This is a genomic window from Ideonella alba (genome assembly GCF_018069875.1).
GTDB classification, from domain to species: Bacteria; Pseudomonadota; Gammaproteobacteria; order Burkholderiales; family Burkholderiaceae_C; genus Ideonella; species Ideonella alba.
In genome coordinates, this window is sequence record NZ_JAGQDF010000011.1 from 110133 (window position 1) to 166581 (window position 56449).

The window sequence follows — 56449 nt, forward strand, 5'->3', positions numbered from 1 at the left end:
GCCGCAGCGCTGCGGTGCACGCGGCGGTGGGCCAGGCGCTGGAGGCCACGGTCCAGGCCCACTTCGCGCCGCTGCTGGCCACCCGGCCGATCGGCGTGACGCTGCAGATCGACGAAGGCCCCGAGGTCTTCGACGCCAAGAACAGCTCGCTGCACCCCTTGTTCCGAAAGCCCTGAACCATGCTTGACGACACCACCATCGCCCAGCTCGCCGCCGAACTGCAGACCTCCGAGCAGACCCGTGTGCCGGTGGAGCACTTCAGCAAGCGCTTCCCCGGCATGACGATCGAGGATGGCTACCGCGTCAGCCGCGCCTGGGTGGCGGCGCAGATCGCCGGTGGCGCGCGCGTGATCGGCCACAAGATCGGCCTGACCAGCCGCGCGATGCAGATCAGCAGCCAGATCACCGAGCCCGACTACGGCACGCTGCTGGACCACATGCTCTACCGCTGCGAGGGCGAGGCGCTGCTCGACATCCCGCTGAACCGCTTCATCGCCCCGCGGGTGGAGGTGGAGCTGGCCTTCATCCTGAAGGCGCCGCTGCAGGGGCCCGACGTGACGGTGGAACAGGTGCTGGACGCGACCGAGTTCATCACCCCGGCGATCGAGATCATTGATGCCCGCATCGAGCAGTTCGACCGCCACACCAAGGCGATGCGCAAGGTCTTCGACACGATCAGCGACAACGCTGCCAACGCCGGCATCGTGCTGGGCGGCCAGCGCGTCGGCCCGCGCGCGGTGGACCGCGCCTGGTGCGGTGCCATCCTGCGCCAGAACGGCGTGGTCGAGGAAACCGGCCTGGCCGCCGGCGTGCAGGGCGACCCGGCCATCGGCATCGCCTGGCTGGCCAACAAGCTGGCGCCCTGGGGCGAGACGCTGCAGCCGGGCCACATCGTGCTGGCCGGCTCGTTCACGCGGCCGGTGGCGGCGAAGGCGGGCGACCGGTTCGAGGCGGACTATGGTCCGCTGGGGCGCCTGAACTTCCGCTTTGTCTGAAGGGCTGACGATGACTGCATTCCCCCGTCCCGAGCGTTTCAGTGAGGCCGAGTGGGCGGCCCGCGTGAAGCTGGCCGCCTGCTACCGCATCTTCGCCCACCTGGGCTGGGCCGAGCTGATCTACAACCACATTTCGCTGCGTGTGCCAGGTCCGGATCCTCACTTCCTCATCAACCCCTTCGGCCTGCACTACACCGAGGTCACCGCCAGCAACCTGGTCAAGGTGGACATCGACGGGCACATCGTGGGCCACAGCGACTGGCCGATCAACCCGGCCGGCTTCACCTTCCACGGTGCGATCCACGCCACCCTGCCCGACGCGCACTGCGTGATGCATGTGCACACCACGCCGACGATGGCGGTGTGCTGCCTGAAGGACGGGCTGTCCTTCACCAATTTCTATGCGGCGCAGCTGTACGGCCAGGTGGCGTACCACGACTTCGAAGGCATCACCGTGCACCGCGAGGAGGGCGCACGCATCCTCGCCTCCAGCCAGGGCAAGCCGGTGCTGCTGCTGCGCAACCACGGGCCGGTGGTGATCGGCCCCACGCTGGCGCAGGCCTTCAACCGGATGTGGCTGGTGCAGCGCGCCTGCGAGGTGCAGATGGCGTCACAGCCGATGGGGGCGCTGCAGCCGATCAGCGAGGCCGCGCTGCAGGCCTGCGTGCGAGACTCGCTGAACTTCAACCCGAACTTCGGGGCCGGTGAGGACAGCTTCGCTGCGATGCAGCGCCTGATCGACCGCATCGACCCCGGCTACCGCGCATGAGTCTTCCACTGCACAGGGTCTGCGTCGTCGGTGTCGGCGCCATCGGGGGCGTGTTCGCGGCCTGGCTGGGCGCGCGCCTGCCGGCCGGACAGATCGCGCTGAGCGCGCTGGCACGCGGCCAGACGCTGCGCACGCTGCAGGCCGACGGTCTGTGCTGGGTCGATGGCGATGGCGGCGAGCGGTGCATCACCCTGGCCGCCAGCGATGACGCTGCCGCGCTGGGCCCGCAGGACCTGGTGATCGTCTCGGTCAAGGGCCCGGCCATGCCCGCGGTGGCCGAGCAGATCCGCCCGCTGCTGGCCGCCCACACGGTGGTGCTGGTGGCGATGAACGGCGTGCCCTGGTGGTTCTTCGACGGCCTGGGCGGCGAGTGCGCGGGTCTGCAATTGCAGACGGTGGACCCGGGCGGCCGCACCGCCGCTGCGCTGCCCACCGCGCAGGTGCTGGGCTGCGTGGTGCATGTCAGCGCTGCGGCGCCGCGGCCGGGCCGCATCGAGCGCATCAAGAACAACCAGCTGATCATCGGCGAGCCGGCCGGCGGACTCAGCCCGCGGGTGCGGGCGGTGGCGTCGCTGCTGGAGGGCGCCGGCTTCGCGGTCAAGCAGACCGCCTGCATCCAGCAGGAGATCTGGTTCAAGCTGTGGGGCAACATGACGATGAACCCGGTCTCGGCGCTGACCGGCGCGCCCTGTGACCGCATCCTGGACGATCCGCTGGTGCGCAGCTTCTGCAGTGCGGTGATGACCGAGGCCCAGGCGATCGGCGCGCGCATCGGCTGCGGCATCGACCAGCAGCCCGAGGACCGCCACGCGATCACCCGCAGCCTGGGTTCGTTCAAGACCTCGATGCTGCAGGACGTGGAAGCCGGCCGACCGATCGAGCTGGACGCGCTGGTCGGCACGGTGCGCGAAATCGGCCAGCACCTGGGCCTGGCCACGCCGAACATGGATGCGCTGCTGGGCCTGACCCGGCTGATGGCCCGCGAGAGGGGCCTCTACCCGAAGGACACCGCATGATGCAGATCCCCGCCAACCACTTCCGCAACGCGCTGCGCGAGGGCCGCGCCCAGATCGGCTGCTGGGTGGGTTTTGCCGACCCCAATGTCGCCGAGGCGCTGGCCACCTGCGGCTACGACTGGCTGCTGCTCGATGGCGAGCACGCACCGAACGACCCGCGCACGGTGCTGGCCCAGCTGCGGGCGATGGCGCCTTACCCCACGCAGGCCATCGTGCGGCCGGTGATCGGCGATGTGGCGCTGATCAAGCAGTACCTGGACGTGGGCGCGCAGACGCTGCTGGTACCGATGGTCGACACCCCCGAGCAGGCGGCGCTGCTGGTGCAGGCGATGCGCTACCCGCCCGACGGCATCCGGGGCATGGGCGCGGCGCTGGCGCGGGCCTCGCGCTGGAACCAGGTCGAGCAGTATGTGCACCGCGCCAACGACGAGATGTGCCTGCTGGTGCAGGCCGAAACGGTCACCGCGGTGCGGCACCTGGCGGCGATCGCCGGGACGCCCGGTGTCGACGGCGTCTTCTTCGGCCCGGCCGACCTGTCGGCCAGCATGGGCTACCGCGGCCAGCCCGGCCACCCCGAGGTGCAGCGGGTGATCCTGGAGGGCATCGCCACCGTGCGCGCGGCCGGCAAGGCGCCGGGCATCCTGGCCACCGACCCGACACTGGCGCAGCAGTACCTGGACGCCGGGGCGCTGTTCGTGGCCGTCGGTCTGGACACGGCGATGCTGGTCAAGGCCGCCAGCGAGATGGCGCGGCGCTTCAAGGCGGCGCCCGCGGCGCCGGCCGCCGGCTACTGAGCCGGCAGCGGGATCACATACCCGCTGAGCGTGCCCTGGGTGCGGTCGAAGCGGCGGCCGCTGGCCTTGACCGATTCCACCAGCAGCGTGATCGCGCCCCGGCAGGCCGGCCCGGCATGCTTGAAAACCACCTGTCCGGCGGCGTCGGTGCGGCCCGAGACCGCGGTGCTCAGGTCGTAGTCGTCCAGGTAGCGTGCCTGCACGCGGACGTTGGGCAGCGCGGCGCCGTTCTCGTCGACCACGCTCAGCGTGGCGCTGACCTTGTTCTTCGCCTTGGGCGTGCAGCTGCCCGGGGCATTCGGGTCGTTGATGAAGCGGCCGACCATCGTGAGCGTCTGCACCTTGGCGCAGCCGCTGGTGCAGGCGGCCGCGGGCACCAGGCGCACCAGGCGTGCGGCGCGGCCGATGCCCACCTGGGCCAGGAAGCTGTCACCCACGTGGTCCGCGGCGCGCAGGACGCTGCTGTCGGGGTAGGCCACCGACAGGCGCGCGCTGAGGCTGTCGGCCAGACCATCGGGTCCGGCGGCGAACAGACCGGCACCGCGCACGGTGGCGCTGATGCCGCCCGCGGCATCGATGCGGCCCACGCCCCAGTTGGACGTGCTGGTGCTGTTGGACAGCGGCGAGAGCTGCTGCCACTGGCCCAGTCCGGCGCGCCAGCGGAACAGATACCGTGGTGCCGAGCCGGTGGTGTCGCCCAGGAAGCCGCCCAGGTCACCTTGATCATTGATGCGGAACTCCCAGCCGTTCGGCCCGCGGAAGCCCGGCGGCGGTGCCGGCAGCGCGGTGGTGCTGGCAGGCTGGTCCAGGGTGTAGTGCAGCGTGTTGGTGATCACCCGGCCACCGGGGCTGATGCCGCGTGGCGGGTCACTCGGCCCGCCCAGCGTGGCCAGGTCGACCAGGCCCCCGGTCGAGGTCCAGACAAACGCCTTCTGGCTGATGAATGGTGTGATCGACCAACCCACGACCCGGCCGCTGTCGTCGATGCCGGTGGCCACGGACTGCGTGGTGCCGGGCAGGGCCCCCAGGTCCTGGCGCTGGTAGCTCGTGCCGTCGAACACCCAGCGCGAGGCGGCGAAGTTCACGTTGAAGTCGGTGACCGTGCCAACCACTGATCCGTCCGCGCCCAGGGCGTGGGGATCGGCGATGCGCCCGACGGGCGCACCCAGCACCAGGCGCTGGCCGGCGCGCCAGACCGAGGTCTCGAACACCGGGGCGCAATTGGCGGGGTTGCCGCAGGGCCAGACCTGGCGGGTGCCCAGCACCTGGCCGGCGCCGTTCATGGCCTGGCCACTGGCGGCGGTGTCGATGAACTCGATCGCCAGCGTCTGCGCGTGGGTCAGGGGGGAGAGGACGAGGCTGCCGAGGATCAGCAGACCCGATGACAGCGTCGGGGCAGGGCGAGCGGGCATGGCGCACTCCATCAAGGTGAATGAGGGGCGAGCGCCCTGCCCGCACTCGTCGGCACCATCTTAGGGCATCACCGGCGCCGGCCGGTCACACCCCCCTTGAACGAAGGCTCAGACCGTCATGCCGCCCGAGACCTCCAGCACCGCGCCGTTGACATAGCTGGCCTCGTCGCTGGCCAGAAAGGCATAGGCGTTGGCGATCTCGTCGGCGTGCCCCAGGCGCTTGAGGGGCACCTGTTCGCGCATGTGGTCGAGCACCTTGTCGGGCATGCTGGCCAGGATGGGGGTCTCGATGAAGCCCGGCGCCACCGCGTTGACGCGCACGCCCTTGGGCCCCAGTTCGCGGCTCCAGGTCTTGGTGAAACCAATCACGCCGAACTTGCTGGCCGCATAGTTGGTCTGGCCGAAGTTGCCATAGATCCCGACCACGCTGGAGGCATTGAGGATCACGCCGGTGCGCTGGTCCACCATGGTGTCGACCACCGCCTGCGCGCAGTGGAAGACGCCGCGCAGGTTGACGTCGATCACCGCGTCGAACTGCGCCAGCGTCATCTTCTGCAGCCGTGCGTCCTGGGTGATGCCGGCGTTGTTGACCAGCACGTCGATGCGGCCGAACTGGGCCTTCACCGCGGCCACCATGGCATCGACCTGGGCGCGGTCGGTGACGTTGACCACGAAGCCGGCGGCCTGCGCGCCCAGACGACGGCACTCGGCCACGGCCTCGTCCACCGCGGCGGCCTTCATGTCGCAGACGATGACGGTGGCGCCCTCGCGGGCGAACTTCAGTGCGGTGGCCAGGCCAATGCCCTGGGCGGCGCCGGTGATGATGCTGACCTTGTCCTTCAGACGCATGGTGGGTGACTTCTTCAGAGGTTCAGGAAACGGGTGAGGTGGGGCAGGTCCTGGTCGTAGTCGGACAGCGCGTGGTCGCTGCCCTCCAGCAGGCGGATGGAGCAGCCGGCGTAGCGGGCGTGCATCTCGCGCCAGTCCAGCACCTCGTCGCCCTTGGCGATGACGACGAAGTAGCGCTCGGGGTGGGTGATGGCAGCGGGGGCGATCGCGCGCAGCTCGTCCATGTGTTCCAGCCGCACCTCGACCACCTGCGAGGGGTCGTGCCAGGCGGGCTGCTCGCCCAGGTACTTGACCAGGTCGCGCGCCGGGTCGACCGCGGGGTTGAGCAGCACGGCTGGGCAGCCGGTGCGCTCGGCCACCGCGGTGGCGTAGAAGCCGCCCAGCGAGCTGCCGATCACCGCCATGCGCCCGGTCGGCCAAGCGGCGATGCCGTCCATCACCAGTTGCATCGCCTCGGCGGGCGAGCCGGGCAGCTGCGGGCACCACCAGTGCAGGTCGGGCCAGTGGGCCTGCACCCAGGCGTGGGTCATGCGCGCCTTGGTCGACAGCGGCGAGGACCTGAAACCGTGCAGGTAGAGGATGTGGCTGATCGGCGGCACGTCGGCCTGCCTCAGGCCTTGGCGGCCAGCGCGGCCAGCAGCTTGGCGTGGATGCCGCCGAAGCCGCCGTTGCTCATGCACAGCACCTGGTCGCCCGGGCGCGCGGCCTTGACGATGGCCGCCACCATCTTGTCGATCGAGTCCAGCACCACGGCCTGTTCGCCCATCGGCGCCAGCGCCTCGGCAGCGTCCCAGCCCAGGTTGCCGCTGTGGCAGAAGGACAGGTCGGCCTCTTCCAGCGCCCAGGGCAGCTGGGCCTTCATCGTGCCCAGCTTCATGGTGTTGCTGCGCGGCTCGAAAGCGGCCAGGATGCGCGCCGCCCCCACTTTGCGACGCAGGCCGTTGACGGTGGTGCGGATCGCGGTGGGGTGGTGGGCGAAGTCGTCGTAGACGGTGACGCCGGCGGCCTCGCCGCGCTTCTCCAGACGGCGCTTGACGTTCTGGAACGTGGCCAGGCCGGCGGCGGCCACCTCGGGCGCCACGCCCACATGCTCGGCCGCGGCGATCGTGGCCAGGGCGTTGAGCTGGTTGTGCTCGCCCAGCAGCGCCCAGTCGACACGGGCCACCTTCATCGCGCCGCGCAGCACGTCGAAGGCATGCGGCTCGCCGCGGGCGCGCAGCGCGCCCGGCTCTTCCTTCATCGGGCCGAAGCGCACCACCTCGCTCCAGCAGCCGCGCGCCAGCACACGCTGCAGCGATTCTTCACGGGCGTTCACCACCAGCCGGCCGCTGGCCGGCACGGTGCGCACCAGGTGGTGGAACTGGGTCTCGATCGCGGCCAGGTCGGCAAAGATGTCGGCGTGGTCGAACTCCAGGTTGTTCAGCACCGCGGTGCGCGGCCGGTAGTGCACGAACTTGCTGCGCTTGTCGAAGAAGGCGGTGTCGTACTCGTCGGCCTCGATGACGAAGTACCGGCCGCCGCCCAGACGCGCACTGATGCCGAAGTTCTGCGGCACGCCGCCGACCAGGAAGCCCGGCTGCAGCCCGGCGTGCTCCAGCACCCAGGCCAGCATCGAGGTGGTGGTGGTCTTGCCGTGGGTGCCCGCCACCGCCAGCACATGGCGGCCCTGCAGCACGTTCTCGGCCAGCCACTGCGGGCCGCTGGTGTAGGGGGCACCCGCGTCGAGGATGGCCTCCATCAGCGGGTTGCCGCGGGTGACCACGTTGCCCACGACGAAGACATCGGGCTTCAGCGCCAGCTGGTCGGCGCCGAAGCCGTCGATCAGGTCGATGCCGAGTGCGCGCAGCTGGTCGCTCATCGGCGGGTAGACGTTGGCGTCGCAGCCGGTGACGGTGTGGCCGGCCTCGCGCGCCAGCGCGGCAATGCCGCCCATGAAGGTGCCGCAGATGCCGAGGATGTGGATGTGCATGGGGAAAAGCCGCGCCGCGGGGCGGCGCGCGGGTCAGACGGAGAGGGTTTGCATCCCGGCCCATTCGTCGCCCGGGGCGAGGCGGGCGGGTTGGCGGATCAGCGCGGCTTCGACGCACAGCATGTGGCGCCAGTCCTCGTCGGGCATGTCGCTGAGCTGCTGCACGCCGTCGTCGCCGGGGTTCCAGACCACGACGTCCTCGAAGCCGCTCATGCCGATGTGCAGGCGCCGGCCCAGCTCGCGCAGCACCAGCGGCTGCGTGGCGCTGTGGTAAATGCGGTCGATCGCACCGACGAAGGTCAGCACATCGCCCCACTGCTGGCCGTCGGCCTTCAGCAGGAAGTCCTCATACGAGCGGCCCTGCAGGCCTTCGAGCTGGGCGCGCAGCAGTTCATTGCAGCGCAGATAGGTGTGCAGTGCCGCGGTGAACTCGAAAGGGGTCTCGCCGGTGTTGGTGATGGCCAGCTCGATCTCCAGCGTGGGGCCGCCCACCACCACGGTCAGCTCGGCCTCGAAGCCCTGCTTCCAGTGCACGCGGGTGGCGATGTCGTCGGTGAAGCGCAGCACGCCGATCGCGGCACCGCCGCGGCGCACCGACTCCACCGGCTGCCAGGGGCGGGTGCGCACCAGGCCGTGGCGTGGCAGCGGGCCGCGCTCATTGAACTGCGGGAAGATCACCGGCACGCCGCCGCGAACCGACGCCCCCAGACCGTACTTTGCGGCGGGTGAAAGGTAGAGCTGCTCCTCGCCACCGGCCGGGATCCACGACACCAGATGGGCGCCATGCACCAGCACCGTGGCCTGGGCGCCATCGGGGGCGCGCAGTTGCAGCGCTGGCTGCCCCTGGAACTCGCTCAGGGCGACAGTGGGCGCGTTCATTCGGCCTTCAGCACCTCGGCAGCAGCCGCCACGGTGGCGGCGATGTCGGCGTCGGTGTGGGCGGCGCTGACGAAGCCGGCTTCGTACAGGGCCGGCGCCAGGTAGACGCCACGGTCGAGCATGCCGTGGAAGAAGCGGTTGAAGCGCTCCTTGTCGGTGGCCATCACCACGTTGTAGTTCTGCGGCAGCGCATGGGTGAAGAAGAAGCCGAACATGCCGCCTTCGCTGTCGCCCACGAAGGGCACGCCAGCGGCCTGCGCGGCCTGGGTCAGGCCGGCCACCAGCGCCTGGGTCTTCGCGCCCAGCGCCTCATAGAAGCCGGGCTTGGCGATTTCCTTCAGCGTGGCCAGGCCGCAGGCGGTGGCCACCGGGTTGCCGCTGAGCGTGCCGGCCTGGTAGACCGGGCCCAGCGGCGCCAGCTGCTGCATGATCTGGCGGGTGGTGCCGAAGGCGGCCAGCGGCATGCCGCCGCCGATCACCTTGCCGAACACGCTGATGTCGGGCCGGAAGCCGGGGATGAGCTTGGCGTAGACGCTTTGCGCCGAGCCCAGCGCGACCCGGAACCCCGTCATCACCTCGTCGAACACGAACAGCGCGCCATGCTGGTCGCACAGCTCGCGGATGCGCTTGACGAACGGCACCTGGGCGCGCACGAAGTTCATGTTGCCGGCGATCGGCTCGATCATCACGCAGGCGATCTCGTGGCCCTGGGTCCTGAAGGCCTCCTCGATCTGCTCGAGGTTGTTGTACTCCAGCACCAGCGTGTGCTGCACCACCTCGGCCGGCACGCCGGCGCTGGTGGGGTGGCCGAAGGTGGCCAGGCCCGAGCCGGCCTTGACCAGCAGGGCGTCGGCGTGGCCGTGGTAGCAGCCCTCGAACTTGATGATCTTGCTGCGGCCGGTGGCGCCGCGGGCCAGGCGGATCGCGCTCATGCCGGCCTCGGTGCCCGAGCTGACCAGGCGCACCTGCTCGATGCTGGGCACGTGGCGGATGATCTCCTCGGCCAGCTCCACCTCGCGCTCGGTGGGCGCGCCGAAGCTGAAGCCGTCACGCGCGGCCTGCATCACCGCCTCGAGCACGGCCGGGTGGCCATGGCCCAGGATCATCGGGCCCCAGGAGCCGATGTAATCGATGTAACGCTTTCCTTCGGCGTCCCACATGAAGGCGCCCTCGGCGCGGGCGATGAAGCGCGGCGTGCCGCCAACGGCGCGGAAGGCACGCACCGGCGAGTTGACGCCGCCAGGGATGGACTGCTGCGCGCGTTCGAACAGCTGGGCATTAGTGGACACGGCGCGAGCCTCCGGGCGGAATCGGTTGATCGGGGTTGTTGAAATCGTCGGAGCCGGCGGCCCCGGGCTCCTCGCCCTCTTCGCCTTCCGGGGGCAGGGCCCAGAAGAAGCGGTCGGGCACCACATGGCCCATGCCGGGGCGGAAGCCCGCGTCCAGGCTCTGGTCGAGGAACTGCAGCGCCTCGCCGGTGGCGGCCTGGACCTCGGAGCCCACCGCCAGCAGCGCGGCCATCGAGGCCGACAGCGTGTCGCCGGCACCGACGAAGGAGACCTCGAAGAGCTCGAACTTCTCGCCGGTCAGCGCGCCCTGGGCCGAGGCCAGCACGTTGTCGATGAACTGCGGCTGGCCCTTGGCCGCCGGCAGCAGGATGCCGGTGACCAGCACGAAGCGGGTGCCGTGCTCGGCCGCCGCCACCGCCAGCTCGCGCGCCGAGGCCGGCCGCTCGTTGTCCCATTCGGGCAGCAGGAAGTCGGTCAGGGTCTGGTGGCTGCCCACCAGCACCTCGGTGGCGGGCAGGATCAGCTCGCGGAAGGCGTCGAAGTAGCTCTGGCGCTGGTCCTCGTCGTCCATCCAGGACAGGTTGGGCAGGTAGGAGACCAGCGGCAGCTCGGCGTAGTCGGACAGGATTTCGGCCACCGCGCTGATGTTCTCGGCGCTGCCCAGGAAGCCCACCTTGAAGCCGGAGACGCTGGCGTCCTCCAGCAGGTGGCGGGCCTGCTCGACGATGGCGTCGCCGTCGATGGTGTGCTGGTCGAAGATCTCGGCGGTGTCGCGCACCAGCAGCGTGGCCACCACCGGCAGCGCGTGGGCGCCCATCGCGGCCATGGTGGCGACATCGCCACCCACGCCGCCGGCGCCGCTGGCGTCGTTGGCGTTGAAGCACATCACGCAGGCGGGCGGGGGTGACTCGGCCAGGGGGTCGACGGCCGGGGCGGCGTCGTCGGGGGAATGTTCGGTGGTCATCGGTCAGGCCCGTCGGAGGGGGGCGCAGGGTCGGCGACCGGGGGCTCGGGCCGGGCGCTGGAAAACTACGGAAAAGCTTGAGCTATGTTGCGTATGTGCCGACGAGCCCTTGATTTTTCCTCAGGCGTCGTCGCTATACTCCGCACGATTGTAGTGAGTGACTCCACCACCGTGAGCGAAACCAGAACCTGGATGTGCCTGATCTGCGGCTGGATCTATGACGAAGCCGCCGGTGACCCGGAGCACGGCATCGCTGCCGGCACGGCCTGGGCCGACGTTCCGATGAACTGGACCTGCCCGGAGTGCGGCGCTCGCAAGGAAGATTTCGAGATGGTCCAGATCTGAGCGGTCGGCTGACCCGAGGATCCGGGCCGGAACACGGCGGCACCGATCGCCACATGTCGTTAGGGGGCGCGAGGTGAGTGAAGCGCAGACGAGCGGGCCCGCGTCAGGCACGCCCCGGGTGCTGGTCATCGATGACAGCAACACCATCCGTCGCAGCGCGGAGATCTTCCTGCGCCAGGGCGGCTACGAGGTCCTGCTGGCCGAGGACGGCTTCGAGGCGCTGGCCAAGGTCAACGACACCGAGCCCGACCTGATCTTCTGCGACATCCTGATGCCGCGCTTGGATGGCTACCAGACCTGCGCGATCATCAAGCGCAACCCCCGTTTCTCGGCCGTGCCGGTCGTCATGCTGTCCTCGCGGGATGGTGTGTTCGACAAGGCGCGCGGCCGCATGGTCGGCTCGGACGAGTACCTGACCAAGCCCTTCACCAAGGAGCAGCTGCTGCGCGCCGTGGCGCAGTTCTGCCCGCAGCCGGGGTAAACAACGATGTCGTGGGACGATACGCAGCAATTCGAAGACACCCAAGCGGCCGAGACCTGGCCGAGGACAACGCCCATGGCCATCCAGCACATCCTCCTGGTGGACGACTCGAAGACCGAGTTGCACTACCTCTCCGACCTGCTCACCAAGCGCGGCTTCACCGTGGCCACCGCCGAGGGCGGCGACGAGGCGATGCGGCGCCTGCACGAACAGCGCCCCGACCTGATCCTGATGGACGTGGTGATGCCCGGCACCAACGGCTTCCAGCTCACCCGCACCATCACCCGCGACCCGCGCTACGCCGGCATCCCGGTGATCATGTGCACCAGCAAGGGCCAGGACACCGACCGCGTCTGGGGCATGCGCCAGGGCGCGCGCGACTACATCGTCAAGCCGGTCGACCCGAACGATCTGATGGCCAAGATCGAGGCCCTGGGCTGATTGCCAGTCATGGCCAAGAAGGACGCGCTGAAGGAACTCCAGGTCCGGCTGGCCGAGCGCCTGCAGGCGGTCCGGGACCAGCCGCGCGAGGCCGGCTGGCTGGCGGTCGAGGTGGCCGGTGTCGGCGTGCTGCTGCCGCTGGGCCAGGCTGGCGAGATCCACAACGCCCGGCAGCTGACGGTGGTGCCCCATGCGCGCCCCTGGCTGGTGGGCGTGGCCAACCTGCGCGGCCAGCTGCATGCGGTGGTCGACCTGGCCCGCTTCCTGGGCCTGCGCGATGAAGCCCAGGCGCCTGCCGGTGCGCAGCTGGTGGCCCTGAACCCGCAGCTGCGGCTGAACTGCGCGCTGCGTGTCGACCGGCTGATGGGCCTGCGCGACGCGGCGAGGATGCAGCTGCAAGGTGCCTCCGGCGAGCCGCAGCCTGCGTTCGCCGGGGCCCGCTGGCGTGATGAGCAGGGCCGCGTCTGGCAGGCCCTGGACCTGGCGGCCCTGGCCTCCGATGCACGTTTCCTGGATGTGGCCGAGGCCCAACCCACATGACAAGCGCCGGCCGCACCGGCGCGTTTTTCCCGAGGATCCGATGAGTCTGTTCGACCAGCTGAAGAACCGATGGCCCCGCCGTTCTGACGCCGCTGCGGCCGACGCGCAGGCCGCGCCGCGCGACACCGCCAGCGACTCGGACGTCGAGGCCCTGCTCAGCGAGATCGACCAGCGCCTGGCTGCGCAATCGCAGGCGCAGCCGCTGGGCGATGGGACGGCCACCAGCGCCGCCGCGCCGCTGGAGGCGCTGCCCTCGCGCCTGGCCGACGGCCCGGATGGCCCGGACGGCCCGGCCACCCAGGCCGCGCTGCCGCTGATCGGCCACCAGTCGGCGGCGCAGCAGCAGCGCGTGCTGTTCACCCTGATCGCGGTGGGTGCCGTGGTGTTCGCGCTGACCGCGGTGCTGGCGCTGGGCGCCTCGGGCCGCCAGGCCAAGCAGCTGGGCACCACCGGCCAGGTGCTGATGCAGTCGCAGCGGCTGGCCAAGTCGGTGTCGCAGGCGCTGGTGGGCGCGGCCTCGGCCTTCCCCGAGGTGCGCGAGAGCTCGCAGGTGCTGGCCGCCGGTGTGCGTGGCCTGGCCAATGGCAATGAGCAGGTCGAGTCGGTCGACGGCGCCGCCGCCGAGGGCGTGACCGAGCTGCTGCCGCTGGTCGAGCGTGCCGAGAAGAACGCCACCGTCGTGCTGGGACAGCAGGCCACGCTGACCCAGGTCGGCCAGGCGCTGCGCACGATCAACCGCCAGTCGTCGGACATGCTGGAGCTGGCCGAGACGGTCTCCTCGCTGAAGCTGCAGTCCAATGCCACGCCGGCCGAGCTGTCGGGCGTGGGTCAGCTGGTGATGCTGACGCAGCGCATCGGCAAGTCCGCCAACGAATTCCTCACGCTCGAAGGCGTCAGCCCCGAGGCGGTGTTCCTGCTGGGCAAGGACCTGATCACCTTCCGCGAGATCGCCGACGGCCTGCTCAAGGGCAGCGTCGACCTGCGCCTGCCCGGCACCAAGGACGCGGCCACGCGCGAGCGGCTGGAGCAGCTGATCGCCCAGTACGAGCAGACCCGCACGCAGGCCAGCTCGATCCTGGGCAACCTGCAGGGCCTGGTGTCGGCGCGCGAGGCGCAGTCGGCCATCGTCGGCGACAGCGAGAAGCTGCGCACCGGCCTGGAGGCCGTGCAGTCGGCGCTGGAATCGCAGGGCGGCCTGCGCGGCCTGCATGTGCTGCTGCTGGTGGTGTCGCTGGCGGCGATGCTGGCCGGCGGTGTCGGCATCCTGCGCCTGTATGTGCGCGAACAGGCCCAGCGTGCGGTGCAGGCCGAGCAGCAGCGCCTGGCGGCCGAGGAGCAGGAACGCGAGGCCAAGCGTGTCAACGACGCCAACCAGGCGGCGATTCTGCGGCTGATGAACGAGCTGCAGTCGGTGGCCGAGGGCGACCTGACCCAGCAGGCCACCGTGACCGAGGACATCACCGGCGCGATCGCCGACTCGGTGAACTACACGGTGGAGGAACTGCGCAACCTGGTGGCCCAGGTGCAGGGCACGACCGAGCGGGTGGCGCAGACCACGCAGCAGGTCGAGTCCACCTCGACCGAGCTGCTGGCGGCCTCGTCCGAGCAGCTGCGCGAGATCCGCGAGACCGGCGAGTCGGTGCTGCAGATGGCGGCGCGCATCAACCAGGTGTCGGCCGAGGCGCAGCAGACGGTGGACGTGGCGCGCCAGTCGCTGGAAGCCGCGCTCAACGGCCGCCAGGCGGTGCAGGACACGATCGGCGGCATGAACGCGATCCGCGAGCAGATCCAGGAGACCTCCAAGCGCATCAAGCGGCTGGGCGAGTCCTCGCAGGAGATCGGCGAAATCACCGAGCTGATCTCGGACATCACCGAGCAGACCAACGTGCTGGCGCTCAACGCCGCCATCCAGGCGGCCTCGGCCGGTGAAGCCGGCCGCGGCTTCTCGGTGGTGGCCGAGGAAGTGCAGCGGCTGGCCGAACGCTCGGCCGACGCGACGCGGCAGATCGCGGCGCTGGTGAAGACGATTCAGACCGACACCCAGGACGCGGTGGCGGCCATGGAACACTCGACGCAGGGCGTGGTGCGCGGGGCCTCGCTGTCCGACGCCGCCGGCTCGGCGCTGGCCGACATCGACCGCGTGACGCGCGAACTCTCCAGCCTGATCGGCCGCATCTCCGAGCAGGCCCGCCGCGAGGCCGAGAGCGCCAACGTGGTGGCAGTCAACATCCAGCACATCTTCGCCGTGACCGAGCAGACCGGCGAGGGCACGCGCTCCACCGCCCAGATGGTGCACGAGCTCTCGCGCAGCGCGCGCGAGCTGCGCCAGTCGGTCGACCGCTTCAAGATCGCCTGACGAGCGCGCCGCATGCACGACCCGGCCCTGACCCCGGACACCCCGCCCGCCGACGGCGACCTGACCGCGCTGGCCTGGGTGCTGGACGAGCTGCGGCGCAGCCTGGACACCACCCACAAGGCGCTGCGCCGGCTGCTGCGCGACCAGGATCTGCGCGGCGGCAGCCAGGGCGAAGGCCTGGTCGCCACGCCCGCGCTGCAGCAGGCGCGCAGCCTGGTGCACCAGGGCTGCGGCGTGCTGTCGATGATCGGCCAGCCGGTGGCGGCCACCTGCCTGTCGGCCAGCGAGCAGCTGCTGCAGCGTCTGGGGGCCGAGGGCTCGGCCTTGCAGGCCGACCAGGTGGCGGCGCTGGAGCGCCTGTCCTTCGCGCTGCTGGACTACCTGGGGCGGCGGCTCAACGGCCAGGAGGTGTCCTCGCTGGCGCTGTTCCCGGTCTACCGCACGGTCATGGGCATGGCCGGCGCCGAGCGCATCCATCCCGCCGACTTGTGGCAGGCGCCGGCGGCCGAGTCCCTGGCCGGTCTGGCGGCCGATGCCGCGCCGCTGCTGGCCGACGACCCGCGCGTGGGTGCCGCGATCGAGGGCTCGCTGCTGCCGGCGATGCGCGGCCAGGTCGACGCCCAGGCCCGGCTGAGCCGCATCTTCGCCGGCATGGCCAGTGGTGCGCCGGATGCCAGCCACGCGGTGCTGTGGCGCCTGGCCAGCGCCTTCTACGAGGCCCAGGCCTGGCGCCTGCTGAACCCGGACGTGCATGTGCAGCGCCTGGGCTCGCGCCTGCTGTCGCAGCTGCGGGCCAGTGCCAAGGGCGCCGACATCGTGCCGCAGCGCCTGCTGCAGGACCTGAGTTTCTTCTGTGCCCGTGCGCGCTCGGGCGGCCCGGAGGCCGCGCCGCGCCTGAACGCGGTGCGCCAGCAGCTGGCCCTGCCGGCGCTGGACCGGGTCGACTACGACGACAGTCCGCTGGGCCGCTTCGACCCGGCCCTGGTGCCGCAGGCGCGTCGGCGCTTTGCCGCCTTCAAGGACATCTGGGCCGTGGCCGCCTCGGGCGACGACGGCGTGCTGCCCGCCTGCAGCGAGCAGGTGGCGCTGGTGGCCGAGTCGGTGCGCCAGCTCTACCCGGGCGGTGACGCGCTGGCGCGGGCGCTGGTCGACGCGGTGCAGCACTGCGCCGGGGCGCAGAAGGCGCCGGGCGCCGAGCTGTCGATGGAAATGGCGACCGCGCTGCTGTGCCTGGATGCCTCGCTCGACGACCTCGGTCAGGCCGACCTGGGGGGGCGCATCCAACGCCTGTCGCAGCGTCTGCAGGGACTGCTGAGCGGGCAGGGCGCCGAGCCGATCGAGCCCTGGATGGAGGCGCTCTACCGCGAAGTCTCCGACCGCCAGACCATGGGCAGCGTGGTGCAGGAGCTGCGCGCCGCACTGGCCGAGGTCGAGCAGCAGCTCGACCGCTACCACCGCCACCCGCAGGAGCGCGAGCTGCTGATCCCGGTGCCGGCCCAGCTGGCCACGATGCGCGGCGTGCTGGGCGTGCTGGGCCTGGGCCCGGCCTCGCAGGCGGTGCAGCGCATGCGTCAGGACGTTGACCAGTTGCTGGCCGGCGATGACACCGGCGATGCCGCCGCCCGTCTGGCCGACAACCTGGGCGTGATGTCCTTCCTGATCGACCTGCTGGGCGTGCAGCCCCAGCTGGCGCGCACGCTGTTCCGCTTCGATGCCGACACCGGCCGCTTCAGCGCGGTGATGGGCCGCAGCCATGCCAGCACCGCGCCGGCCGCAGCGGCCGCCGAGCCGGCGCTGCGCGAACGCGCGCAGGCGCTGGCCGGCGACCTGGATCAGCAGGCGATCAGTCCGGCCGACCTGGCGCATCGCCTGGAGCTGCTGTCCCACCACGCCGTGGCCGCCGAGGACCCGGCGCTGGCCCAGGCCACCGCCCAGGCCCGCGAGGCGCTGCAGCAGGCCGAGTCGGCCGAAGCGGCGCGCGCCGACGTGGCCCAGGCCCTGCAGTCGCTGCGCGATGAGGCCCATGCCGCGCCGGTCAGCGCGCCGGCAGCGGCCGCCGTCGACGACGACGAGGACATGCGCTCGGTCTTCTTCGAGGAAGCCGACGAGGTGGTGGCGCAGGCCCGCGACGCCCTGCAGGCCCTGGCCCAGCGGCCGGCCGATCTGGAGGCCATGACCACCGTCCGGCGGGCCTTCCACACCCTCAAGGGCAGCTCGCGCATGGTCCAGCTGCCGGCCTTCGGCGAGGCTGCCTGGGCCTGCGAGCGCCTCTACAACACCCGGCTGGCCCAGGCCGAAGCGGCGGTCGACGCCGAGCTGCGCCAGTTCACCACCGAGGCGCTGGACACCTTCCGGGACTGGACCGGTGCGCTGCGCGCGCTGGGCCACGACGGTCCGCACGATGGCCGCGCGCTGATCGCCCGCGCCGACGCGCTGCGCGCTCAGGCGCCGATGGGCCTGGGCGACGAGCCGGCGCTGGCACCGTCGGCCCCCGAACCCGCCGCCGGGCCGGACCTGGCGCCGCAGACGCTGCCCGAGCCGCCCGCCGAGCCGCTGGCCGAGGTGGCCGATCCGGCCCCGGAGACCGGGGCCGTTGAGCTGGCGGCACTGGCTGAGCTGCCGGAAGGCCTGGAGGTGGTGGAGCCCGCGCCGCCGCTGGACGGCTTCGATCTGCCCACCGAGCCGATGCCGCTCCCTGAGCTGCCGCCGATGCCCGGTCTGGACCTGGATCTGGACCTGACGCTGGATCTCGACCTCGGCGAGACGGCGGCGGCTGCATCGGCACCGCCCGCGGCCGAGCCGGAACCTGAGGTCACCGCGGCAGCCCCCGAGGCCGCCGCCGCGCCTGAGGCCGCACCGGTCGATTTCGAGCTGGACCTGGACGCCCTGGACGGCAGCCCCGCGCCGGCCCCGTCGGCGCCGGTGCTGACCCTGGTGCACGATGCCAGCCGCAGCGGCCCCGCCCCGGCCCCCGAACCCGACCCCGATGCCTTCAAGCAGGTTGGCGCGCTGCGCGTGCCGATCGCGCTGTTCAACATCTACCTCAACGAGGCCGACGAGCAGTCGCGCCGCCTGTCCACCGACCTGGCCGAGTGGCAGCACGAGCTCGAGCGGCCGGTCAGCGACACCGCGGTGGCCCTGGCGCACTCGCTGGCCGGCAATTCAGCCACGGTCGGCTACCACGAGCTGTCGGCGCTGGCACGCCGCCTGGAACACCAGCTGGAGCATGCGCAGCAGCGCGGCCAGGGCCACCCGGCCGAGGCGCTGCTGTTCCTGGATGTGGCCGAGGAGATCCGCCGCCTGCTGCACCAGTTCGCCGCGGGCTTCCTGAAGCCGGTGCCGGCTGAACTGCTGGCCCGGCTGGACGCCCATGAGCAGCAGGCGGGCGCCCAGCGCCTGCACCCCGAGCCCGAAGCGCATGACGCCGCACCCAGCGCCGCGATCGGCTTCGAGGACACCGCGCTGGGCACGGTCCAGTACACCCCGCTGACCCCGACCCGGCCGGCGGAGCCACCGTCCCCGCCGGCCGCAGCGTCCAGTCTGGCCCACGCCCCGGCGCTGTCGGTGTCGGATGTCGACGCGGTGGACGCGCTGGACGAGGAGCTGTTCGAGATCTTCGTCGACGAGGCCCGCGAGCTGTTGCCGCGCCTGGCCGAGCAGGTCCGGCAGTGGGACGCCGAACCCCACGAGCCCGGCCGCGGCATCGCCGCGATGCGCTCGCTGCACACCCTGAAGGGCGGCGCCCGGCTGGCCGGCGCGATGCGGCTGGGCGAGATGGCCCACCGCCTGGAAACCGCGGTCGAGCCGCTGACCGCGCGCGGCGCGCCCGATGCCGCCGCCTTTGCCCAGCTGCACGCCAGCGTCGACGCCCTGGCCGAGGAGCTGCAGCGCCTGCTGGACCGTCCGGCCGTCGACACCGCCAGCCGGCCGATGGCGCTGGACGAGGCCGCCAGCCGGCCGATGCCGCTGGAGCCGGTGGCGGCCCCGGCGCCCCAGGTGTCCGAGCAGCCGCCCGAGACCCTTCAGCCGGTCGCCCAGGCGGAGCCTGCCGAGCCCGCGGCCCCTGCGACCAGCGCGCTGGCTGCCCCGCCCGTGGCCACGCAGGCCCCCGTCTGGGGCGAGGACCAGCCCCGCATCGATTGGAGCGCCTTTGCCCAGCCGGTCGATCCCCCGGCCTGGGCCGTGCTGGCCGATGCGGCGCCGGCCGGCCAGGCCCAGGTGCGGGTGCGCGCCGGCCTGCTGGATCGGCTGGTCAGCCATGCCGGCGAGGTGGGCACCGCGCGGGCGCGCATCGACGCCGAGGTCGGCCAGATGCGCGGCCAGCTGCGCGAGCTGACCGACAACCTCGAGCGCCTGCGCCGCCAGCTGCGCGACCTCGACCTGCAGGCCGAAACCCAGATGACCTCCCGCATGGAGGCCGCGCGGCAGTCCAACCAGGCCTTCGACCCGCTGGAGATGGACCGCTTCACCCGCGTGCAGGAACTGACCCGCATGCTGACCGAGTCGGTCGGCGACGTGGGCACGGTGCAGCGCGGCCTGCAGCAGTCGCTGCAGACGGCCGAGGACCAGCTGGCCGCGCAGTCGCGCATGACGCGCGAGCTGCAGGACGACCTGCTGCGCGCCCGCATGGTGGAGTTCGACACCGTTTCCGACCGCCTCTACCGCGTGGTGCGCCAGGCGGCCAAGGAGACGGGCAAGCAGGTCCGGCTGGACCTGTCGGGCGGCAGCGCCGAACTGGACCGCAGCGTGCTGGACCGCATGACGCCAGCCTTCGAGCACCTGCTGCGCAATGCCGTGGTCCACGGCATCGAGCCGCCGGGTCTGCGCGAGGCCACCGGCAAATCGGCCACCGGCGCGATCGAGGTGGCGGTCCGCCCCTCGGGCAACGAGGTGCGCATCGAGGTGCGCGACGACGGCGCCGGCCTGGATCTGGCCCGCATCGCCGAGCGCGCCCGCGCCGCCGGCCTGCTGGGCGCCGAGGACCGGCCCACCGAGACCGAGCTGGCGCAGCTGATCTTCCGCCCCGGCTTCACCACCGCCGACGAGGTGACCGAGCTGGCCGGCCGCGGCATCGGCATGGACGTGGTGCGCTCCGAGGTGACCGCCATGGGCGGCCGCGTCGAGACCTCGTCGGCCACCGGCCAGGGCACCTCGTTCCGGCTGATCCTGCCGCTGACCACCGCCGTCACCCAGGTGGTGCCGCTGGACGTGGGCGGCCAGGTGGTGGCGGTGCCGTCGATCCTGGTCGAGCAGGTGCGGCGCATCACCCCGGCCGAACTGGAGGCCGCCTACACCAGCGGCGTGCTGGCCCACAACGGCCGCGATCTGCCCTTCTTCTGGCTGGGCGGGCTGCTGCAGCTGGCCGAGCGCGGCCAGGTCGAGGGCCGCACCGCCCAGGTGCTGGTGATCCGCTCGGCGGCGCAGCGGGTGGTGGTGCATGTGCGCGAGGTGCAGGGCAACCAGGAAGTGGTGGTCAAGAACCTTGGCCCGCAGCTGGCGCGCCTGCCGGGCCTGGCCGGCATGTCGCTGCTGCCCAACGGCCAGACGGTGCTGATCTACAACCCGGTGGCACTGGCCGCGGTCTACGGCGAACAGGCCCGCGCCCGCCTGACCCAGGCCAGCACCGCGGTGCCGCAGCACAGCCCGGTGGCCGACGCCCAGACCGAACCCTCGGCGCCGCTGGTGTTGGTGGTCGACGATTCACTGACCGTGCGGCGGGTCACCCAGCGCCTGCTGTTGCGCGAAGGCTACCGCGTGGCGCTGGCCCGCGACGGCCTGGAGGCGCTGGAAATGCTGGCCGCCGAGCGCCCGGCGCTGATGCTCAGCGACATCGAAATGCCGCGCATGGACGGCTTCGACCTGGTGCGCAACGTGCGCGGCGAGCCGCGCTGGGCCGACCTGCCGGTGATCATGATCACCTCGCGCATCGCCCAGAAACACCGGGATCATGCACGTGAATTGGGCGTGGACCATTATCTCGGCAAGCCTTACGATGAGGACACGCTGCTGGCGCTGGTGCGCCAGTCCGTGCTGGCGCCTGCCTGAACGCCCATGTCCGGCCTGATCGAGCAACTCACCCAGCTGACTGCGCTGCGCAACCGCGAGGAGATGGACCTGTGCCTGGCGCAGGCCATCCGCCTGCGGCTGGCGGCCGACGAGGTGCGCATCGCCCGCCTGCTGGGCGACGCGGGCGACGAGCGCTGGCTGGTGGGCGCCCAGGTCGGGCCGGCCGAACAGGCCAGTTGCGCCGATCCGTCCTGGGTCGAACTGCTCGACCTGCCGCCTCTGGACCAGCACCCCGACTGGCGTGACTGCATGCGCGCCCCCGAGCCGCCGGCACCCACACCCGGCGTGACGCTGCTGCCGCTGCGTGGCAGTGCCGGGGTGCTGGGCGTGGTTGAGGCGCGCACGGCAGTGGCGCCGGACGAGGCCGCGCTGGCCGATGTGCGCGGCCTGCTGGACATCTACCGCAACCTGGTCAGCCTGCTCGACTACACCGAGTGCGACACCCTGACCGGCCTGCTCAACCGCAAGAGCTTCGACGACACCTTCTACCGGGCTTCGGCGCTGCCCCTGAGCCAGATGGGCGACGAGCCCGAGCGGCGCGTGGTGCGTGAGCAGCGCTACTGGCTGGGCGTGGTCGACATCGACCACTTCAAGCAGGTCAACGACCAGCACGGCCACCTGATCGGCGACGAGGTGCTGCTGCTGCTGTCGCGGGTGATGCGCCAGAGCTTTCGCGCGCTGGACAAGCTCTACCGCTTCGGCGGCGAGGAATTCGTGGTGCTGCTGCGCTGCCCGGGCGAGGACGAAGCCATGGCCGCGCTGCAGCGTTTTCGCGCCCAGGTCGAGGCCTTCGTCTTCCCGCGGGTGCAGCACGTCACGGTCAGCGTGGGCTACACCGATGTGCGCTCCGGCGACACGCCCCCGGCGGCGGTCGAGCGCGCCGACATGGCGGTCTACTACGCCAAGCGCCACGGCCGCAACCAGGTCCGCTCGCACGCCGCGCTGGTGCGCGAAGGCGAGCTCAGCGACCTGGTGCAGACCAGCGACGTCGAGTTCTTCTGATCAGGTCTTGGCGGCGCGCGCCACCGCGAAGCGCGCCAGCGTGCGCTGCCGGGCCTCGTCGTGGTTCACCACCGGCTCCGGGTAATCCACCCCCAGGCGCAGGCCGGCCTCGGCCAGCTCCAGCGGCTTGGCCAGCCAGGGCGCATGGATGGACTTGGCCGGCAGGCCGGCCAGTTGCGGCAGGTAGCGGCGGATGAACTTGCCCTCGGGGTCGAACTTCTCGCTCTGGCTGACCGGGTTGAAGATGCGGAAGTAGGGCTGGGCGTCGCAGCCGGTGCTGGCTGCCCACTGCCAGCCGCCGTTGTTGGCGGCCAGGTCGAAATCGTTCAGGTGCAGCGCAAACCAGGCCTCGCCGCGCCGCCAGTCGATCCCCAGGTCCTTGGTCAGGAAGCTGGCGGTGACCATGCGCAGCCGGTTGTGCATGTAGCCGGTGCGGGCCAGTTGCAGCATCGCGGCATCCACCAGCGGGTAGCCGGTGCGGCCCTCGCACCAGGCGGCGAACAGCGCGTCGGCATGCTTGCCGTGCTCCCAATGGATGGCGTCGTACTCGGGCTTGAAGGCGTGGCCCACCACCCGCGGGTGGTGGTGCAGGATCTGGTGGTAGAAGTCGCGCCAGACCAGCTCGGACAGCCAGACCTCGGCGCCGCGCGAGCCGCCCTGCATCCGGTGCCAGGCCTCGCGCGCCAGCCGCCGCACCGACAGCGTGCCGAAGCGCAGGTGGGTGCTCAGGTAGCTCGGGCCCTTGACGGCCGGGAAGTCGCGCGCCCGGTCGTAGCGGTCGATGCGGCCCAGGAAGTCGGCCAGCAGCTCGGCGCCGCCGGCGCTGCCGGCGGGCAGGTGCGGCTCATCGGCGGGCGGCGGCTCGAAGCCGATCTCGGCCAGCGTGGGCACGCCGGGCTCGCCCAGCGCATCGGGCCAGGGCGCCAGCGCCCCCGCGTGGTGGGCGACCGGCCAGGCCTTGAGGTAGAAGTCGGTGAGCTGGCGCAGCCAGGCGTTCTTGTAGGGCGTGAACACGCTGTAGGCGGTGCCGCTGCCGGTCAGCACCTCGCTGCGCTCGAAGACCACGTGGTCCTTCATCGTGTGCAGCACCACGCCCAGGTCGGCCAGGCGCCCGCGCACCGCGGCGTCGCGGGCCAGTGCGTCGGGCTCATCGTCGTGGCTGGCATAGACCGCCTGCACGCCCAGTTGGCTGGCCAACTGCGGGATCTGTGCGCGCGCGTCGCCGTGCCGCACGATCAGGTGCACCCGCTCCACGCCGTGGCTTCGGCCCAGCGCCTGCAACTGGCTGTCCAGGTCGACCAGGCTGGCGCGGATGAAGGCCACGCGGCGGTCGCGCCGGGGCAGGGCGTCGAGGATGGCGGTGTCGAAGACGAACACGCCATGCACCTGCCGCGCCGAGCGGCAGGCGGCGTAGAGGGCGGCGTGGTCCTCGGCGCGCAGGTCGCGTCGGAACCAGACCAGCGCATGGTCCAGGGCCTTGTGCATCGGCCGAGTGTCGCCCGGATCGGCCAGCCCTGGCAGGCGGGGTGAAATAGAATCGTGGGCATGGCCTCGGACGGCATCAACCTCACCCACCAGTTCCTGATCGCCATGCCGGGCATGCTGGACGGCCACTTCGCCGGTTCGGTGGTCTACCTCTGCGAGCACAACGCCCAGGGGGCGATGGGCCTGGTGATCAACAAGCCCACCGACATCACGCTCGGTTCCTTGTTCGAGAAGGTCGACCTGAGCCTGCCGGACGAGGCGCTGGCCGCCCAGCCGGTGTTCTTCGGTGGGCCGGTCCAGACCGAGCGCGGCTTCGTGCTGCACGAACCCCTGGGCGCGGACACCCCCGGCTTCGCCAGCACCCTGGCGGTGCCCGACGGACTGGCGATGACCACCAGCAAGGACGTGCTGGAGTCTGTTGCCGCCGGCCACGGGCCGCAGCGCCTGCTGGTCACGCTGGGCTACAGCGGCTGGGGCGCTGGCCAGCTCGAGGACGAGATCGGCCGCAACGGCTGGCTCACCGTGCCGGCCGATGCCGCGCTGGTGTTCGACACCCCCATCGAGCAGCGCTACCAGCGGGCGATGCAGCTGCTGGGCGTGGATCCGCGCATGCTGTCGCAGGAAGCGGGGCACGCGTGAGCGCGCCGAGCGCCCCCGCCCGCGCCACCGTCCCCCCGCCAGGCTCCCGCTTTCTCGCCTTCGATTTCGGCCTCAAGCGGGTGGGCGTGGCCAGCGGCAACCGCCTGCTCGGCGAAGGCCAGCCGCTGCGCACCATCGCCGCCGAAGGCGATGCCCGCTTTGCCGCCATCGGGCTGCTGATCCGCGAGTGGGAGCCCGACGCGCTGGTGGTGGGCGTGCCCTTCCACCCCGACGGCGCCGAGCACGACAATACCCGCCGTGCGCGCCGCTTCGCCCGCCAGCTGCACGGCCGCTTCGGCCTGCCGGTGCACGAGGTCGACGAGCGCTACACCACCACCGAGGCCCTGGCCGCCGGCGCGGCCGATGCCGACGCGGCCTCGGCCGCGATCATCCTGTCCCAATTCCTGCGGGAACACTGCGCATGAGTACCCTGAACCTGGACGCCGACGCGCTCTACGCCGAGCTGCTGGCCGGCGTGCGCCCGCTGCTCCGCCCCGACACCTCGCTGGTCGGCATCTGGTCGGGCGGCGCCTGGCTGGCCCAGCGCCTGCAGGCCGACCTGGGCCTGCCCGGCGCCCATGGCGTGATCAGCAGCGCGCTGCACCGCGACGACTTCGGCGAGCGCGGCCTGGCCGCCACCACCGATGCCACCCACCTGCCGTTTGCCATCGACGGCCGCCACATCCTGCTGATCGATGACGTGCTCTACACCGGCCGCACGATCCGCGCGGTGATCAACGAGCTGTTCGATTTCGGCCGCCCGGCCAGCGTGCAGCTGGCGGTGCTGGTCGACCGCGGCGGTCGCCAGCTGCCGATCCAGCCCGCCTTCGCGGCCGCCCGTGTCGCGCTGCCGGTCAGCCAGAGCCTGCAGCTGGCGCGCACCGCCGAGGGTGCGCTGACCTTCACCGTGAACGACCGGGAGGCGTGACCTGATGCTCTCCAAACGCAATCCGCAGCTCAACAGCCACGGCGAGCTGATCCACCTGTTGTCGATCGAGGGCCTGCCGCGCGCGGTGCTGACCCACATCCTCGACACCGCCGGCACCTTCCTGTCGGTCAACGACCGCGAGGTCAAGAAAGTGCCGCTGCTGCGCGGCAAGAGCGTGTTCAACCTGTTCTTCGAGAACAGCACGCGCACCCGCACCACCTTCGAGATCGCCGCCAAGCGCCTGTCGGCCGACGTCATCAACCTGGACATCGCCAAGTCCAGCGCGTCCAAGGGCGAGAGCCTGCTCGACACCATCGCCAACCTCAGCGCGATGCATGCCGACATGTTCGTGGTGCGCCACTCCGAGAGCGGCGCGCCCTACCTGATCGCCCAGCACTGCGCGCCGCATGTGCACGTGGTCAATGCCGGTGACGGCCGTCATGCGCACCCCACGCAGGGCCTGCTGGACATGTACACCATCCGGCATTTCAAGAAGGACTTCACCCAGCTCAGCGTGGCCATCGTCGGCGACATCGTGCACTCGCGCGTGGCCCGCTCGGACATCCACGCGCTGACCACGCTGGGCGTGCCCGACATCCGCGCGGTGGGTCCCAAGACCCTGGTGCCGGGCGACCTGCGCGAGATGGGCGTGCGCGTGTGCCACGACATGGCCGAGGGCATCCGCGGCGCCGACGTGATCATCATGCTGCGCCTGCAGAACGAGCGCATGAGCGGCGCGATGTTGCCCAGTGCCGGCGAGTACTTCAAGCACTACGGCCTGACGCCCGACAAGCTGGCGCTGGCCAAGCCCGACTGCATCGTGATGCACCCGGGCCCGATCAACCGCGGCGTCGAGATCGACTCGGCCGTGGCCGACGGCACCCACAGCGTGATCCTGCCGCAGGTGACCTTCGGCATCGCGGTGCGCATGGCGGTCATGTCGATCATTGCAGGTAACGAAGCATGAAGATCCTGATCAAAGGCGGCCGGGTGATCGACCCGGCCACCGGCCGCGACGAGCCCGCCGACGTGGCGGTGGCGGCCGGCCGCATCGTGGCGATCGGCCAGACCCCTACCGGCTTCGACGCCGCTCGTGTGATCGACGCCAGCGGCTGCATCGTCGCGCCCGGTCTGGTCGACCTGGCGGCGCGCCTGCGCGAGCCGGGCCATGAACACGAGGGCATGCTCGAGAGTGAGCTCAACGCGGCCGCCGCCGGCGGCGTGACCAGCCTGGTCTGCCCGCCCGACACCGACCCCGCACTGGACGAGCCCGGCCTGGTCGACATGCTGAAGTTCCGCGCCCGCAAGCTCAGCCTGTGCCGCTTGTTCCCGCTGGGTGCGCTGACGCGTGGCCTGAAGGGCGAGGCGATCACCGAGATGGCCGAGCTCACCGAGAGCGGCTGCGTCGGCTTCTCGCAGGCCGAGGTGCCGATCCGTGACACCCTGGTGCTGCAGCGCGCGCTGCAGTACGCCGCCACCTACGGCTACACCGTGTGGCTGCGTCCCCAGGACAGCTGGCTGGGCAAGGGCGTGGCCGCCAGCGGCGCCGTGGCCACCCGCATGGGCCTGTCGGGCGTGCCGGTGGCGGCCGAGACCATCGCGCTGCACACCATCTTCGAGCTGATGCGGGTGACCGGCGCGCGGGTGCACCTGTGCCGCCTGTCCAGCGCCGCCGGGGTTGAGCTGCTGCGCCGCGCCAAGGCCGAGGGCCTGAAGGTCACGGCCGACGTCAGCATCAACTCGCTGCACCTGACCGACGTCGACATCGGCTACTTCAACCCGGCGATGCGCCTGAACCCCCCGCTGCGCCAGCAGGCCGACCGCGCCGCACTGCGCGCCGCGCTGGCCGACGGCACGATCGACGCGCTGGTTTCCGACCACACGCCGGTGGAGGCCGACGCGAAGAACCTGCCCTTCGGCGAGGCCGAGCCCGGCGCCACCGGGCTGGAACTGCTGCTGAGCATGGCGCTGAAATGGGGCCAGGACAGTGGCCTGGGCCTGGGCGAGACCTTGTCGCGCATCACCAGCCGCCCGGTGGCGGTGCTGGGCGAGGCGCTGGGTTCGCTGGCCGAAAGCGCGGGCCGCCTGGCCGAGGGCGGCGTGGCCGACCTGTGCGTGTTCGACCCCGCCGCCATCTGGCAGGTCGAGCCCGCCGGTCTGCGCAGCCAGGGCAAGCACACGCCCTTCGACTTCGCCACCAGCGGCACCGCGCTGCCGGGCCGGGTGCGCGCCACCGTGGTGGCCGGTACCGTGGCCTACCAGGCCTGATGCCGGCGCTGCGTGCGCTGGGCCGCAGCGTCGGCCTGGTGCTTCACGTGCTGCACGGCATGCTGCTGATGGCGCTGCTGTGGCGGCGCCTGGACGAGTCGGGCCGGCAGCAGCGCATCCAGTGGTGGAGCGCCAAGCTGCTGCGCCGCGCCGGGCTCACGCTGACCGTGCGCGGCGCCCCACGCCCCGGTGGTGCGCTGCTGGTGGCCAACCACGTCAGCTGGCTGGATATTGCCGCCATCCATGCCGCCTGCCCGCAGGCGCGCTTCGTCAGCAAGGCCGACGTCAAGCGCTGGCCGCTGCTGGGCTGGCTGATCGCCGGCGCCGGCACGCTGTTCATCGAACGCGAGCGCAAGCGCGACGCGATGCGCATGGTCCACGAGATGGCTGCCGCGCTGCAACGCGGCGAGACCGTGGCAGTGTTCCCCGAAGGCACCACCGGCGCCGGCGCCACCGTGCTGCCCTTCCACGCCAACCTGCTGCAGGCCGCGATCGCGGTGGCCGCACCGATCCAGCCGGTGGCCCTGCGCTTTGCCGAGCCTGGCCAGCCCTTTTCGGTGGCGGCGCAGTACATCGGCGACACCACGTTGCTGCAGAGCCTGTGGCGCGTGCTGGCCGCGCAGGGCCTGAGCGTCGACGTCGATTTCCTGCCGCCGCAGGCCAGCGCGCATGCCGAGCGGCGTGCACTGGCGGCGGCGTTGCAGCAGCAGATCCAGCAGCGGCTGGATGAGCAAGTGGTCTGACTGCAGAGGTTCGCGCGCAGCCAAGGCCTGAGCGGCCTGGGTCTGTCGTCGCAGACGGTGGCGGTCGGCTGCGCCGACGTCCACGGTCCGGCTTGCAAGCCGGACCGGCTCCGCGGGGCAGACAGTCCGCAGTGGACTGTCTGATGATCCCGCTCCGCCCCCTGTGGTGCTCGAACTGCAGGGCGGCCCACAAACTCGCTCCGCTCGCCTGCGGCTCGCTCTGCTCAAACAATGTGGGCCAGTCAGAAGGGAATGCCCTGCAGTCCTGCGCTCCTCGGCGCCCCCGACAGCGCCGCCAGTCCCTGGCCGCTCGGTCCTTGTCTGGGGCAGCCGTTGCGGGACTGCGCGCGTGGGCAGTCTCAAAACGGTGGCCAGCGAGGTGGGGGAAAGGGGTCGAACGAAGTCAAGGAGGAGGCCGCAGGCCGGGGGACATGAGAGAGACCCCTTTCTCCCACCTCGCCTCAACCACCTCCGCGTGCAATGACTGCCATGGGCAGCCAGCTGCCATCTGATTGGGTCGCGCCGATCAGCCTATCGCGAGTGCGATGTCAACCTGGCCAGCGGCGTCGACGCGCTGACCCCCGGCGCCACGCGGCGGCGGCCCGGCGCTGGCACGGCGGGTTGCGTGCCGTCTTCGTTGGGGGCCTGGCGGCGCATGGCCACGCCCACCGCCAGGATGTCGATGACCAGCAGGTGCAGGATGCGGCTGACCATGGGCACATGGGTGGCCACGTCCTCGTCGTGGTCGACGATCAGCACCGCATCGGCCTTGCGGGCCAGCGGGCTCTGGCTGGCGGTGATGGCCACCACCGCGGCGCCGCGGGCGTGGGCGATGTCGACCACCTCCAGCAGCTCGGGCACCTTGCCGGAGCTGCTGATCACCACCACCACGTCGCGCGGCCCCAGCACGCCGGCGGCCAGCACCTGCAGCCGCGGGTCGGTGCAGGCATTGCACCCAATGCCGAAACGCAGGAACTTGAACTGCGCGTCCTGGGCCACCACGCCGTAGTGGCCGCTGGCATGGAACTCGATGCGCTGAGCACCGTTGAGCAGCTCGATGGCCCGCTCGATCGACTCGCGGTTGAGCTGATCACGCACCTGCAGGATGGCCGAGGCGGTGTTGCCCAGCACCTTGGCGCCCAGCTCGTTCATCGAGTCGCTCTGCTGCACCTGCACGTGGCTGACCGGGATGGTGCCGGTCAGGCCCGAGGCCAGGCGCAGCTTGAAGTCGGACAGGCCCTCGCAGCCCAGCGAGCGGCAGAAGCGGATGACGGTGGGCTGGCTCACCTCGGCGGCGCGAGCGATCTCGGCGATCGGGTCGCCCAGCACGGTGCGCGGCTGGGCCAGCACGTGCTCGGCCACGCGCTTCTCGGCCGGCGACAGCCCCGGAATGGCGCGGCGGATCTGGTCGAGGATGGCGCTGCCGCTGCCGGTCTCCAGCGAGCGCAGCTGTGCCTCGAGGATGGCCGAGGCGCCCACGAACGTGGCGTTGGGCGCGGTGATCACGTAGGTGGGGATGGCCTTGACGTAGTCGGTGAAGCGGCCCTTGTCCTCGAAGCGGGCGCGGAAGGGCGAGCGGTCGAAGTACTCGCCCAGGCGTGGCACGATGCCGCCGCCGATGTAGATGCCGCCGAACGCACCCAGGGTGACCGCCAGGTTGCTGGCCGCGGTGCCCAGCAGGCCGCAGAAGACCTCGAGCGTGTCCATGCAGACACGGTCGGCGCCGGCCAGCGCGCGCTGGGTGATGTCTGGCGCGGAAAGTGCTTCGGCCTTCACGCCGGCGTGCTCGGCCAGCGCGCGGTACATCAGCTCCAGGCCCGACCCCGACAACAGGCGCTCGAAGGACACATGCGAAAACTGCTTCCAGGCGAAGCGCAGGATGGCGATCTCGCGCTCGTCGTGCGGCGCGAAGCTGGTGTGGCCGCCTTCGGTGCCCAGTGCCACCCAGCCGTCGGCGGCCGGGATCAGGCCCGACACGCCCAGGCCCGAGCCGGAACCGAGCAGGCCGATCACGCTGGGCTCGCGCGGCGCACCGCTGCCCACCTGCCGGCGCTGCTCCACGCTCAGGCGCGGCAGGGCCATCGCCAGGGCCGTGAAGTCGTTGACCACCACCAGGGTCTCGAAGCCCAGGCGTTCGCGCATCTGCTCGATCGAGAACTGCCAGTGGTAGTTGGTCATCCGCACCAGGTCGCCATCCACCGGGTTGGCAATCGCCACCGCGGCGTGGCGGATCGTGGTGCTGGGCAGCCCGCCCAGGAAGGCGCTGATCGCGGCGTGAAAATCGGCGTGGTCGGCGCAGCGCAGCGACGCGGCGTGGTCGAATCGGCCTGGCGCGGTTTCCAGCGCGAAGCGGGCGTAGGTGCCGCCGATGTCGGCGATCAGGCGAGGGTGCTCGAAGGGCGTCATGGGACGGCGGCCGCGGGGGCTGGGTTCGCCCGATTGTCCACCAGCCGGCCAGGGGCCGGCCGGCGCATCGCACTGGGGTTGTCGGGGATGGATTTTGTTGGTAGCTTCACTACATTACCGACCAGCTTACCGGAAAGTGCTGCCGACACACCGGGTTCAAACGGGTGTAGTTTTGCTAAAGTTGCTTCATGAGTCCGGCGCACCTCGCCTCTGTTGACATGGCCGCCCCGCACGGCCCCTGGCTGGTTGCCGACATCGGCGGCACCAACGCACGCCTGGGCTGGGTCGAAGGCCCCGGTGGCGATATCCGCCACGTACGCACCTTGCCGGTGCTGGGCCATGCGCACCCGCACGATGCGGTGCGGGCCTACCTGGCCCAGGTCGGGCCGCTGGTCGACGGCCCCGCGGTGCCGCGTCGCGCCGCGCTGGCCGTGGCCACCGCCGTGGGACACGACGAGGTGGCCTTCACCAACAGCCACTGGCGCTTCTCCGCCCGCGCGCTGCAGCAGACGCTGGGCCTGGAGCGCCTGCAGGTGCTCAATGACTTCGAGGCGCTGGCCCTGTCGCTGCCGCGGCTGGGGGCCGGACAGCTGCGCGCCATCGGCCCCGGCCTGCCGCGGCCCGAGGGCACGCTGGCCGTCATCGGCCCGGGCGCCGGTCTGGGCGTGGGTGGCGTCACCCGCACCCGCCACGGCTGGGTGGCGTTGCCGGGCGAAGGTGGCCATGCCACGCTGGCGCCGGCCGACGAGTTCGAGAGCGCGGTGCTGGCCGCCGCACGCACCCGCTTCGATCATGTCTCGGCCGAGCGGCTGCTCTCGGGCATCGGCCTGCCGGTGCTGCATGCCTCGGTGGCCGAGGCCATGGGGCAGGCGGTCGAGCTGTTGCCGGCCGAACAGATCGTCGAGCGCGGCGTGGCCGGCGCCGATGCGCTGTGCGAGCGCACCCTGGACACCTTCTGCGCGATGCTCGGCGGCTTCGCCGGCAGCGTGGCGCTCACGCTGGGCGCGCGCGGCGGCGTGTATGTGGGCGGCGGCATCGTGCCGCGCCTGGGCGAGCGCTTCTTCCAGTCGCGCTTCCGCGAGCGCTTCGAGGCCAAGGGGCGCTTCCGCGGCTACCTGCACGCCATCCCGACCGCGCTGATCACCGACACGCTGGCCGCGCTCACCGGCGCCGCCTTCGCGATCGAGCAGGACGGCGTTTGAGCGGCCAGGGCGCAGCGCCGCGGCCGCGGCTGCTGCCGCTGATCTGGCCGCTGTACCTGGAGCTGTGGCTGGGCGTGGCCGTGGGCATCGTCGGCACCGCGCTGGCGGCGCGCGGCGGCGACGCGGCCGGCGGCGCCTTCGCGATCGCCCACCAGCTGGCGGCCATGCTCTTCGTGCTGTTTCGCATCATTGGCGCCGGTGCCAGCGTGGTGCTGACCCAGCGCCTGGGCGCCGGACAGCGCGACCAGGCCGATGCGGTGGCGCTGGCCACGCTGGGCGCCAGCACCTGGCTGGGGGGTGGCACGGGTCTGGCCTGTGTGCTCTTCGCACACCCCTTGCTGACGCTTCTGAACACGCCGCCCGAGGTGCTGCCGCTCGCTGCCCCGTTCCTTCGCCTGCTGGGCGCCTCACTGCTGCTGGACGCCTGGAACGCGTCGATGGCGGCGGTGATGCGCTCGCACCTTCGGGCGCGGGACACGTTGATGGTGATCGTGGCGATGCATGCCACGCACCTGGCGCTGAGTCTGCCGCTGATGCTGGGCTGGGGACCGCTGCCGGCCTGGGGGCTGAGCGGCTTTGCGCTGGCCTTGCTGGTGTCGCGGGCGCTGGGCGTGGGCCTGCACCTGCTGCTGTGGGGCCGGCGCCTGCAGCTGCGCCCGCGGGCCGCCGACTGGTGGCGCCTGCCGCGCGCCGAGCTGGCCGCGGTGCTGCACATCGGCCTGCCTGGCGCGGCCGAGAACATCGCCTGGCGGCTGTGCTTCATGGCCAGCCTGGCGGTGGTGGGCCTGCTGGGCGCGGCGGCGCTGGCCACGCATGCCTACGTGATGCAGGTGATGATGGGCGTGCTGCTGTTCGGCGCGGCCACCGGCATCGCGGTGGAGATCGTGGTCGGCCACCTGGTGGGGGCCGGCCGGCTGCGCGAGGCCGACCGTCTGCTGCGCCGCGCGATGGGCGTGGGCCTGGCGGTCAGCACCGGGCTGGCCTTGGCGGTGGCGCTGGCCGGACCGTGGCTGATGCGGCTGTTCACCCGCGACGAGGCGATCATCGCCATGGGCGTGCGCCTGCTGTGGCTGACGGTGGCCGTCGAATCCGGCCGCACCTTCAACCTGGTGGTGATCAATGCACTGCGTGCCACCGGTGACGCGCGCTACCCGGTGATGGCCGGCACCGCGTCGATGCTGGTGGTGCTGGCCGGCGGCAGCTGGGCGCTGGGCATCGGCCTGGGTTGGGGCCTGCCCGGCCTGTGGGTGGCCTACGCGGCCGACGAGTGGCTGCGCGGCCTGCTGATGTGGCGGCGCTGGGTGCGGCTGCGCTGGGTGCCGTATGCGCGGGCCACGCATCGGCGCCTGCGGCCGGCTGCCTGAACTGGGACGCCCCTAGCGCAGCGTCAGCACCGGCGTGTCGTCCATCACCTTCGGCGCCCCCGGCTCGCCGCCGCCGAACGACCAGGCCAGCGGCTCGGGCGCCAGCGCGCGAAAGCCGCCGTCGTAGTCCCAGGTGCTGAGGTAGAGCCGGGCGCCCTGCAGGCTGGCCGGGCGGCCCAGCGCATCGGCGTCCAGCGTGAAGCGCACCAGGCGCCGCGCGGCGTCCACCTGCACCCGCGCTGAGGGCGCCACCGGCGTGCCTTCCTGCCGTGCGTCGGCGCCCGCCGGGCTGAACAGCGCGTTGGACCAGCCGTGCACACGCAGCCGGCGGTGCCAGACCATGCCCTCGGGCAGCGTGGCATCCTGGCCTGGCATCACGCGGGCGCCGCCAGCTTGACCGGGCAACTCGACGAACAGCGTGAAGGCCACGTGGTCGAATCCCTGCGATGGGTTCCAGGCGCGGCTGATCGAGGCCATTTCCACCTCGACCTGCAAGGCGCCACCGGCGCGCCAGGCGCGCAGGGCGCGCACATCGCCGGGGCGGGTCGTGCCGAAGCTGGCATCCAGCGGATAGCGGTAGTGGCCGCTGGGGCCGCGGTCGTCCTCGGCGGGGTCGGCGTGCTCGGCCGCGGGCAGCCAGGGCTGCCACAGGCGAAGTGTCACCGGGGCGGACAGCGCGCCATCGCTGGCGCGCCAGGCCACCAGGCGGTGGCGGGCGTCGGGGTCGGTCCAGTCGCCGGCGTCCCAGCGCTGCTGCCAGCGGCCATCCGGGCCGGGCTGCACCGTCACGGCGCGGTCCAGGCGGCCGTCGGCCACCAGCTGGAAGGGTGCCGCGCTGTCGGCGCGGCCGCTCAGCAGCACGCTGTCCTGCTGGATGCTGTCCGGCAGGGCGTCAATGCTCAGCGCGGCGCTGCGCGCCGCCACCGACGCGGCCGGGCCCGCCACCCGCCAGACCATGCCGGCGCGCGGCGGCAGCCGCAGGCTCAGCCGACCCTGGGCGTCCACCTGCAGGTCACCGGGCTGGCCGTGCAGGCCGAAGCGGCCCTGGAGCCGGGTGCCGGGGGGCAGGCCGGTGTCCAGCGCATCCAGCAGCAGCTCGTGCTCGGCGGTGTTCATCACCACCAGCGCGCGCTGGCCGCCGTGGTCGGTGCGCCAGGCCACGGCGCCGGCGCCTTCGGCCTGGGCCAGCAGCACCGTGGGTGTGCCGCGCGAGAACACGCGGCCATCACCGGCGCGCAGCGCGGCCAGCTCGCCCAGCAGCCGGTACACCGGGGTGTGGGTGTCGAAACGGTCGCGCCCGCCGGAGCCGGCGCCGGCGGCGAACATGCTGGCGCGCGGCACGGTGAAGCCCTGCTCGGTGCCGTAGTAGATGACCGGGATGCCGGGCAGCGTGTAGATCGCCAGCAGGGCCTGCTTCAGGCCGGCTTCGCTGCCACCGGCCAGGAAGCGGTCGACATCGTGGTTGTCGACGAAGCTGGGCAGGCGCCAGGGGTCGCGGTGCAGGCGCATCATCGTCTGGATGCGCTCGCCCAGCTCGGCCGGCGGGCGGCCGCTGGCGAACACCGCGCCCAGCGCGCCGTAGAGCGGAAAGTTCAGCATGCCGCCCAGCTTGTCGGGGCCGGCGTAGGACTCGATCAGCCGGGTCTGCGCGTCCTGGCCCGGGCCGTCGATGCCGAAGCCTTCGCCGAAGGTGAAGAAGCTGGGCTTGCCAGCGGCGCGGGCCACCCGGGCGATGCCGGGCGCCTGCGGGTCGCGGGCGTGCATGAAATCGGTGAAGTACTCGGGGGGCACGTAGAAGGCGGTGTCCACCCGGAAGGCGTCGACACCCACCTCGCGCACCCAGTAGCCGTAGGAGCGGCGCAGCGCCTGCCGCACCAGCGGGTTCTCGGTGTTCAGGTCATCGAGCGAGGACATCTGCCGGTTCAGCACCTGCTGGCGGTCGGCGTAGTCGCTGACGTCCGGTGTCCAGTGGTAGACCCCGGCGCGGCGATCGGCCGCACGTCGCGGGTCGTTCAGCGAGAACGGCCACTGGCTCGGCCGGGCCACCGGCGGGCTGTCCGGGTGGGGCCAGTAGCCGGCCGTGGGGTCGTCGGCGCGCCACTCGCTGGGCCGGTAGCCGAAGTAGTTGCCGGTGTGGTTGACCACGATGTCCTGCACCAGCGTCATGCCGCGGCCGTGCAGCGCACGCGCCAGTGCGCGGTAGTCGGCCAGCGTGCCCAGGTGGGGGTCCACCTTCATGAAGTGCTCGGCCCAGTAGCCGTGGTAGCCCGCGCTGTGGCCCGACGGGTCCAGCCACTGGTTGGCCACCGGCGGCGTGATCCACACCCCGGTGGCGCCCAACCCCCGCACGTAGTCCAGCCGGCGCTGCAGGCCGGCGAAATCGCCGCCCTGGTAATGCTCCAGGCTGCCCGGGCGGAACTCTCCACGGCCTTGGTCGTTGTTGCGCGGGTTGCCGTCGTCAAAGCGGTCGGTCAGCACGAAGTACAGCACCTGGTCGCGCCAGTCGACGGGGGCCGCAGTGACCGGCGTGGCCGCGCCCAGGGTGGCCAGCAGGGTCCAGACAAGGAGTTTCATGGGACGCACGTGTAGATGTAGTTGGGCTACATATCGACGGTGCTTTCTCTGCTGGAGAACCACCGTCTGTGTGGAATCCTACCTGTTCTACCGAGGAAGATGGGGCTTTTCCGTGTCGCTGGACGGCCACTCTTAGGGTTTTCACAAAGTTTGACGCTCAGCTAGTTTTGGTACAAATGCGTCGTTCCAATCGTTGGCGCGATCTGTGTCGTGCCCTGTCCGGGCGCCACCACAGTCGGCGCCCGCCCCCGCCAAGAGACCTTTCGTCCAGAGAAGGAGTACCCCGGTGAAGCCCCAGTCCCACCCGCGCTCGCGCCGCCACTGTCCCACCCCGCTGACCGCCACCGCGGTGGGCGCCGCCCTGCTGGTCTCGGCTTTCGCCGCCCAGGCCCAGGACACCCAGACCATCACCGTCACCGGCATCCGCAAGGGCATCGAAGACGCGATCTCGGTGAAGCGCAATGCCGATGGTGTCGTCGAAGCCATCAGTGCCGAGGACATCGGCAAGCTGCCCGACACCACGATCGCCGAGTCCCTGTCCCGGCTGCCGGGTCTGACCACCCAACGCACCAAGGACGGCCGCGCTTCCAGCATCAGCATCCGTGGCCTGGGTCCCGACTTCAATGGCTACCTGTTGAACGGGCGCGAGCAGACCAGCATCGGCGACAGCCGCGGTGTTGACCTCAGCGTCTACCCTGCCGAACTCATCAGCGGCGCCACCGTCTACAAGACCAGTGACGCGTCCTTGATGACCGCCGGCCTGGCTGGCACGATCGACACGCGCCTGATCAATCCGCTGGACTTCCCCAACAGGGTGATCTACGGCAGTGTGCAGAAAGACAGCACCGGCCGGGGCCTGCCCAACGAAGGCAGTGGCAAGCGCTACAGCCTGTCCTACATCGACCAGTTCGCCGATCGCACCATCGGTCTGGCTCTGGGCTTCGTCCATTCCGATGGCACGACCAACCAGCTGGGCACCGGCGGCTGGGGTGAGGCCACGGTCGATGCCACGCTGACCAATGGCCAGGTGGTCAATGGCGTCAAGATCCCGGCCCCCTGGGGTGCGGGTCTGGACTTCAGCAGCCAGCGCGTCAAGGACGACCGTGACGGTGTGGCCGCCATCCTGGCCTACCGTCCGAACAAGGATTTCAACAGCCAGCTGGACTTGTTCTACTCGAAGATCAAGACCTACACCAAGAAGCAGTTCGTCAAGGGCGGCCTCGGAGGTCCGATCACCAACGCCACGGTGGTCAACGGTGTGGCCACCAAGGGCACCTACAGCAATGTGTCGCTGGTCGACTACATCGAGGGCATCAGCGACAACGACGAGGTGATGTCGGCAGGCTGGCGGAACACGCTCAAGCTGCAGAACGGCTGGAAGGCGTCGGTGGACCTGAGCCACAACTCCGCCAAGCGCATCGAGCGCGATGTCGAAGCCTACGCCGGCACGCTGACCACCGATACCCTGACCTTTGACCACACCGGCGGCGGCACGCCTCGCCTGACGCTGGGCAGCCCGCTGAACTACACCAATGCCAACACGATCGCCGTGCGTGATCAGACCGGCTGGAGCGGTGTGAACTACCCGGACGGCACGCCGGTGCCGCAGGCGGGCTACACCAAGGGCCCGACGATCGAGGACAAGGTCAACGCCATCCGCGTGGACTTCACCAAGGATCTGTCTGGCGGCATGTTCACCGACGTGCAGTTTGGTGCCAACTACACGGTCCGCACGAAGGACCGCACCAGCGATGAAGGCCTGATCGTCTCCGCCAGCGGTGTGGGTCGTGACCGCATTCCCTTCCCCGCGGGCTCCTACATCGAGAAGAACGTTGGCGGCACCGGTCTCGACATGCTGACCTTTGATCCGCAAGCGGGTCTGTGGGCCGGTGCGAAGCTGCTGCGCAAGTACAACGACGACATCCTGTCCAAGACCTGGGGCGTCGAGGAGAAGGTCACCACGGCCTACGCCAAGCTCAACGTTGACACCGAGCTGTCGGGCATCCCGGTGCGCGGCAATGTGGGCCTGCAGCTGGTCAACACGGATCAAAGCTCCAAGGGCTACCGCGCCGAGGTCGGCTCTGGCGTGGTGCTGAACAACCCCGCCAAGGGCTTGAGCACGGCCGGTACCACCTACCTGGATGTGCTGCCCTCCTTGAACTTGACCGGCGATCTGGGCGATGGCAACCAGGTGCGTCTGTCGGTGTCGCAGCAGATTGCGCGGCCGACCATGACCGACATGCGCAATTCGTTCGCGGCGTCGGTGGACACCAACGCGGCCAACTCGACGTTCGGCAAGTTTGTGGGCTCCGCGGGCAACCCGGAACTCAAGCCGTTCAAGGCCAAGGCGCTGGACCTGTCCTACGAGAAGTACTTCGGCAAGAAGGGCTACCTGAGTGCCGCGGCCTTCTACAAGAAGCTGGACACCTACATCACGCCGCAGACGCTGGTCAATTACGACTTCACGAAGTACGCACAAGCCCTGGGTCTGACGATCCCGCCTGCCGGCCCGATCGGAACGCTGACCACTTCGGTCAACGGCAACGGCGGCAACCTGTATGGCGTCGAGCTGACGGCCTCGGTGCCGTTCAACCTGGCGGCGGCCTTCCTGGATGGCTTCGGTGGCAGCATCAGCTACGCCGACACCCAGAGCTCGGTGAAGCTGCCCAACGTGCTCGGCAAGAACCCGAACCAGCAGGTGTCGAAGGCCGATGGCGAGATTCCGCTGCCGGGTCTGTCTCGCAAGAACGCCAAGCTGATGCTCTACTATGAGAAGGCCGGCTTCAGTGCCTTTGTCGCGCAGAACTACCGCTCGACCTACATCGGCAGCGTGGCCAACGACGCCGTGGGCGGCTACCCGACGCTGCGCTACATCGAGGGCTCGTCCTGGGTGTCTGCGCAGGTGGGCTACGAGATGCAGGAGGGGCCGCTGAAGGGTCTGGGTCTGCGCCTGGAGGGCAACAACCTGAACAAGCCGGTCTACCGTCAGCTCAAGGCTGATGGCAAGACCGTCGACACCGAGACCAAGACCGGTGCTTCGCTCTCGTTGAAGGTCAACTACAAGTTCTGATCCCCGACCGGGCGTCTTGAACCAGCCCCTTGTCCGGCTTGCCCGGCAAGGGGCTTCTTCATGGCGGCGCTGGTTGACAATCGGCTCTGACGGCTTGCATCACTCCTGCTGACATCATGGACCATACCCCCCTGCGCAACATCGTCATCGTTGGCGGTGGCACATCCGGCTGGATGACCGCCGCGGCGCTGTCCAAGGTCCTCAAGGGCCGCTACGAGATCACCCTGATCGAGTCCGAGGAGATCAGCACCATCGGGGTCGGCGAGGCCACGATCCCGATGATCTCGGTGTTCAACCGGATGCTCGAGATTGATGAGAACGAGTTTGTGCGGCAGACCCAGGCCTCGTTCAAGCTCGGCATCGAGTTCGTCAACTGGGGCCGCCTGGGAGACCGCTACATCCACGGGTTCGGTGTCATCGGGCAGGACAACTGGACGGTCGACTTCCATCAGTACTGGCTCAAGCAATACCTGGCCGGCAAGGCCAAGGAACTCGAGCATTACTCGATCAACACGCTGGCCTGTCGGCACAACAAGTTCATGCGGGCGCGGGCGGACATGCCCAATTCACCGCTGTCCCAGATTGCCTACGCCTTCCACTTTGACGCTTCCCTGTATGCGCGCTTCTTGAGGCAATACAGCGAGCAGCGCGGTGTGCGCCGCGTGGAGGGGATCATCACTGATGTCTCCGTGCGCCCCGCCGACGGGCACATCGAGGCCGTCACCTTGAAGAATGGGCAACGCATCGAGGGCGATCTGTTCATCGACTGCTCAGGCATGCGCGCCCTGCTGATCGAGCAGACGCTGCAGGCCGGCTATGAGGACTGGTCGCATTGGTTGCCCTGCGACCGCGCGCTGGCGGTGCCCTGCGCCTCGGTGCCCGAGATCACGCCTTACACCCGATCGACCGCGCGCGATGCCGGCTGGCAATGGCGCATCCCCCTGCAGCATCGCACGGGCAACGGCCTGGTCTATGCCAGTCGCTTCATGAGCGACGACGAGGCGCGTGGCGTGCTGCTGGGCAACCTGGACGGCGCGCCCCTGGCCGAGCCCCGGGCCATCCGCTTCGTGCCAGGGCGGCGGCGCAAGACCTGGGATCGCAACGTGGTGTCGATCGGTCTGGCCAGCGGCTTCATCGAGCCCCTCGAGTCCACCAGCATCCACCTGGTACAGATGGGCATCGCCCACCTGCTCACCTACTTTCCCGCAACGGGTTTCTCGCAGCCCGACATCGACGAGTACAACCGGACGATGCAACTGGAGTACGAGTGGGTGCGCGACTTCATCATCCTCCACTACAAGGCCACCGAGCGCAACGACACGCCGTTCTGGGACTACTGCCGCACGATGGACATTCCGGCCTCGTTGCAGCACCGGATCGACCTGTTCCGCACCCACGGCCGCGTCTTCCGCGAGGGCAACGAGCTGTTCACCAAGGTCAGCTGGCTGCAGGTGATGCACGGCCAGCGCATCCGGCCTCAGGCCTACCACCCGCTTACGGACCTGCTGGATGAAAAGGAGATCGCGGACTATCTGGATGAGGTGTCAGGTGTCATCGCGGCCTGTGTGGAAGTGATGCCGAGCCACAACCGTTACATCGCAGAGAACTGCGCGGCGCGATGAGCGCCGCGCTTTCCTGACCCTCGGTAGCTCTTTAGTCTGCGGTGATTAGGAGTGGCGAGTTGGTCATGTTGGTGCCAGAAAACCTAGGCTTGCAGAAGGCGCCATCAGAACGCCAAACGCCTACGGAGGTAGTTGCGCCTGGAGCAAGCGTACTCGCGGGGAAAGCCACTATGTTTGCTGGGCCTGCCGTGCAGGCCACCGCAAGGCCGCTGATTGTTCCAGATCCGGTATTCTTTACTTGGAAATTGATATAGCCTGGTCCGCCATAACCTGACACGCTGAGCATTCCCTCTCCGGGGACGAAACCTCCCGGAAGGGTTGAAAGCTTCTTGTCCCAGGCCGTCTTAGGAAAGAAATCAGCTCGCCCGTCGCCATCACCGTCGACTGTGATTGTGTCGGTGGCAGCAAGCAATCCAGTCCATGAATTATTATACGCCATTCCGCATCCATCGCTGAAAGCTTCGACGCGGTAGGTCAGCGGTTTCCCAAGGGGAACGAACTGCGGATCATAGTCGTAAAATGGGCCGCCAACACCCGTCGGAAGGTCCGACAAAGCGGGAATCCCCAACTTCAGTTGCAGTTTCAGGAAGTCAAAGCTGAACGGAATTCCTCCGGTTCCTGAGACCACTTGACTGGTGGACTCGAAAACCTTTAGAAGCTTGTCGCCTCGGTAAATCCGGTAGCCGGCTTCGTTATCAACCGTATCGGTGCTGATGGTGCACGATGCTGGTGCGTTCCGATCATATCGAACTCCTCCGATGATCTCGGTCCACGAACACATAGTCCCTGGAAGAACCTTGGTTCCGTACGGCGGACAGGTGCAGGTGGTTTTCTGGCAGGCTAGCCGTTGAGTCCGCCGTTCCCAGGTGAGGCGAGCGACCGAGTAACTCGGGGCATAGCTGGCCACCAAGCCGAGAGTGGCAGTCTTCGTGCTGGAGTATCCCCCAAGGTCATTCTCAATCAGCGACAAGAGTTCACTCGCCTTTTGATCATTGGATTTATTTGTACTGGTGAAAATCCTGTACATCTGATCTGCCCCGAATCGCGACATCTTTGCTCTGCATTTTGGGTCGGCAAGGCAGTTGTCAAGCGATCCTGCGGCGACTTCGCCGATGCGTCCAAAATTTGCCTTTAGATACTCTGAGACAGCATTGGTCGGTACAATCTTGATGTTGGCTGGCCATTTTTCTGTGAACGTATAGTTTTGGGCAACTGCCGTGTTGCCAAGAAAAAATACAGACCCCAGAATCGCTATAACTTTTAAAAATCTCATTTTTTCCCTAGTTGATTTGCGCCAAGCATGTTTTGATTGGCGAACGCGAATTTAACTGAAACCAATTGCTTTCGGGTTGGGTACTGGTACCCGTAAGCGATAGTTGCTGCGGTTGGTTTGGCATCTTGTCTCCTGCCTGCTACGCAAGCTGTGACTGACGGCACTTGTTGCCTTCGAATGTAGTAAAGATACTTGCGAATGGCTGGCTGAAACGCGTCGCGATCGGCGGGTTTCTACCTATGAAGTGCGATCTCGATTGCTGGGCCTATCTGAGTAAAATGTAGCAAAACTACACTCCACATCTGATGATTCGACGTCGCCATGTGGCTTGGTCCAGCCTCTTGTTGGCCGCGGGGGTGGTCGCGCCTGTCCGCGCCGCCGACCGCCGCCCGCTGGTGATCTGGTACAGCGTCGAAGGCGCCAAGGCCGTGCGCCGCATCGGCGAGGCCTTCACCGCCGCCACCGGTGTGCCGGTGGTGGTGGAGACCCCCGACGGCATTCCGGCGCGCTTCCAGCAGGCGGCCTCGGGCGGCAAGGGGCCGGACATCTGCACCTTCCCGCACGACCGCATTGGCGAGTACGTGGCCGGCGGCCTGGTGCATGCGGTGAGCCCGTCGCGCGCGCTGCTGGCCGACATTGACCCGCTGGCCTGGCGCGCGATGCGCTGGCGCGGCCGGGACTGGGGCTACCCGTACGCGATCGACGCGGTCACGCTGATCTACAACAAGGCGCTGGTGCCGCGGCCGCCGGTCAGCTTCGACGAGGTGTTCGAGATCGAGGCGCGGCTGTCGCGCCAGGGTCGGCACGCCATCGTCTGGGACTACACCAACAACTACTTCACCTGGCCGCTGCTGGCAGCCGGCGGCGGCTATGCCTTCCGGCAGCGCGAGGACGGCAGCTACGACCCGAACGACGTGGGCGTGGCCAACCCCGGCGCGCTGCGCGGCGCCGAGCTGCTGGCGCGCCTGGTGGCCGAGGGCGTGATGCCGCCCGGCTCGGGCTACGCCGAGATGGAGGCCGCGATGGCCCAGGGCCGCGCGGCGATGATGATCAACGGCGCCTGGTCCTGGGTGAACCTGCAGCGCGCCGGCATCGATTTCGGCGTCAGCCGCATCCCGGCGGTGGCCGGTCACCGCGCCGCACCGTTCATCGGCGTGCGCGGCTTCCTGATCAACCGCGCCAGTGCGCAGCGCGAGGTGGCGGCCGAGTTCATCGAGCACTGGCTGCTGCGCCCTGAGGGCCTGCGCCTGCTGGACAGCGCCGAGCCGCTGGGCGCACCGGCCAGCCGGGCCCTGTTCGCCGAGCTGCGCGCGCGGCCCGGTCTGGGCGACAAGGTGGCCGGCATCATGGACTCGGCGCGCGACGGCCTGCCGATCCCGCCCTTGCCCGAGATGGGCCGTTTCTGGAGTGCGATGAAGGCCGCGCTGACCAACCTCACCGAGGGTCGCCAGACCCCGCGCGAAGCGCTTCAGGCGGCCGAGCGCCGCATCCGGGACAGCGCATGAGTGGCCGATCCTCCCCCGCCTGGCGCTACCTGCTGCCGGCATTGGCCGCGGCGGCGGTGTTCGTCGTCTTCCCGATGCTCTACACGCTGAGCCTGGGTTTCACCAACTACAGCGCCCGCAACCTGCTGTCATTCGAGCGTGCGCGCGCCCAGTTGCTGGAGGAGCGCCTGGTGCAGCCCGGCAGCGAGCGCGCCTTCACGCTGCATGCTGACGGCGCGCGCTGGCGCGTGGCCTTGCCGGCCGAGGACGGCCAGGCGGCGCTGGTCACGGCGCCGCTGACGCTGGACAGCCCCGAGACCCGCGCCGTGCCGCTGCAGCCGCTGGCCGACACCGCGCTGACCCCGGCCGCCCCGCCGGCCCAGGTGGTCGAGCGCGTGCCGGCGCTGCGTGCGCTGCAGCTGACCACGCCCGACGGCCAGACACTGAGCCTGCAGTCGCTGCGCCATGTGGCGCCTTCGCGGCCGCTCTACACCCTGCGCGACGATGGCGCGCTGGTCGACACCCTGACCGCCACCGCCTACCGGCCCGACATGGCCGAGGGCTTCTTCACCAGCGAGGCCGGCGACCAGCTGCAGCCGGGCTTTCGCGTGGCCGTGGGCTGGCGCCACTACCAGCGCATCTTCAGCGACGGCCGCTTCCAGGAGCCCTTCGCCAGCGTCTTCCTGTGGACCGTGGCCTTCTCGGCGCTGACGGTGCTGGGCGTCACCGCGCTGGGCCTGCTGCTGGCCGTGCTGCTGAACTGGGAGGCGCTGGAGGGCCGCGCTGCCTACCGCCTGGTGCTGTTCCTGCCCTATGCGGTGCCAGGCTTCATCTCGATCCTGGTGTTCAAGGGCCTGTTCAACCAGAACCTGGGCGAGATCAACCTGATCCTGAACGGGCTGTTCGGCATCAAGCCGGCCTGGTTCACCGATCCGGCGCTGGCCCGCACGATGCTGCTGATCGTCAACATCTGGCTGGGCTTCCCCTACATGATGGTGCTGTGCTCGGGTCTGATCAAGGCGATCCCGGGTGATCTGGTCGAGGCCTCGGCGGTGCTGGGCGCCGGGCCGCTGACGCACTTCCGCCGCGTCACGCTGCCCTTGATCCTGAAGCCGCTGACGCCGCTGCTCATCAGCGCCTTCGCCTTCAACTTCAACAACTTCGTGCTGGTCAGCCTGCTCACCGCCGGCGGCCCCGACCGGGTGGACACCGCGCTGCCGGTGGGTGGCACCGACATCCTGGTCAGCTACACCTGGCGCATCGCCTTCCAGGACTCGGGCCAGCAGTTCGGCCTGGCGGCGGCCATCTCCACCGTGATCTTCCTGATCGTGGCGGCCATCACGCTGGTGCAGATGCGCTTCACCAGGATCAACGACGAACCCGCGCGCTGACCGACATGCCCATCGTCCAAAGCCGATCCCAGCGCTGGCGCAAGCTGGCCGCCCACGCCTTCCTGCTGGCGCTGTGTGCCGTGGTGCTGTTTCCCTTCCTGGTGGTGGTGTCGGTGTCGCTGCGGCCGGGCAACTTCGCCGCCGGTTCATTGATCCCGGAGACCATCAGCTGGGAGCACTGGCGCTACGTGCTGGGCCTGCCCTACGCCGCGCCCGATGGCCGCCTCGTCGAGCCCGACCTGCCGGTGCTGCGCTGGCTGTGGAACTCGGTCAAGGTGGCCACGGTGTCGGGCCTGGTCACGCTGCTGCTCTCCACCACCGCCGCCTATGCGCTGGCGCGCATGCGCTTCCGGGGCCGGCGCCAGGTGTTGACGGGTCTGATGCTGATGCAGATGTTCCCGGCCGTGCTGGCGCTGGTGGCGATCTACGCCATCTTCGACCGCCTGGGCGCCGCCGTGCCAGCGATCGGCCTGAACACCCATGCCTCGCTGGTGCTGGCCTACTCGGGCGGCATCGCCATGCACGTGTGGACGATCAAGGGCTACTACGACACCCTGCCCACCGAGATCGAGGAGGCCGCCCGCGTCGACGGCGCCGGCACCTGGACCACCTTCTGGCGCGTGCTGCTGCCGATGGCGCTGCCCATTCTGGCGGTGGTCTTCCTGCTGGCCTTCATCGGCGCGGTGATCGAGTACCCGGTGGCCTCGGTGCTGCTGACGCAGCAGGACCAGCTGACGCTGGCCGTGGGCGCCAAGCTCTTCGTGCACGAGCACAACTTCCGCTGGGGCGACTTCGCCGCCGCCGCCATCCTCTCGGGCCTGCCGATCACCGCGGTGTTCCTGCTGGCGCAGCGCTGGCTGATCGCCGGCCTGGCCGCCGGCGGCGTCAAGGGATGAGGCGCCGCCACTTCAACCTGGCCGCGTCGCTGACGCCGGTCCTTGCCTGCCTGCCCACGATGAGCCACGCCGCCCTGCCTGCCGCCCAGACCCACCTGGACTGGACCCGCAGCGCCAACATCTACGAAGTCAACATCCGCCAGTACACGCCCGAGGGCACGCTGCGCGCCTTCATGGCCCACCTGCCGCGGCTGCGCCGCATGGGCGTGGACATCCTGTGGCTGATGCCGATCCAGCCGATCGGCCTGCAGGAGCGCAAGGGCACGCTGGGCAGCTACTACTCGATCCGCGACTACACCGCGGTGAACCCCGAGTTCGGCACGCTGGACGATGCGCGGGCGCTGGTGCGCGAGGCGCACGCGATGGGCTTCAAGGTGATCCTCGACTGGGTGGCCAACCACACCGCCTGGGACCACCCCTGGACCCAGGCGCACACCGACTGGTACAAGCTCGATGCGAAGGGCCGGATCTTCCCGGTCACCTTCAATGCCGGCACGCCGCAGGTCGAGTACTGGACCGATGTGGTGGCGCTGAACTACGCCAGCGCCGCGCTGCGCCGGGCGATGATCGACGCGATGGCCTTCTGGGTTCGCGAGGCCGACTTCGACGGCTTCCGCTGCGACGTGGCCGGCCTGGTGCCCACCGACTTCTGGGACCACGCACGCGCCGAGCTGGACGCGATCAAGCCGATGTTCATGCTGGCCGAGTGGTCCGAGGTGGACCTGCACGAGCGGGCCTTCGACATGACCTACGGCTGGGACCTGACGGACGTGCTCACGAAGGTCGCCAAGGGCCAGGCCGATGCGCGCGACCTGGCCGCCTGGGTGCGCCAGCCGCCGCTCAGCAAGGCCGGCCAGGCCTTCCCGAAGAGCGCCTACCGGATGCGCTTCACCAGCAACCACGACCACAACTCCTGGCATGGCCACGACGGTGAGCTCTACGGTGACGCCTTCCCGGCGATGGCGGTGCTGGCCGCCACGCTGCCCGGCATGCCGCTGATCCTGGGCGGCCAGGAGGCGGGGCTGCGCAAGCGCCTGGCCTTCTTCGAAAAGGACACGATGGATCTGTCGAGCTTCCCGCACGAGGCGCTCTACACCCGGCTGCTGGCGCTCAAGCATGCGCACCCGGCGCTGTGGAACGGCCAGTACGGCGCCGACGTCGAACTGCTGGACGCCGGCAACCCCGCGGTGTTCGCCTTCCGCCGCCGCCAGGGCAGCGACCAGGTCACGGTGGTGGTCAACGTCAGCGACCAGCCGCAGGACGTGGCGCTGGCGGCGCTGCCCGGGGTGCAGCGCCTGGCGCCCTGGGCCTGGCAGATCGACGCGCCATGACCAGCGCCGCGCCCTGGTGGCAGGACACGGTCATCTACCAGGTCTACCTGCGCAGCTTCCAGGACAGCAATGGCGACGGCATCGGCGACCTGCCGGGCCTGGCGAGCCGCTTGGACGACCTGCGGGACCTGGGCGTGCAGGCGATCTGGATCACGCCCTTCTTCCCCTCGCCCAACGCCGACTTCGGCTACGACGTCAGCGACTACTGCGATGTGGCGCCCGAGTACGGCACGCTGGCCGACTGGGACGCGCTGGTGCGCCAGGCCCGGCAGCGCGGCATGCGCCTGCTGGTGGATTTCGTGCTCAACCACACCTCCGACCAGCACCCCTGGTTCCGCGAGGCCTGCAGCTCGCCCCAGCACCCGCGGCGCGACTGGTATGTCTGGCGCGATGGCCCCCCCGATGGCGGCCCGCCCACCAACTGGCGCTCGGTGTTCGGCGGCCCGGCCTGGACGCACGAGCCGCGCAGCGGCCAGTGGTACTACCACGCCTTCCTGCCGCAGCAGCCCGACCTGAACTGGCACCACCCGGGCGTGCGCGCGGCGATGGCCGATGTCGCGCGCTTCTGGCTGCGCCGCGGTGCCAGCGGATTTCGCCTGGACGCCACCGCCTTCCTCTTCGAGGACCCCGACTGGCCGGACGACCCGGACCCCGACCGGCAGCCCCCCTGGCCGCTGCAGCCCTTCAACAGCAACCGGCCCGAGAACCACGGCGTGCTGCGCGAACTGCGCGCGGTGCTGGCCGAGTTCGACGCCGGTTTCGACGATGAGCGCGTGCTGCTGGGCGAGTCCACCACCGACACCCTGACCGAGCTGCGCGCCGCCTACGGCGAGCAGGGCGACGAGATCCAACTGCCGATGAACTTCGTCTACGCGCGCCACTGGCAGCGCGATGCGCCGTTCTTCCAGCGGCTGATCGACGACACCCAGGCGCTGCTGCACGACCGCACGCCGGTGAGCTTCTTCAGCAACCACGACCACTGGCGCCAGTGGAGCGCCTTTGGCGACGGCGTGCACAACGACGCCATCGCCCGGCTGACGGCGGCCATGACGCTGCTGCAGCGTGGCACCGCCCTGGTCTACTACGGCGAGGAGATCGGCATGGGCGACCTGCCCGACGCCGAGCTGGCCGCCGCGCCGCTGGGCCCGAGCCGCCCCCGGGCCGACCCACGCGACCGCGCCCGCACGCCGATGCAGTGGGACGCTGGCACCCACGCCGGCTTCAGCCTGGGCACGCCGTGGCTGCCGCTGCCGCGCACCTGGGGTGATCGCCATGTGGCGGCGCAGCGCGCCGACCCCCACTCGCTGTGGCACTGGTACCGCGCGCTGATCGCCCTCAAGCGGGACGACCCGGCGCTGCACGCCGGCGCCCATTGGCCGCTGCACGCCGACCAGAGCTCGGTGCTGGCGTTCGGCCGCCGCTCGGCGGACGGCACGCTGGCGCTGGTGCTGCTGAACTGGGGCGAGCAGGCCTGCGAGGTGGCCGTGCAGGGCCTGCCCGCAGGCACCGGCCCCACCGCCGAGGTGCTGCTGGCCAGCCCGCCGATCGCCGCGCCGCAGCGGCTGGACCGGGTGCCGCTGTCACCCTTTGGCGTGGCTGTGCTGCGCCCACAGGGGATGAACGCATGAAAGTCCTGGTGACTGGCCTGAATGGCACGCTGGCGCCGGTGCTGGCGGCGCGCCTGCGCGCCGATGGCCACGAGGTCATCGGCTGGGACCGGGCGCGCCAGCCGGTGGACGACGAGACCGCCGGCCGCGCCTGGCTCGACCAGGTGCGCCCCGATGCCATCGCCCACCTGGCCACGGGCGATGCGCACTGGGCCGGCTGGATGGCCTGGTGGGCGGCGCAGGGCGACCGGCCCTTCGTGTTCACCAGCACCGCCATGGTCTTCGACGCCCAGCCCGACGGGCCCCACCAGCCCAGCGACACGCGCACGGCGCGCGACGCCTACGGCCGCGGCAAGATCGTCTGCGAGGACGCCATCCGCCGCGCCCACCCCTTTGCCTGCATCGCCCGCCTGGGCTGGCAGATCGACCTGAGCCGTGGCGGCAACACCATGCTGGCCACGCTGGAGCGCTGGCAGCAGGAGCAGGGCGTGATCGAGGCCAGCCGCCACTGGCGACCGGCCTGTTCCTTCATCGACGACACGGTCGAGGCGCTGGCCCAGCTGCTGCAGGATCCGCTGCCGGGCGTGCTGCACCTGGACAGCAATGCCGGCGACGGCTGGCGCTTCGACCGCATCGCGCGCGCCCTGGCGCGCGCCGCGGGCCGCGACCACTGGCGGGTGCAGGCGGTGGACGGCTACCGCCACGACCAGCGGCTGCAGGGCGGCGCGCTGCGTCTGCCGCCGCTGAGCGAACGGCTGGCCCTGGCGCGGGCCTGAGCACGCGACTCAGTCGATGCGCCAGCGCAGCGCGCGCAGCTGCTCGTAGGCAGGGCGGCAGGCTTCGGCCACCTCGGCGGCGTGTCCCGTCAGCACGGGGGCCTCGTCGGCCGCCCGCTCGAAGCCGGTGGAGCGCCACACCGCGGCGTACCAGTGCGGGGCCCAGACGCCATCCGAGGCGCGCGGCCCGGCCGGCCACTGCAGCATGCCGGGGCGGAAGTCCAGGTCCAGGTGGGCGCACAGCGCGCGCAGATGGGCCTCGGGGCGCTGCAGGAAGTCAGCGCTGTCGATGATCGTCGGCACCTGGCCGTGGCGCGCCTGCAGGTGCTCCAGCAAGCGCATTTGCTGCAGCACGCCCAGGTCCTCGGGCGCCACCTCGGCGCGCGACTTCACGTAGGAGGCCACCACCCGCACCGGGTCGCGGATCAGCAGCACGTTGTGCAGGCCGTCCACCCAGTCCAGGGCCAGGCCGGCCGGCAGGTGATGCGCCATGTGCTTCTGGTACCAGACCGGCAGCCCGCCCGGCACCGGGCCCAGCAGCTGGGCCACCACGCGCGCGGGGTCGCATTCGCCCTGGGCGATGATCTCGTCGCGGCCGGGATGGTCCAGACCGGTGGCGGCCAGGTAGGCGGCATAGAGCGGCTCGTCGCTGACCGCGCAGTCGCCGCGGTTCTCCCAGGAGCGCATCATCGCGGTGCTGATGTTGCGCGGCCCGCTCCACATGGCCACGCGCAGCGGGGTCTGCGTCACGCCGTGCTCCCGGCCCGGGCGGCGGCCACGTCGCGGCGCACCAGGTCGGCATAGAGTGCCTGCAGGCGCTGCACCATCGGGCCGGGCACCATGTCGAAGGCCCGGCCGTCGACCGAGCGCACCGGCGCCACACCGGCGTAGGTGCCGGTGCAGAAGGCCTCGTCGGCGCTGTAGACCTGGGTCAGGCTGAAGTTCTTCTCAAAGGCCGGAATGCCGGCCTCGCGGCAGACCTGCAGCACGTTGGCGCGGGTGATGCCGCCCAGGCAGTAGTCGCCGCTGCTGGTCCAGACCTCGCCCTTCCTGACGATGAAGAAGTGGGTGGAGTTGCAGGTGGCGACAAAGCCGTGCGGGTCCAGCATCAGCGCCTCGTCGGCCCCCGCCTCGGTGGCCTGGATGCAGGCGGTGATGCAGTTGATCTTGCTGTGGCTGTTGAGCTTGGGGTCCTGCACGTCGGGCGCGCCGCGGCGCACATGCACGGTGAACAGCTTCAGGCCCTGGGCCAGCAACTCGGGCTTGGGGCGCTTGAACTCGGGCAGGATCACCACGGTGGCGTTGCCGATGCAGGCGCGCGGGTCCTGGTAGGGCGTGCGCTTGATGCCGCGCGTGACCATCAGCCGCACATGCACGCCGTCGTGCATGCCGTTGGCGGCCAGGGTCTCGCGCAGCGCGGCAGCCAGTTGCGCGCGGCTCAGGCCGATGTCCAGCGCCAGCGCGCGGGCGCCTTCGAACAGCCGGTCCAGATGGGCGGCCAGGAAGACCGGCTCGCCGTCCACCACGCGCAGGCCCTCCCAGACGCCATCGCCCAGCACGAAGCCGCTGTCGAAGACCGACACCACCGCCTCGGCGCGTGGCAACAGCCGACCGTTGATCCAGATGCGGATGTCCGCATTGCGCGGGTCGTCGTGGAAGTCGTGGATGCTCTGGGCCATCGTCAAGCGGGGGATACTGGTGATGCGCCGCAGTCTACGCGGCCGGACCCTGTTGCATGCGAAGGAGACCCTGATGAGCGGACGCACTGTCGTGCTGGCCGGCGCCACCGGCCTGGTGGGCCAGCACCTGCTGCAGGGGCTGCTGGCCGATCCCGGCGTGGCGCAGGTGATCAGCCTGGGCCGCCGGCCCGCCACGCTGTCACACCCGCGGCTGCAGGCCCTGGTGGTGGATTTTGCTGCGCTGCCCGCGCTGCCGCCCAGCGACGAGGTCTACCTGGCGCTGGGCACGACGATCAAGGTGGCAGGCAGCCAGGCCGCCTTCCGCGCGGTGGACTTCGACGCCAACCTGGCCGTGGCGCGTGCCGCGCTGGCGGCGGGAGCGCGCCGAGCCGGGCTGGTCAGCGCGATGGGTGCCGATGCGCGCTCGGCGGTCTTCTACAGCCGGGTCAAGGGCGAACTGGAGGACACGCTGGCCGCGCTGCCCTTCGACGGGCTGCTGATCGCCCGGCCATCAATGCTGGAGGGTGACCGCGCGGCCCTGGGCCAGCCCGAGCGGCCGGGTGAGCGCTGGGCCTCGGCGCTGGGCCGCTGGCTGGGTCCGCTGGTGCCGGCGAACTACCGGCCGATCCCGGCCGCGGCGGTGGCGGCCGCCCTGCGGGCGGGCGTGCCCACGGTGCAGGGGCGGCAGGTGCTGCTGTCCGGGGCGCTGCGGCGCCCGCGCTGAGCGGGTCTCAGGCCGGGTCGCCCGGCACGCCGCCCATCAGCACGCAGGCCAGCTCCAGCCGGCGCCACAGGTGCTCGGGCATCGCCAGGATGCCTTCGGGGGTGCGCTCGCGCATGACCCAGTCGCGGATCTCGGCGTGCTGCGCCGGGCTCAGCAGGTGGCGCTCCAGCATCTCGTCGAGGGTCTGCATCGCGGGCTCCTCCGGGGGTGGCGTGCCGCGATGATCGCACGGACGCGGGCCGCCGTGGCGGCCCGCAGCGGGCGCTGGTTCAGGCCTTCTTGCCCTGGGCCGCGACCGCGGCGGCGGCGGCGGCCGCCGCGGCGGCATCGCCCAGGTAGTAGCTGCGGATCGGCTTGAGATCAGCGCCCAGCTCGTAGACCAGCGGAATGCCGTTGGGGATGTTCAGGCCCACGATGTCGGCGTCGCTGATGTCGTCCAGGTACTTGACCAGCGCGCGGATCGAGTTGCCATGGGCGGCCAGCACGATGCGCTGGCCGGCACGGATCGCCGGGGCCAGGGTGTCGTTCCAGCAGGGCAGCACGCGGGCCACGGTGTCCTTCAGGCACTCGGTCAGCGGCACCTGCTCGGGGGCCAGGCGCGCATAGCGCGGGTCCTGGCGCTGGCCGCGCGGGTCGGCGGCGTCCAGCGGGGGCGGCGGGGTGTCGTAGCTGCGGCGCCAGATCAGCACCTGCTCGTCGCCGTACTGCTTGGCCATGTCGGCCTTGTTCAGGCCCTGCAGGCCGCCGTAGTGGCGCTCGTTCAGACGCCAGTCCTTGACCACCGGCAGCCAGGCGCGGTCCATGCCGTCGAGCACATGGTTGAGGGTGTGGATCGCGCGCTTGAGCACCGAGGTGTAGGCGACGTCGAACTCATAGCCCTCGGCCTTCAGCAACTGTCCGGCCGACAGGGCCTGCGACACGCCGGTGGGCGTGAGCTCCACGTCGGTCCAGCCGGTGAAGCGGTTCTCGAGGTTCCAGGTCGATTCGCCGTGGCGGATCAGCACGAGCTTGTACATGGCGGTGAAGGGCGGGTGTGAAGGCCCGCGTCAGACTTGGTGCAAACCCCGAATTCTATAATCCGGGCGCTTTGCTCTTCCTGACTTTCCAAAGGCCTGCCCCGTGCAATTCGTGATCGAGAACTGGATGCTGATCCTCGTCGCCGTCGTCTCCGGCGCGCTGCTGCTGCGTGGCAGCCTGCAAGGGGGCTCGGGCGTGTCGCCGGCCGAGGCGGTGCGCCTGATGAACCACGAGAAGGCCACGGTGATCGATGTCTGCGAGCCGGCCGAGTTCGAGCAGGGCCACATCGGTGGCGCACGCAGCGTGCCGCTGGGCAGCCTGGACGAGGCCAAGGGCCTGCCCAGCAACAAGGCGCTGCCGCTGCTGGTGACCTGTGCCTCGGGCGCGCGCGCCCAGCGCGCCGCGGCGGTGCTGCGCAAGCAGGGCTACCAGGACGTGCGCGTGCTGGCCGGCGGCATGCGGGCCTGGCGCGAGGCCAGCCTGCCGGTGGTCACCGGCGCCAAGGGCTGAACGGCGCGGGCGGATCCGGGTCGGCGGACCAGGGTTTTGTGCGCGCTGCGCTGCAGTCTTGCGGCGGCGCGCCGACAATACCGGTGACCGAACCCACCAGCGTGTCTTCCATGAACAAGGTCAAGATGTACACGACCCAGGTCTGCCCGTACTGCGTGCGGGCCAAGGCCTTGCTGTCGCAGCGCGGCGTGGCCGAGATCGAGGAAATCCGCGTCGACCTCGACCCCGTGCAGCGCGACCAGATGATGAGCCTGACCGGCCGCCGCACGGTCCCGCAGATCTTCATCGGCGAGACCCACGTCGGCGGCTGCGACGACCTGGTGGCACTCGACCAGCGCGGTGGCCTGATGCCGCTGCTGCAGGGCGCCTGAGCGGCCGGTCCCGGCCACCTCCCGCGCTGCCGCCGGGCCGCCTGGTCCGCGCGCTACACTCTGCGGTTGACCCAGGCTGGCCGCCATGTCCGGCGGCCGGCCGTTGTCGTCTTTGCAGAAAGCTTTCCCCATGGCCGACCAAGAACTCGCCCCCGTGTTCCAGCTGCAGCGCATGTACCTGAAGGACCTGTCGCTGGAGCAGCCCAATTCGCCCCAGATCCTGCTCGAGCAGCAACAGCCGCAGGTCGACATCCAGCTGGCGATGGGCGCCGAGGGCATCGCCGACGGCGTCTACGAGGTGGCGGTCACCGCCACCGTGACCACCAAGATCGGTGAGCGCACGCTGTTCCTGGTTGAGGCCAAGCAGGCCGGCATCTTCGAGCTGCGCAACCTGCCCGAAGACCAGATCCAGGGCATCCTGGGCGTGGTCTGCCCGCAGATGGTCTACCCGTACCTGCGCGCCATCGTGTCGGATGTCTGCACGCGCGCCGGCTTCCCGCCGATCCTGCTGGCCGAGGTGAACTTCCAGGCCATGTACGAAGCCCAGCTGCAACAGGCGGCCGGCGACGGCGCCGCGCCCGCCGTCAACTGATCGCCTGACCCCGGATGCGTCTGGCCATCCTGGGCGCTGGCGCGTGGGGCTCTGCGCTGGCGGTGGCCGCGGCCTCGTGGCACGAGGTCTGCCTCTGGGCCCGTGACCCGGCGCAGGCCGCCGCGATGCAGAGCGCGCGCGAGAACGCGCGCTACCTGCCTGGCGTGCCGCTGCCGGCGCGCGTGAGCGTCACCGCCGACCTGCAGCAGGCGCTGGCGGCCGGCCCCAACCTGTGCGTGCTGGCCACGCCGATGGCGGCGCTGCGCGGCATGCTGGGCATGCTGCAGGGCCCGACGCCGGTGCTGTGGCTGTGCAAGGGTTTCGAGGCGGGCAGCGGCCTGCTGGGCCACGAGATCGCGGCGGCCTGCGCACCGGGCCTGACCTGCGGCATCCTGTCCGGCCCCAGCTTCGCACAGGAGGTGGCCGCCGGCCTGCCAGCCGCGCTGGTGGTGGCCAGTCCCGAGACCCAGGTGCGCGAGCGGGCGGTCGAGGCCTTCCACCGTGGCGCGCTGCGCATCTACAGCTCCACCGACCCGATCGGGGTGGAGGTGGGCGGCGCGGTGAAGAACGTGCTGGCGATCGCCACCGGCGTGTGCGACGGCCTGCAGCTGGGTCTGAACGCCCGCGCTGCGCTGATCACCCGCGGCCTGGCCGAGATGACCCGCCTGGGCGTGGCCCTGGGCGCCCGCACCGACACCTTCGCCGGCCTGGCCGGGCTGGGCGATCTGGTGCTCACCGCCACCGGCGACCTGTCGCGCAACCGGCGCGTCGGCCTGCTGCTGGCCGAGGGCCTGGATCTGAGCGGCATCCTGCAGCGCCTGGGCCATGTGGCCGAGGGCGTCTACAGCGCGGCCACCGTGGTGCAGCGCGCCGCGGCGCTGGGCGTGGACATGCCGATTGCGCAGGGCGTGCACGCGCTGCTGCAGGGTCAGGTGGATGCCCGCCAGCTGGTGGAGCTGCTGATGCGCCGCGAGGCGCGGGCCGAATAGCGCCGCCGGCTCAGCCGGGCTGCAGCAGCCACTGCATCTCGACCAGCGGCAGTGGGTAGGCCAGCTCGCTGCGCCAGCCGCGCCAGGCCTGCCCGGACAGGCCGGCCAGCGACAGCGCGTGGCGCAGCACGGCCGCATGGTCCGGCAGCTCGTCCGGCGGTGTGGCCAGGGGGTCGGTGCCCAGCTCCGTCAAGGGCGCCTGCAGGGCCAGGCGCCGGTGGTGCGGTTGGTCCGGGGTGGCGTCGGGCAGTTGCACCCCCGAGGGCGAGGGCAGCTGGAACAGCGTGTCGGCGCGGGCGCCGGGCCACAGGTCGCGGGCCAGGTAGAGCTCGCGCCAGACGCGCTTGCAGGGCGTGTGCAGCATGTAGTTGCGCAGCCGTTGCCAGCCTTCGGCCCGCGCCAGCGGCAGCGCGTGGCGCACCTGGTAGGCGGTGTCCAGCGCGTCGGGCAGCGGGTCCAGCTCGGGCGGCAGCACCAGCGTGGTCACCGGGCCGTCCTGGATGACCTGCAGCGCCACCGCCGGACCGAGCAGGTAGTCGGCCGGATCGCCCTGGCCGTGCAGCGGGGCCATCGTGGTGCCGTCGGTGGCGGCGGTGCGCGGCATCACGCTCAGCAGCGGCACGGCCACGTCCGGCTGCACCCGCCACAGGCCGCGGCGGCGGTGCACCTCCAGCGCGTCGACCCAGGGGCCCTCGGCCGAGGGCCACAGGAACAGCGCCGAGGCGATGGTGTCGCAGCCGTGGCCGAACAGGTAGGACTGGGCCTTGAACACCGCCTGGCGCGAGGCATGGCCCAGGCGTTCTCGCACCAGGCGCGAGCCGCAGCCCAGCTGCGCTTCCAGGGTCTGGCGGCTGCCGGGCAGGCTGTCGAGCAGCTGCTGGTAGCCGTCGACCGCAGCAGCGGCGCTGGCGGTGTCGCTGCCACGACCCAGGGCGGCGTCGAGCAGCTTGCGCAGCCCGGTGGGCGAGGGCAGGTGGTGGACGAACTCGCCATCGCTGCCGCTGGCACAGGCGCGCACCAGGCGGCTGGCGAGGCTCTTGTCCAGGCCCAGCTCACGGGTCAGCCGCACGCCGCGCGCCGGCCGTCCGGCGTGCGCATCCATCAGCGGGCCGAGGGTGGCTCGCAGCTGCTGCACGACGGTGGTGGCGTCCGGGAGTCGGTCATTCATGGGTGGGGTGCGCTCTGCCTGGCGCCTGCCGCCTATTGTCCCCAGCAATCGAGGCGTACAAACGGATACATCCAGCGCTTCCAGGGGGGCTCAGCGGGCGGCGGGACGAGGCAGGCGCACCAGCAGCGCGCGGTAGCTGCCCGGGATCTGCCGGTCCAGCGTGGCCAGGGCCA

At 70.6% G+C, this 56449-nt stretch carries 50 protein-coding genes (2 of these 50 only partly in view); 33 read left to right on the forward strand and 17 right to left on the reverse strand.

The window, feature by feature from the left end; genetic code table 11:
- The 5 genes in view from KAK07_RS18060 to hpaI are tightly spaced (at most 10 nt apart) and all read left to right on the forward strand, a layout consistent with a single transcriptional unit that may run on beyond the window.
- Window positions 1-176 carry the final stretch of a 5-carboxymethyl-2-hydroxymuconate Delta-isomerase gene (locus tag KAK07_RS18060; protein WP_210862303.1) on the forward strand. It extends 244 nt beyond the left edge of the window, so the window shows 176 of its 420 coding nt (coding positions 245-420); the start codon falls outside the window, past its left edge; the stop codon is at window positions 174-176.
- A gap of 3 nt (window positions 177-179) precedes the next feature.
- Entirely contained in the window at window positions 180-995 is an 816-nt protein-coding gene (gene hpaH, locus KAK07_RS18065; protein WP_210862304.1) for a 2-oxo-hept-4-ene-1,7-dioate hydratase, read from the forward strand.
- A gap of 10 nt (window positions 996-1005) precedes the next feature.
- Window positions 1006-1764 carry a class II aldolase/adducin family protein gene (locus tag KAK07_RS18070; RefSeq protein WP_210862306.1) on the forward strand — a complete coding sequence of 253 codons (759 nt, stop codon included), beginning with the start codon at window positions 1006-1008 and terminating at the stop codon, window positions 1762-1764.
- 8 nt (window positions 1765-1772) lie between these two features.
- On the forward strand, window positions 1773-2780 hold the full coding sequence (locus tag KAK07_RS18075; protein WP_210862449.1) for a 2-dehydropantoate 2-reductase: 1008 nt from the start codon (window positions 1773-1775) through the stop codon (window positions 2778-2780).
- The gene (hpaI, locus tag KAK07_RS18080; RefSeq protein ID WP_210862451.1) at window positions 2780-3574 is read left to right on the forward strand and encodes a 4-hydroxy-2-oxoheptanedioate aldolase; all 795 of its coding nucleotides are present in this window, start codon (window positions 2780-2782) and stop codon (window positions 3572-3574) included. Before KAK07_RS18075 ends, hpaI begins: the two co-directional genes overlap by 1 nt.
- Here hpaI and KAK07_RS18085 read toward each other — a convergent pair.
- From KAK07_RS18085 to thiD, 7 genes are all read right to left on the reverse strand, one after another.
- Complete coding sequence (locus tag KAK07_RS18085) at window positions 3568-4986, reverse strand: hypothetical protein (protein ID WP_210862308.1); 1419 nt, start codon at window positions 4984-4986, stop codon at window positions 3568-3570. The two genes, hpaI and KAK07_RS18085, sit on opposite strands and share 7 nt — an antisense overlap.
- A gap of 108 nt (window positions 4987-5094) precedes the next feature.
- Window positions 5095-5835, reverse strand: a complete 741-nt coding sequence (gene fabG, locus KAK07_RS18090) for a 3-oxoacyl-[acyl-carrier-protein] reductase (protein WP_210862310.1) — start codon at window positions 5833-5835, stop codon at window positions 5095-5097.
- Window positions 5836-5849: 14 nt separating this feature from the next.
- Window positions 5850-6434, reverse strand: a complete 585-nt coding sequence (locus KAK07_RS18095; protein WP_210862312.1) for a YqiA/YcfP family alpha/beta fold hydrolase — start codon at window positions 6432-6434, stop codon at window positions 5850-5852.
- Window positions 6435-6445: 11 nt separating this feature from the next.
- Window positions 6446-7804, reverse strand: a complete 1359-nt coding sequence (gene mpl / locus KAK07_RS18100; RefSeq protein ID WP_210862314.1) for a UDP-N-acetylmuramate:L-alanyl-gamma-D-glutamyl-meso-diaminopimelate ligase — start codon at window positions 7802-7804, stop codon at window positions 6446-6448.
- Between the two features lie 33 nt (window positions 7805-7837).
- Window positions 7838-8683, reverse strand: a complete 846-nt coding sequence (locus tag KAK07_RS18105; protein ID WP_210862316.1) for a D-hexose-6-phosphate mutarotase — start codon at window positions 8681-8683, stop codon at window positions 7838-7840.
- Window positions 8680-9972, reverse strand: a complete 1293-nt coding sequence (gene hemL, locus KAK07_RS18110) for a glutamate-1-semialdehyde 2,1-aminomutase (RefSeq protein ID WP_210862468.1) — start codon at window positions 9970-9972, stop codon at window positions 8680-8682. The genes KAK07_RS18105 and hemL overlap by 4 nt, the downstream gene beginning before the upstream one ends.
- Window positions 9962-10936, reverse strand: coding sequence for a bifunctional hydroxymethylpyrimidine kinase/phosphomethylpyrimidine kinase (gene thiD, locus KAK07_RS18115; protein ID WP_375141230.1), 975 nt, complete (start codon window positions 10934-10936; stop codon window positions 9962-9964). Before thiD ends, hemL begins: the two co-directional genes overlap by 11 nt.
- 192 nt (window positions 10937-11128) lie before the next feature.
- Between thiD and KAK07_RS18120 the strand changes: the two genes are divergently transcribed.
- The 7 genes from KAK07_RS18120 (at window position 11129) to KAK07_RS18150 (ending at window position 22167) form a co-directional block, all read left to right on the forward strand.
- Window positions 11129-11281 (forward strand): rubredoxin, encoded by a 153-nt coding sequence (locus tag KAK07_RS18120; RefSeq protein WP_210802892.1) that lies wholly within the window; start codon window positions 11129-11131, stop codon window positions 11279-11281.
- 73 nt (window positions 11282-11354) lie between these two features.
- A complete protein-coding gene (locus KAK07_RS18125; protein ID WP_210853269.1) occupies window positions 11355-11762 on the forward strand; it encodes a response regulator in 408 nt (135 codons plus the stop codon).
- A gap of 75 nt (window positions 11763-11837) precedes the next feature.
- Window positions 11838-12203 carry a response regulator gene (locus KAK07_RS18130; protein ID WP_210853267.1) on the forward strand — a complete coding sequence of 122 codons (366 nt, stop codon included), beginning with the start codon at window positions 11838-11840 and terminating at the stop codon, window positions 12201-12203.
- A 9-nt stretch (window positions 12204-12212) separates the two neighbouring features.
- Window positions 12213-12743, forward strand: coding sequence for a chemotaxis protein CheW (locus tag KAK07_RS18135; RefSeq protein ID WP_210862318.1), 531 nt, complete (start codon window positions 12213-12215; stop codon window positions 12741-12743).
- Between the two features lie 40 nt (window positions 12744-12783).
- Window positions 12784-15099: a methyl-accepting chemotaxis protein gene (locus tag KAK07_RS18140; protein WP_210862320.1), complete on the forward strand. Its 2316-nt coding sequence runs from the start codon at window positions 12784-12786 to the stop codon at window positions 15097-15099.
- Between the two features lie 12 nt (window positions 15100-15111).
- A complete protein-coding gene (locus KAK07_RS18145; protein WP_210862321.1) occupies window positions 15112-21144 on the forward strand; it encodes a hybrid sensor histidine kinase/response regulator in 6033 nt (2010 codons plus the stop codon).
- Window positions 21145-21150: 6 nt separating this feature from the next.
- Entirely contained in the window at window positions 21151-22167 is a 1017-nt protein-coding gene (locus KAK07_RS18150) for a GGDEF domain-containing protein (RefSeq protein WP_210853259.1), read from the forward strand.
- Here KAK07_RS18150 and KAK07_RS18155 read toward each other — a convergent pair whose 3' ends face one another.
- Entirely contained in the window at window positions 22168-23652 is a 1485-nt protein-coding gene (locus tag KAK07_RS18155) for a cryptochrome/photolyase family protein (protein ID WP_210862323.1), read from the reverse strand.
- A 60-nt stretch (window positions 23653-23712) separates the two neighbouring features.
- Here KAK07_RS18155 and KAK07_RS18160 point away from each other — a divergent pair, with 60 nt between their 5' ends.
- From KAK07_RS18160 to KAK07_RS18185, 6 genes are read left to right on the forward strand one after another with little or no spacing between them, the layout of a single operon-like run.
- Window positions 23713-24291 (forward strand): YqgE/AlgH family protein, encoded by a 579-nt coding sequence (locus tag KAK07_RS18160; RefSeq protein WP_210862325.1) that lies wholly within the window; start codon window positions 23713-23715, stop codon window positions 24289-24291.
- Complete coding sequence (gene ruvX, locus KAK07_RS18165) at window positions 24288-24716, forward strand: Holliday junction resolvase RuvX (protein ID WP_210862327.1); 429 nt, start codon at window positions 24288-24290, stop codon at window positions 24714-24716. Before KAK07_RS18160 ends, ruvX begins: the two co-directional genes overlap by 4 nt.
- Window positions 24713-25219, forward strand: coding sequence for a bifunctional pyr operon transcriptional regulator/uracil phosphoribosyltransferase PyrR (pyrR, locus tag KAK07_RS18170; protein WP_210853252.1), 507 nt, complete (start codon window positions 24713-24715; stop codon window positions 25217-25219). The genes ruvX and pyrR overlap by 4 nt, the downstream gene beginning before the upstream one ends.
- 4 nt (window positions 25220-25223) lie before the next feature.
- Window positions 25224-26186 (forward strand): aspartate carbamoyltransferase catalytic subunit, encoded by a 963-nt coding sequence (locus KAK07_RS18175; protein WP_210853250.1) that lies wholly within the window; start codon window positions 25224-25226, stop codon window positions 26184-26186.
- Window positions 26183-27487 carry a dihydroorotase gene (locus KAK07_RS18180; protein ID WP_210862329.1) on the forward strand — a complete coding sequence of 435 codons (1305 nt, stop codon included), beginning with the start codon at window positions 26183-26185 and terminating at the stop codon, window positions 27485-27487. The genes KAK07_RS18175 and KAK07_RS18180 overlap by 4 nt, the downstream gene beginning before the upstream one ends.
- Entirely contained in the window at window positions 27487-28230 is a 744-nt protein-coding gene (locus KAK07_RS18185) for a lysophospholipid acyltransferase family protein (RefSeq protein ID WP_210862331.1), read from the forward strand. The genes KAK07_RS18180 and KAK07_RS18185 overlap by 1 nt, the downstream gene beginning before the upstream one ends.
- A 531-nt stretch (window positions 28231-28761) precedes the next feature.
- On the opposite strand, the gene KAK07_RS18190 is transcribed toward KAK07_RS18185, so the two are convergent.
- Window positions 28762-30636, reverse strand: coding sequence for a glucokinase (locus tag KAK07_RS18190; protein WP_210862333.1), 1875 nt, complete (start codon window positions 30634-30636; stop codon window positions 28762-28764).
- 218 nt (window positions 30637-30854) lie between these two features.
- Between KAK07_RS18190 and glk the strand changes: the two genes are divergently transcribed.
- The gene (gene glk / locus KAK07_RS18195) at window positions 30855-31838 is read left to right on the forward strand and encodes a glucokinase (RefSeq protein ID WP_247664433.1); all 984 of its coding nucleotides are present in this window, start codon (window positions 30855-30857) and stop codon (window positions 31836-31838) included.
- Complete coding sequence (locus KAK07_RS18200) at window positions 31835-33202, forward strand: MATE family efflux transporter (protein WP_247664435.1); 1368 nt, start codon at window positions 31835-31837, stop codon at window positions 33200-33202. Before glk ends, KAK07_RS18200 begins: the two co-directional genes overlap by 4 nt.
- A 12-nt stretch (window positions 33203-33214) precedes the next feature.
- On the opposite strand, the gene KAK07_RS18205 is transcribed toward KAK07_RS18200, so the two are convergent.
- On the reverse strand, window positions 33215-35776 hold the full coding sequence (locus KAK07_RS18205; protein WP_210862337.1) for an alpha-amylase family glycosyl hydrolase: 2562 nt from the start codon (window positions 35774-35776) through the stop codon (window positions 33215-33217).
- Between the two features lie 286 nt (window positions 35777-36062).
- On the opposite strand from KAK07_RS18205, the gene KAK07_RS18210 reads away from it, so the two are divergent.
- Window positions 36063-38846, forward strand: a complete 2784-nt coding sequence (locus KAK07_RS18210; RefSeq protein ID WP_210853240.1) for a TonB-dependent receptor — start codon at window positions 36063-36065, stop codon at window positions 38844-38846.
- A gap of 116 nt (window positions 38847-38962) precedes the next feature.
- Complete coding sequence (locus tag KAK07_RS18215; protein ID WP_210853238.1) at window positions 38963-40468, forward strand: tryptophan halogenase family protein; 1506 nt, start codon at window positions 38963-38965, stop codon at window positions 40466-40468.
- A gap of 31 nt (window positions 40469-40499) precedes the next feature.
- On the opposite strand, the gene KAK07_RS18220 is transcribed toward KAK07_RS18215, so the two are convergent.
- On the reverse strand, window positions 40500-41741 hold the full coding sequence (locus KAK07_RS18220) for a hypothetical protein (RefSeq protein ID WP_210853236.1): 1242 nt from the start codon (window positions 41739-41741) through the stop codon (window positions 40500-40502).
- Window positions 41742-42046: 305 nt separating this feature from the next.
- On the opposite strand from KAK07_RS18220, the gene malE reads away from it, so the two are divergent.
- Genes malE through KAK07_RS18250 form a run of 6 tightly spaced genes read left to right on the forward strand, consistent with a single transcriptional unit; the run spans window position 42047 to window position 49226 of the window.
- Window positions 42047-43246: a maltose/maltodextrin ABC transporter substrate-binding protein MalE gene (malE, locus tag KAK07_RS18225; RefSeq protein ID WP_247661017.1), complete on the forward strand. Its 1200-nt coding sequence runs from the start codon at window positions 42047-42049 to the stop codon at window positions 43244-43246.
- A complete protein-coding gene (gene malF, locus KAK07_RS18230; protein WP_210853234.1) occupies window positions 43243-44616 on the forward strand; it encodes a maltose ABC transporter permease MalF in 1374 nt (457 codons plus the stop codon). Before malE ends, malF begins: the two co-directional genes overlap by 4 nt.
- A 5-nt stretch (window positions 44617-44621) precedes the next feature.
- Window positions 44622-45512 carry a maltose ABC transporter permease MalG gene (gene malG / locus KAK07_RS18235; protein WP_210853232.1) on the forward strand — a complete coding sequence of 297 codons (891 nt, stop codon included), beginning with the start codon at window positions 44622-44624 and terminating at the stop codon, window positions 45510-45512.
- Window positions 45509-46843: an alpha-amylase family glycosyl hydrolase gene (locus tag KAK07_RS18240; protein ID WP_210862344.1), complete on the forward strand. Its 1335-nt coding sequence runs from the start codon at window positions 45509-45511 to the stop codon at window positions 46841-46843. Before malG ends, KAK07_RS18240 begins: the two co-directional genes overlap by 4 nt.
- On the forward strand, window positions 46840-48471 hold the full coding sequence (locus tag KAK07_RS18245) for an alpha-glucosidase (protein ID WP_210862346.1): 1632 nt from the start codon (window positions 46840-46842) through the stop codon (window positions 48469-48471). Before KAK07_RS18240 ends, KAK07_RS18245 begins: the two co-directional genes overlap by 4 nt.
- Window positions 48468-49226: a sugar nucleotide-binding protein gene (locus KAK07_RS18250; RefSeq protein WP_210862354.1), complete on the forward strand. Its 759-nt coding sequence runs from the start codon at window positions 48468-48470 to the stop codon at window positions 49224-49226. Before KAK07_RS18245 ends, KAK07_RS18250 begins: the two co-directional genes overlap by 4 nt.
- Window positions 49227-49235: 9 nt before the next feature.
- Here KAK07_RS18250 and KAK07_RS18255 read toward each other — a convergent pair whose 3' ends face one another.
- Window positions 49236-49976: a sulfotransferase-like domain-containing protein gene (locus KAK07_RS18255; protein WP_310740749.1), complete on the reverse strand. Its 741-nt coding sequence runs from the start codon at window positions 49974-49976 to the stop codon at window positions 49236-49238.
- On the reverse strand, window positions 49973-50905 hold the full coding sequence (locus KAK07_RS18260; protein ID WP_210862355.1) for an aminotransferase class IV: 933 nt from the start codon (window positions 50903-50905) through the stop codon (window positions 49973-49975). Before KAK07_RS18260 ends, KAK07_RS18255 begins: the two co-directional genes overlap by 4 nt.
- A gap of 73 nt (window positions 50906-50978) precedes the next feature.
- On the opposite strand from KAK07_RS18260, the gene KAK07_RS18265 reads away from it, so the two are divergent.
- Window positions 50979-51629 (forward strand): NAD(P)H-binding protein, encoded by a 651-nt coding sequence (locus tag KAK07_RS18265; protein WP_210862357.1) that lies wholly within the window; start codon window positions 50979-50981, stop codon window positions 51627-51629.
- A gap of 7 nt (window positions 51630-51636) precedes the next feature.
- Here KAK07_RS18265 and KAK07_RS18270 read toward each other — a convergent pair whose 3' ends face one another.
- Together KAK07_RS18270 and gpmA are read right to left on the reverse strand one after the other, a co-directional pair.
- Window positions 51637-51819, reverse strand: coding sequence for a hypothetical protein (locus tag KAK07_RS18270; protein WP_210802848.1), 183 nt, complete (start codon window positions 51817-51819; stop codon window positions 51637-51639).
- A gap of 79 nt (window positions 51820-51898) precedes the next feature.
- Window positions 51899-52645: a 2,3-diphosphoglycerate-dependent phosphoglycerate mutase gene (gpmA, locus tag KAK07_RS18275; protein WP_210802849.1), complete on the reverse strand. Its 747-nt coding sequence runs from the start codon at window positions 52643-52645 to the stop codon at window positions 51899-51901.
- Window positions 52646-52748: 103 nt separating this feature from the next.
- On the opposite strand from gpmA, the gene KAK07_RS18280 reads away from it, so the two are divergent.
- The 4 genes from KAK07_RS18280 (at window position 52749) to KAK07_RS18295 (ending at window position 55108) form a co-directional block, all read left to right on the forward strand.
- Window positions 52749-53156 carry a rhodanese-like domain-containing protein gene (locus KAK07_RS18280; protein WP_210853219.1) on the forward strand — a complete coding sequence of 136 codons (408 nt, stop codon included), beginning with the start codon at window positions 52749-52751 and terminating at the stop codon, window positions 53154-53156.
- A gap of 110 nt (window positions 53157-53266) precedes the next feature.
- On the forward strand, window positions 53267-53527 hold the full coding sequence (gene grxC / locus KAK07_RS18285) for a glutaredoxin 3 (protein ID WP_210853508.1): 261 nt from the start codon (window positions 53267-53269) through the stop codon (window positions 53525-53527).
- A 130-nt stretch (window positions 53528-53657) separates the two neighbouring features.
- Window positions 53658-54119, forward strand: coding sequence for a protein-export chaperone SecB (gene secB, locus KAK07_RS18290; protein ID WP_210853218.1), 462 nt, complete (start codon window positions 53658-53660; stop codon window positions 54117-54119).
- 14 nt (window positions 54120-54133) lie between these two features.
- Complete coding sequence (locus KAK07_RS18295) at window positions 54134-55108, forward strand: NAD(P)H-dependent glycerol-3-phosphate dehydrogenase (RefSeq protein WP_210862359.1); 975 nt, start codon at window positions 54134-54136, stop codon at window positions 55106-55108.
- Between the two features lie 10 nt (window positions 55109-55118).
- Here KAK07_RS18295 and KAK07_RS18300 read toward each other — a convergent pair whose 3' ends face one another.
- Together KAK07_RS18300 and KAK07_RS18305 are read right to left on the reverse strand one after the other, a co-directional pair.
- Window positions 55119-56276, reverse strand: a complete 1158-nt coding sequence (locus KAK07_RS18300) for a hypothetical protein (RefSeq protein ID WP_210862361.1) — start codon at window positions 56274-56276, stop codon at window positions 55119-55121.
- A gap of 90 nt (window positions 56277-56366) precedes the next feature.
- A protein-coding gene (locus KAK07_RS18305; protein ID WP_210862363.1) for a hypothetical protein crosses the window boundary here: on the reverse strand, window positions 56367-56449 show its 3' portion. 1069 nt of this gene lie beyond the right edge of the window; only the last 83 of its 1152 coding nucleotides appear in the window; its start codon lies beyond the right edge, outside the window — the gene reads right to left on this strand; its stop codon occupies window positions 56367-56369.

What these genes read in the sequence shown, in the direction of transcription:
- hpaH (WP_210862304.1), top strand. Translation starts at nt 180, where the DNA reads ATGCTTGACGACACCACCATCGCCCAGCTCGCCGCCGAACTGCAGACC.
- KAK07_RS18070 (WP_210862306.1), top strand. Translation starts at nt 1,006, where the DNA reads ATGACTGCATTCCCCCGTCCCGAGCGTTTCAGTGAGGCCGAGTGGGCG.
- hpaI (WP_210862451.1), top strand. Translation starts at nt 2,780, where the DNA reads ATGCAGATCCCCGCCAACCACTTCCGCAACGCGCTGCGCGAGGGCCGC.
- KAK07_RS18085 (WP_210862308.1), bottom strand. Translation starts at nt 4,986, where the DNA reads ATGCCCGCTCGCCCTGCCCCGACGCTGTCATCGGGTCTGCTGATCCTC.
- fabG (WP_210862310.1), bottom strand. Translation starts at nt 5,835, where the DNA reads ATGCGTCTGAAGGACAAGGTCAGCATCATCACCGGCGCCGCCCAGGGC.
- mpl (WP_210862314.1), bottom strand. Translation starts at nt 7,804, where the DNA reads ATGCACATCCACATCCTCGGCATCTGCGGCACCTTCATGGGCGGCATT.
- KAK07_RS18105 (WP_210862316.1), bottom strand. Translation starts at nt 8,683, where the DNA reads ATGAACGCGCCCACTGTCGCCCTGAGCGAGTTCCAGGGGCAGCCAGCG.
- thiD (WP_375141230.1), bottom strand. Translation starts at nt 10,936, where the DNA reads ATGACCACCGAACATTCCCCCGACGACGCCGCCCCGGCCGTCGACCCC.
- KAK07_RS18120 (WP_210802892.1), top strand. Translation starts at nt 11,129, where the DNA reads ATGTGCCTGATCTGCGGCTGGATCTATGACGAAGCCGCCGGTGACCCG.
- KAK07_RS18130 (WP_210853267.1), top strand. Translation starts at nt 11,838, where the DNA reads ATGGCCATCCAGCACATCCTCCTGGTGGACGACTCGAAGACCGAGTTG.
- KAK07_RS18135 (WP_210862318.1), top strand. Translation starts at nt 12,213, where the DNA reads ATGGCCAAGAAGGACGCGCTGAAGGAACTCCAGGTCCGGCTGGCCGAG.
- KAK07_RS18140 (WP_210862320.1), top strand. Translation starts at nt 12,784, where the DNA reads ATGAGTCTGTTCGACCAGCTGAAGAACCGATGGCCCCGCCGTTCTGAC.
- KAK07_RS18145 (WP_210862321.1), top strand. Translation starts at nt 15,112, where the DNA reads ATGCACGACCCGGCCCTGACCCCGGACACCCCGCCCGCCGACGGCGAC.
- KAK07_RS18150 (WP_210853259.1), top strand. Translation starts at nt 21,151, where the DNA reads ATGTCCGGCCTGATCGAGCAACTCACCCAGCTGACTGCGCTGCGCAAC.
- KAK07_RS18155 (WP_210862323.1), bottom strand. Translation starts at nt 23,652, where the DNA reads ATGCACAAGGCCCTGGACCATGCGCTGGTCTGGTTCCGACGCGACCTG.
- KAK07_RS18160 (WP_210862325.1), top strand. Translation starts at nt 23,713, where the DNA reads ATGGCCTCGGACGGCATCAACCTCACCCACCAGTTCCTGATCGCCATG.
- pyrR (WP_210853252.1), top strand. Translation starts at nt 24,713, where the DNA reads ATGAGTACCCTGAACCTGGACGCCGACGCGCTCTACGCCGAGCTGCTG.
- KAK07_RS18175 (WP_210853250.1), top strand. Translation starts at nt 25,224, where the DNA reads ATGCTCTCCAAACGCAATCCGCAGCTCAACAGCCACGGCGAGCTGATC.
- KAK07_RS18180 (WP_210862329.1), top strand. Translation starts at nt 26,183, where the DNA reads ATGAAGATCCTGATCAAAGGCGGCCGGGTGATCGACCCGGCCACCGGC.
- KAK07_RS18185 (WP_210862331.1), top strand. Translation starts at nt 27,487, where the DNA reads ATGCCGGCGCTGCGTGCGCTGGGCCGCAGCGTCGGCCTGGTGCTTCAC.
- KAK07_RS18190 (WP_210862333.1), bottom strand. Translation starts at nt 30,636, where the DNA reads ATGACGCCCTTCGAGCACCCTCGCCTGATCGCCGACATCGGCGGCACC.
- glk (WP_247664433.1), top strand. Translation starts at nt 30,855, where the DNA reads ATGGCCGCCCCGCACGGCCCCTGGCTGGTTGCCGACATCGGCGGCACC.
- KAK07_RS18205 (WP_210862337.1), bottom strand. Translation starts at nt 35,776, where the DNA reads ATGAAACTCCTTGTCTGGACCCTGCTGGCCACCCTGGGCGCGGCCACG.
- KAK07_RS18215 (WP_210853238.1), top strand. Translation starts at nt 38,963, where the DNA reads ATGGACCATACCCCCCTGCGCAACATCGTCATCGTTGGCGGTGGCACA.
- KAK07_RS18220 (WP_210853236.1), bottom strand. Translation starts at nt 41,741, where the DNA reads ATGAGATTTTTAAAAGTTATAGCGATTCTGGGGTCTGTATTTTTTCTT.
- malE (WP_247661017.1), top strand. Translation starts at nt 42,047, where the DNA reads ATGATTCGACGTCGCCATGTGGCTTGGTCCAGCCTCTTGTTGGCCGCG.
- malF (WP_210853234.1), top strand. Translation starts at nt 43,243, where the DNA reads ATGAGTGGCCGATCCTCCCCCGCCTGGCGCTACCTGCTGCCGGCATTG.
- malG (WP_210853232.1), top strand. Translation starts at nt 44,622, where the DNA reads ATGCCCATCGTCCAAAGCCGATCCCAGCGCTGGCGCAAGCTGGCCGCC.
- KAK07_RS18240 (WP_210862344.1), top strand. Translation starts at nt 45,509, where the DNA reads ATGAGGCGCCGCCACTTCAACCTGGCCGCGTCGCTGACGCCGGTCCTT.
- KAK07_RS18245 (WP_210862346.1), top strand. Translation starts at nt 46,840, where the DNA reads ATGACCAGCGCCGCGCCCTGGTGGCAGGACACGGTCATCTACCAGGTC.
- KAK07_RS18250 (WP_210862354.1), top strand. Translation starts at nt 48,468, where the DNA reads ATGAAAGTCCTGGTGACTGGCCTGAATGGCACGCTGGCGCCGGTGCTG.
- KAK07_RS18260 (WP_210862355.1), bottom strand. Translation starts at nt 50,905, where the DNA reads ATGGCCCAGAGCATCCACGACTTCCACGACGACCCGCGCAATGCGGAC.
- KAK07_RS18265 (WP_210862357.1), top strand. Translation starts at nt 50,979, where the DNA reads ATGAGCGGACGCACTGTCGTGCTGGCCGGCGCCACCGGCCTGGTGGGC.
- KAK07_RS18270 (WP_210802848.1), bottom strand. Translation starts at nt 51,819, where the DNA reads ATGCAGACCCTCGACGAGATGCTGGAGCGCCACCTGCTGAGCCCGGCG.
- gpmA (WP_210802849.1), bottom strand. Translation starts at nt 52,645, where the DNA reads ATGTACAAGCTCGTGCTGATCCGCCACGGCGAATCGACCTGGAACCTC.
- grxC (WP_210853508.1), top strand. Translation starts at nt 53,267, where the DNA reads ATGAACAAGGTCAAGATGTACACGACCCAGGTCTGCCCGTACTGCGTG.
- secB (WP_210853218.1), top strand. Translation starts at nt 53,658, where the DNA reads ATGGCCGACCAAGAACTCGCCCCCGTGTTCCAGCTGCAGCGCATGTAC.
- KAK07_RS18295 (WP_210862359.1), top strand. Translation starts at nt 54,134, where the DNA reads ATGCGTCTGGCCATCCTGGGCGCTGGCGCGTGGGGCTCTGCGCTGGCG.
- KAK07_RS18300 (WP_210862361.1), bottom strand. Translation starts at nt 56,276, where the DNA reads ATGAATGACCGACTCCCGGACGCCACCACCGTCGTGCAGCAGCTGCGA.